Annotated in this window: 49 protein-coding genes, 1 tRNA gene and 3 pseudogenes; 25 read left to right on the top strand and 28 right to left on the bottom strand. The window is 38.6% G+C overall.

The window, feature by feature from the left end:
* From ACHJH3_RS10060 to ACHJH3_RS10050, 3 genes and pseudogenes are all read left to right on the top strand, one after another.
* Nucleotides 1-212: pseudogene (locus ACHJH3_RS10060) on the top strand (hypothetical protein); the annotation flags it as partial.
* On the top strand, nucleotides 196-546 hold the full coding sequence (locus ACHJH3_RS10055) for a hypothetical protein (protein WP_407064687.1): 351 nt from the start codon (nucleotides 196-198) through the stop codon (nucleotides 544-546). The pseudogene ACHJH3_RS10060 and the gene ACHJH3_RS10055, both read left to right, overlap by 17 nt.
* Nucleotides 515-853, top strand: coding sequence for a M15 family metallopeptidase (locus ACHJH3_RS10050; protein WP_407064686.1), 339 nt, complete (start codon nucleotides 515-517; stop codon nucleotides 851-853). The genes ACHJH3_RS10055 and ACHJH3_RS10050 overlap by 32 nt, the downstream gene beginning before the upstream one ends.
* A 120-nt stretch (nucleotides 854-973) precedes the next feature.
* Here the strand turns inward: ACHJH3_RS10050 and ACHJH3_RS10045 are convergent, their stop codons facing one another.
* From ACHJH3_RS10045 to ACHJH3_RS09995, 11 genes are all read right to left on the bottom strand, one after another.
* A complete protein-coding gene (locus tag ACHJH3_RS10045; protein WP_407064685.1) occupies nucleotides 974-1,768 on the bottom strand; it encodes a class I SAM-dependent methyltransferase in 795 nt (264 codons plus the stop codon).
* A 93-nt stretch (nucleotides 1,769-1,861) separates the two neighbouring features.
* Nucleotides 1,862-2,599, bottom strand: a complete 738-nt coding sequence (locus ACHJH3_RS10040) for an ABC transporter ATP-binding protein (protein ID WP_407064684.1) — start codon at nucleotides 2,597-2,599, stop codon at nucleotides 1,862-1,864.
* Nucleotides 2,599-3,600: a FecCD family ABC transporter permease gene (locus ACHJH3_RS10035; protein WP_407064683.1), complete on the bottom strand. Its 1,002-nt coding sequence runs from the start codon at nucleotides 3,598-3,600 to the stop codon at nucleotides 2,599-2,601. Before ACHJH3_RS10035 ends, ACHJH3_RS10040 begins: the two co-directional genes overlap by 1 nt.
* A gap of 81 nt (nucleotides 3,601-3,681) precedes the next feature.
* Nucleotides 3,682-4,725 carry an ABC transporter substrate-binding protein gene (locus tag ACHJH3_RS10030; RefSeq protein WP_407064682.1) on the bottom strand — a complete coding sequence of 348 codons (1,044 nt, stop codon included), beginning with the start codon at nucleotides 4,723-4,725 and terminating at the stop codon, nucleotides 3,682-3,684.
* 143 nt (nucleotides 4,726-4,868) lie between these two features.
* On the bottom strand, nucleotides 4,869-6,905 hold the full coding sequence (locus tag ACHJH3_RS10025; protein WP_407064681.1) for a TonB-dependent receptor plug domain-containing protein: 2,037 nt from the start codon (nucleotides 6,903-6,905) through the stop codon (nucleotides 4,869-4,871).
* Between the two features lie 229 nt (nucleotides 6,906-7,134).
* Complete coding sequence (locus ACHJH3_RS10020) at nucleotides 7,135-7,635, bottom strand: chemotaxis protein (protein WP_407064680.1); 501 nt, start codon at nucleotides 7,633-7,635, stop codon at nucleotides 7,135-7,137.
* Nucleotides 7,617-7,829 carry a molybdopterin biosynthesis protein MoeB gene (locus tag ACHJH3_RS10015; protein WP_407064679.1) on the bottom strand — a complete coding sequence of 71 codons (213 nt, stop codon included), beginning with the start codon at nucleotides 7,827-7,829 and terminating at the stop codon, nucleotides 7,617-7,619. Before ACHJH3_RS10015 ends, ACHJH3_RS10020 begins: the two co-directional genes overlap by 19 nt.
* Nucleotides 7,829-8,566, bottom strand: a complete 738-nt coding sequence (locus ACHJH3_RS10010) for a hypothetical protein (RefSeq protein ID WP_407064678.1) — start codon at nucleotides 8,564-8,566, stop codon at nucleotides 7,829-7,831. Before ACHJH3_RS10010 ends, ACHJH3_RS10015 begins: the two co-directional genes overlap by 1 nt.
* A gap of 85 nt (nucleotides 8,567-8,651) precedes the next feature.
* The gene (locus ACHJH3_RS10005) at nucleotides 8,652-10,895 is read right to left on the bottom strand and encodes a bifunctional diguanylate cyclase/phosphodiesterase (RefSeq protein ID WP_407064677.1); all 2,244 of its coding nucleotides are present in this window, start codon (nucleotides 10,893-10,895) and stop codon (nucleotides 8,652-8,654) included.
* 233 nt (nucleotides 10,896-11,128) lie between these two features.
* Nucleotides 11,129-11,998: a cytochrome-c peroxidase gene (locus ACHJH3_RS10000; RefSeq protein ID WP_407064676.1), complete on the bottom strand. Its 870-nt coding sequence runs from the start codon at nucleotides 11,996-11,998 to the stop codon at nucleotides 11,129-11,131.
* A gap of 34 nt (nucleotides 11,999-12,032) precedes the next feature.
* Nucleotides 12,033-12,755, bottom strand: coding sequence for a class I SAM-dependent methyltransferase (locus ACHJH3_RS09995; protein WP_173031767.1), 723 nt, complete (start codon nucleotides 12,753-12,755; stop codon nucleotides 12,033-12,035).
* A 54-nt stretch (nucleotides 12,756-12,809) separates the two neighbouring features.
* Here ACHJH3_RS09995 and ACHJH3_RS09990 point away from each other — a divergent pair, with 54 nt between their 5' ends.
* The gene (locus ACHJH3_RS09990) at nucleotides 12,810-13,217 is read left to right on the top strand and encodes an acyl-CoA thioesterase (protein ID WP_169976442.1); all 408 of its coding nucleotides are present in this window, start codon (nucleotides 12,810-12,812) and stop codon (nucleotides 13,215-13,217) included.
* On the opposite strand, the gene ACHJH3_RS09985 is transcribed toward ACHJH3_RS09990, so the two are convergent.
* Nucleotides 13,214-13,564, bottom strand: a complete 351-nt coding sequence (locus ACHJH3_RS09985; protein WP_170018951.1) for a Fur family transcriptional regulator — start codon at nucleotides 13,562-13,564, stop codon at nucleotides 13,214-13,216. The genes ACHJH3_RS09990 and ACHJH3_RS09985 overlap by 4 nt on opposite strands.
* A 116-nt stretch (nucleotides 13,565-13,680) precedes the next feature.
* Here ACHJH3_RS09985 and ACHJH3_RS09980 point away from each other — a divergent pair, with 116 nt between their 5' ends.
* From ACHJH3_RS09980 to ACHJH3_RS09965, 4 genes are read left to right on the top strand one after another with little or no spacing between them, the layout of a single operon-like run.
* On the top strand, nucleotides 13,681-14,571 hold the full coding sequence (locus ACHJH3_RS09980) for a metal ABC transporter solute-binding protein, Zn/Mn family (protein ID WP_407064675.1): 891 nt from the start codon (nucleotides 13,681-13,683) through the stop codon (nucleotides 14,569-14,571).
* Nucleotides 14,571-16,016, top strand: a complete 1,446-nt coding sequence (locus ACHJH3_RS09975; protein ID WP_407064674.1) for a HoxN/HupN/NixA family nickel/cobalt transporter — start codon at nucleotides 14,571-14,573, stop codon at nucleotides 16,014-16,016. Before ACHJH3_RS09980 ends, ACHJH3_RS09975 begins: the two co-directional genes overlap by 1 nt.
* Nucleotides 16,013-16,789 (top strand): metal ABC transporter ATP-binding protein, encoded by a 777-nt coding sequence (locus ACHJH3_RS09970; RefSeq protein WP_407064673.1) that lies wholly within the window; start codon nucleotides 16,013-16,015, stop codon nucleotides 16,787-16,789. The genes ACHJH3_RS09975 and ACHJH3_RS09970 overlap by 4 nt, the downstream gene beginning before the upstream one ends.
* Nucleotides 16,783-17,580, top strand: coding sequence for a metal ABC transporter permease (locus ACHJH3_RS09965; RefSeq protein WP_407064672.1), 798 nt, complete (start codon nucleotides 16,783-16,785; stop codon nucleotides 17,578-17,580). Before ACHJH3_RS09970 ends, ACHJH3_RS09965 begins: the two co-directional genes overlap by 7 nt.
* Nucleotides 17,581-17,624: 44 nt before the next feature.
* Here the strand turns inward: ACHJH3_RS09965 and ACHJH3_RS09960 are convergent, their stop codons facing one another.
* Nucleotides 17,625-18,506 (bottom strand): DMT family transporter, encoded by an 882-nt coding sequence (locus ACHJH3_RS09960; RefSeq protein ID WP_407064671.1) that lies wholly within the window; start codon nucleotides 18,504-18,506, stop codon nucleotides 17,625-17,627.
* A 27-nt stretch (nucleotides 18,507-18,533) separates the two neighbouring features.
* The gene (locus ACHJH3_RS09955) at nucleotides 18,534-19,280 is read right to left on the bottom strand and encodes a DUF4197 domain-containing protein (protein WP_407064670.1); all 747 of its coding nucleotides are present in this window, start codon (nucleotides 19,278-19,280) and stop codon (nucleotides 18,534-18,536) included.
* 214 nt (nucleotides 19,281-19,494) lie between these two features.
* On the opposite strand from ACHJH3_RS09955, the gene ACHJH3_RS09950 reads away from it, so the two are divergent.
* Nucleotides 19,495-20,073 carry a manganese efflux pump MntP gene (locus ACHJH3_RS09950; RefSeq protein ID WP_407064669.1) on the top strand — a complete coding sequence of 193 codons (579 nt, stop codon included), beginning with the start codon at nucleotides 19,495-19,497 and terminating at the stop codon, nucleotides 20,071-20,073.
* A gap of 43 nt (nucleotides 20,074-20,116) precedes the next feature.
* Here ACHJH3_RS09950 and ACHJH3_RS09945 read toward each other — a convergent pair whose 3' ends face one another.
* Nucleotides 20,117-20,989: a pirin family protein gene (locus tag ACHJH3_RS09945; protein WP_407064668.1), complete on the bottom strand. Its 873-nt coding sequence runs from the start codon at nucleotides 20,987-20,989 to the stop codon at nucleotides 20,117-20,119.
* A 190-nt stretch (nucleotides 20,990-21,179) separates the two neighbouring features.
* On the opposite strand from ACHJH3_RS09945, the gene ACHJH3_RS09940 reads away from it, so the two are divergent.
* Nucleotides 21,180-21,401, top strand: a complete 222-nt coding sequence (locus ACHJH3_RS09940) for a hypothetical protein (protein WP_407064667.1) — start codon at nucleotides 21,180-21,182, stop codon at nucleotides 21,399-21,401.
* A gap of 198 nt (nucleotides 21,402-21,599) precedes the next feature.
* Here the strand turns inward: ACHJH3_RS09940 and ACHJH3_RS09935 are convergent, their stop codons facing one another.
* On the bottom strand, nucleotides 21,600-22,358 hold the full coding sequence (locus ACHJH3_RS09935) for an exodeoxyribonuclease III (RefSeq protein WP_407064666.1): 759 nt from the start codon (nucleotides 22,356-22,358) through the stop codon (nucleotides 21,600-21,602).
* 90 nt (nucleotides 22,359-22,448) lie between these two features.
* Here ACHJH3_RS09935 and ACHJH3_RS09930 point away from each other — a divergent pair, with 90 nt between their 5' ends.
* Entirely contained in the window at nucleotides 22,449-22,808 is a 360-nt protein-coding gene (locus ACHJH3_RS09930) for a diacylglycerol kinase (RefSeq protein ID WP_407064665.1), read from the top strand.
* Nucleotides 22,805-23,056, top strand: coding sequence for a replication/maintenance protein RepL (locus tag ACHJH3_RS09925; RefSeq protein ID WP_169976465.1), 252 nt, complete (start codon nucleotides 22,805-22,807; stop codon nucleotides 23,054-23,056). The genes ACHJH3_RS09930 and ACHJH3_RS09925 overlap by 4 nt, the downstream gene beginning before the upstream one ends.
* Nucleotides 23,057-23,314: 258 nt before the next feature.
* Here the strand turns inward: ACHJH3_RS09925 and prfA are convergent, their stop codons facing one another.
* Both prfA and rpsT read right to left on the bottom strand, forming a co-directional pair.
* A complete protein-coding gene (gene prfA, locus ACHJH3_RS09920) occupies nucleotides 23,315-24,382 on the bottom strand; it encodes a peptide chain release factor 1 (RefSeq protein ID WP_407064664.1) in 1,068 nt (355 codons plus the stop codon).
* Nucleotides 24,383-24,396: 14 nt separating this feature from the next.
* Entirely contained in the window at nucleotides 24,397-24,669 is a 273-nt protein-coding gene (gene rpsT, locus ACHJH3_RS09915; RefSeq protein WP_169942906.1) for a 30S ribosomal protein S20, read from the bottom strand.
* 181 nt (nucleotides 24,670-24,850) lie between these two features.
* Between rpsT and glmM the strand changes: the two genes are divergently transcribed.
* From glmM to hemJ, 4 genes are all read left to right on the top strand, one after another.
* The gene (gene glmM, locus ACHJH3_RS09910) at nucleotides 24,851-26,194 is read left to right on the top strand and encodes a phosphoglucosamine mutase (protein ID WP_407064663.1); all 1,344 of its coding nucleotides are present in this window, start codon (nucleotides 24,851-24,853) and stop codon (nucleotides 26,192-26,194) included.
* On the top strand, nucleotides 26,187-26,639 hold the full coding sequence (lspA, locus tag ACHJH3_RS09905) for a signal peptidase II (protein WP_407064662.1): 453 nt from the start codon (nucleotides 26,187-26,189) through the stop codon (nucleotides 26,637-26,639). The genes glmM and lspA overlap by 8 nt, the downstream gene beginning before the upstream one ends.
* Nucleotides 26,640-26,737: 98 nt before the next feature.
* A complete protein-coding gene (locus tag ACHJH3_RS09900; RefSeq protein ID WP_169976473.1) occupies nucleotides 26,738-27,100 on the top strand; it encodes an NINE protein in 363 nt (120 codons plus the stop codon).
* A gap of 11 nt (nucleotides 27,101-27,111) precedes the next feature.
* Nucleotides 27,112-27,546: a protoporphyrinogen oxidase HemJ gene (gene hemJ / locus ACHJH3_RS09895; protein WP_169942910.1), complete on the top strand. Its 435-nt coding sequence runs from the start codon at nucleotides 27,112-27,114 to the stop codon at nucleotides 27,544-27,546.
* A 142-nt stretch (nucleotides 27,547-27,688) separates the two neighbouring features.
* On the opposite strand, the gene ACHJH3_RS09890 is transcribed toward hemJ, so the two are convergent.
* The 7 genes from ACHJH3_RS09890 to proB form a co-directional block, all read right to left on the bottom strand.
* Nucleotides 27,689-28,423: a TonB family protein gene (locus ACHJH3_RS09890; protein WP_407064661.1), complete on the bottom strand. Its 735-nt coding sequence runs from the start codon at nucleotides 28,421-28,423 to the stop codon at nucleotides 27,689-27,691.
* Nucleotides 28,420-29,688: a WG repeat-containing protein gene (locus ACHJH3_RS09885; protein WP_407064688.1), complete on the bottom strand. Its 1,269-nt coding sequence runs from the start codon at nucleotides 29,686-29,688 to the stop codon at nucleotides 28,420-28,422. The genes ACHJH3_RS09890 and ACHJH3_RS09885 overlap by 4 nt, the downstream gene beginning before the upstream one ends.
* 9 nt (nucleotides 29,689-29,697) lie before the next feature.
* Entirely contained in the window at nucleotides 29,698-30,630 is a 933-nt protein-coding gene (locus ACHJH3_RS09880) for a DUF4299 family protein (protein WP_407064660.1), read from the bottom strand.
* 56 nt (nucleotides 30,631-30,686) lie between these two features.
* Nucleotides 30,687-31,475 (bottom strand): pyrroline-5-carboxylate reductase, encoded by a 789-nt coding sequence (gene proC / locus ACHJH3_RS09875; RefSeq protein WP_407064659.1) that lies wholly within the window; start codon nucleotides 31,473-31,475, stop codon nucleotides 30,687-30,689.
* Entirely contained in the window at nucleotides 31,472-32,413 is a 942-nt protein-coding gene (locus ACHJH3_RS09870) for a DUF3137 domain-containing protein (RefSeq protein WP_407064658.1), read from the bottom strand. Before ACHJH3_RS09870 ends, proC begins: the two co-directional genes overlap by 4 nt.
* A gap of 189 nt (nucleotides 32,414-32,602) precedes the next feature.
* On the bottom strand, nucleotides 32,603-33,850 hold the full coding sequence (locus ACHJH3_RS09865; RefSeq protein ID WP_407064657.1) for a glutamate-5-semialdehyde dehydrogenase: 1,248 nt from the start codon (nucleotides 33,848-33,850) through the stop codon (nucleotides 32,603-32,605).
* An 8-nt stretch (nucleotides 33,851-33,858) separates the two neighbouring features.
* The gene (gene proB / locus ACHJH3_RS09860; protein ID WP_407064656.1) at nucleotides 33,859-34,977 is read right to left on the bottom strand and encodes a glutamate 5-kinase; all 1,119 of its coding nucleotides are present in this window, start codon (nucleotides 34,975-34,977) and stop codon (nucleotides 33,859-33,861) included.
* Between the two features lie 207 nt (nucleotides 34,978-35,184).
* Here proB and ACHJH3_RS09855 point away from each other — a divergent pair, with 207 nt between their 5' ends.
* Genes ACHJH3_RS09855 through ACHJH3_RS09840 form a run of 4 tightly spaced genes read left to right on the top strand, consistent with a single transcriptional unit; the run spans nucleotide 35,185 to nucleotide 38,637 of the window.
* On the top strand, nucleotides 35,185-36,336 hold the full coding sequence (locus ACHJH3_RS09855) for an ABC transporter substrate-binding protein (RefSeq protein WP_407064655.1): 1,152 nt from the start codon (nucleotides 35,185-35,187) through the stop codon (nucleotides 36,334-36,336).
* Nucleotides 36,326-37,366 carry a FecCD family ABC transporter permease gene (locus ACHJH3_RS09850; RefSeq protein WP_407064654.1) on the top strand — a complete coding sequence of 347 codons (1,041 nt, stop codon included), beginning with the start codon at nucleotides 36,326-36,328 and terminating at the stop codon, nucleotides 37,364-37,366. The genes ACHJH3_RS09855 and ACHJH3_RS09850 overlap by 11 nt, the downstream gene beginning before the upstream one ends.
* On the top strand, nucleotides 37,363-38,136 hold the full coding sequence (locus tag ACHJH3_RS09845; RefSeq protein ID WP_407064653.1) for an ABC transporter ATP-binding protein: 774 nt from the start codon (nucleotides 37,363-37,365) through the stop codon (nucleotides 38,134-38,136). Before ACHJH3_RS09850 ends, ACHJH3_RS09845 begins: the two co-directional genes overlap by 4 nt.
* Nucleotides 38,137-38,184: 48 nt before the next feature.
* Nucleotides 38,185-38,637 (top strand): DUF523 domain-containing protein, encoded by a 453-nt coding sequence (locus tag ACHJH3_RS09840; RefSeq protein WP_407064652.1) that lies wholly within the window; start codon nucleotides 38,185-38,187, stop codon nucleotides 38,635-38,637.
* Between the two features lie 66 nt (nucleotides 38,638-38,703).
* Here ACHJH3_RS09840 and ACHJH3_RS09835 read toward each other — a convergent pair whose 3' ends face one another.
* Complete coding sequence (locus ACHJH3_RS09835; RefSeq protein ID WP_407064651.1) at nucleotides 38,704-40,248, bottom strand: flavocytochrome c; 1,545 nt, start codon at nucleotides 40,246-40,248, stop codon at nucleotides 38,704-38,706.
* Nucleotides 40,249-40,618: 370 nt separating this feature from the next.
* On the opposite strand from ACHJH3_RS09835, the pseudogene ACHJH3_RS09830 reads away from it, so the two are divergent.
* The 3 genes and pseudogenes from ACHJH3_RS09830 to ACHJH3_RS09820 all read left to right on the top strand — a co-directional run.
* Nucleotides 40,619-41,269, top strand: a pseudogene (locus ACHJH3_RS09830) (cache domain-containing protein); the annotation flags it as partial.
* 789 nt (nucleotides 41,270-42,058) lie between these two features.
* Nucleotides 42,059-42,448, top strand: a pseudogene (locus ACHJH3_RS09825) (methyl-accepting chemotaxis protein); the annotation flags it as partial.
* 119 nt (nucleotides 42,449-42,567) lie between these two features.
* Nucleotides 42,568-42,643: transfer RNA gene (locus ACHJH3_RS09820), tRNA-Val, on the top strand.
* A 226-nt stretch (nucleotides 42,644-42,869) separates the two neighbouring features.
* Here ACHJH3_RS09820 and ACHJH3_RS09815 read toward each other — a convergent pair.
* The gene (locus tag ACHJH3_RS09815; RefSeq protein ID WP_407064650.1) at nucleotides 42,870-44,357 is read right to left on the bottom strand and encodes a DUF1565 domain-containing protein; all 1,488 of its coding nucleotides are present in this window, start codon (nucleotides 44,355-44,357) and stop codon (nucleotides 42,870-42,872) included.
* 540 nt (nucleotides 44,358-44,897) lie between these two features.
* Between ACHJH3_RS09815 and thrS the strand changes: the two genes are divergently transcribed.
* Both thrS and infC read left to right on the top strand, forming a co-directional pair.
* Nucleotides 44,898-46,706, top strand: a complete 1,809-nt coding sequence (gene thrS / locus ACHJH3_RS09810) for a threonine--tRNA ligase (RefSeq protein WP_407064649.1) — start codon at nucleotides 44,898-44,900, stop codon at nucleotides 46,704-46,706.
* Complete coding sequence (infC, locus tag ACHJH3_RS09805; protein ID WP_169942926.1) at nucleotides 46,703-47,221, top strand: translation initiation factor IF-3; 519 nt, start codon at nucleotides 46,703-46,705, stop codon at nucleotides 47,219-47,221. Before thrS ends, infC begins: the two co-directional genes overlap by 4 nt.
* A 36-nt stretch (nucleotides 47,222-47,257) precedes the next feature.
* Here infC and ACHJH3_RS09800 read toward each other — a convergent pair whose 3' ends face one another.
* Nucleotides 47,258-47,788, bottom strand: coding sequence for an isoprenylcysteine carboxyl methyltransferase family protein (locus ACHJH3_RS09800; RefSeq protein ID WP_407064648.1), 531 nt, complete (start codon nucleotides 47,786-47,788; stop codon nucleotides 47,258-47,260).
* Nucleotides 47,789-47,869 lie beyond the last annotated feature (81 nt).

Here is a 47,869-nt window from a genome sequence, read left to right as displayed (position 1 = left end):
ACAAAGGTAAAAGTAAAAAAGTTGCTATCGTAGCCGTTATGTGTGCGATAGTTAGATATTTAAAATCCCTTTTTAGCTTCGATGAAAGTTTTATAGCCCTTTTAGGTGTTATTTTAAATCCTTTAGTCGGTAAAGCTACGGGGCTTTTAAGAAAGTTTAAAAAAGGCGTTAAGGCAAGTATGTTCTCTAAAATATTTGGTGCTTCTCATTGATGAGCGCATAAAATACGCTAAAGTTGTTGTTGATGGTGCTAATACTGTTTTTAACGCACAGCAGAGCGCAAATCAATATTATAGTCGTGCTGACGGAGCATTAAAGCAACGTGAGCTTATAATGCACTCTAAAGACCAGCAGTTAGCTTACGCAAAAGCTAAAGCCGATAGCTTTAATCAAACACTACTTTTTAAAATTTTAACATCTAAATTTACCGCTAACGATAAAGAAATTTTAAGACGTATAACGGGTGGCACTGCGGTAGATATTGAAAGTCTTAACACCGAGATAAGATTTAAATATGACACTAGGAAAACATCAAGAAAATTTTAGTAAGGACTTAGCTATCTTACTAAACTACCTCTACGATAATAACTACGATGTAAGAGTAGGCGAAGCCAAAAGAACTAAAGAACAGCAAGAAATTTACATCAGTCAAGGCAAATCAAAAACATCTAATTCAATGCACTTAAAAAGATGTGCTATTGATTTACATATATTTAAAGATAACAATTATATAACTTCAAAGCAAGAGCTACAAGCAATAGGTGATTATTGGGAAAGCTTATCGGCTGAAAATAAATGGGGCGGAAATTATAAAAGTTTTATAGATACTCCACACTTCGAAAGAAATTGCTAAAAAAATAAAACACTCCAAAACACCGATTTATCAATAGCTACAATCAACTAATCACAATCTATTATCAAAATCGGACTTGACTTTTATTTTAAAATCTAAATAAATTTTACAGCTCAAATTTCAGACATCAACTTTTACAAACGCCCAAATCATAGGCTCGTTCTTAAGTTCATAGTCTTCGTTAAAATAGTTTCTTAAGCGCTCTTTTTCGACATCGCTTAACTCGTTTCCTATACCCCAAGTTACTTTTTTGATAAGCTCCTCTGCACTTGCGGCGGCGGAATGCTTGTTTTCGCTTTTTATAAAATCAAGCCTTGGCAGATAACCCATCTGGGCCAAGATATTTACAAGGTAGATATAATCGGGCTTTGGCTCGACCTCTTTTTGCATAGCTCGTAAAATTTCCTCATCCACGAAACTTGCTCCTACTTTAAAAGTGATATAAACAGCCTTTTTGGCCTTTGAGATGAGCTTAGCGAGTGCGCCACGCAGATCATCCACCTCAAGGCAACGCGAAGCAAATACGATATCACAGATCGGCACATCGCTCCAGTCATCTTCAAATGCCTTTTGTTCGGTTTTTATGTTGGTTAAATTTAACTTAGCCGCATTTTGCTCGGTAAATTTAAGCATGTTTTTTGAGTAGTCATAAGCATACACGCTTTTTGCTTTAGGTGATACTTTTAGACTCAAAGTTCCCGGACCGCAAGCAAAATCAAGCACGCTTTCAACGCCGTTAAAATCAACTCTGCTTAAAAACTCATCGATATAAATGCTATCATGCACGCTCTCGTTCATTCCTGCTGCTTTATTATCCCAGTCCTCTACGCTTTTTGAGCCAAACGAGCTTTTGGCTCGCTGAGCTTTATAAAGCTCGTTAAAGTCGATTTTATCGTAGTTTGAAGGTAGTATCATCATAAATCCTTTGAAATTTTATACAAATTTATCAAATCAAGCCGTATCAAGACAAGCCATATTGCAAGATACAAATTTGCATTTTAAAGCAAACTAAAGATTATCTTTATACTTCTCGTAATTTACCCCGTAAATTTTATCTATATTTTGAGCGTTTATCAGCTCTTTGCCACTGCCGAAGTTTAAAATTTTGCCATCTTTTAAAAATAGCACTAAATTCGAGACAAATTTCGCGTGCCTTGGATGGTGCGTAGTCTGAACGAAAGTATATCCCTCATCTTTTAGTGTCTTTATCATCTCCAAAAGCTTTATCTGATTTCCAAAGTCAAGCCCGTTGGTAGGCTCATCCATAAATATCGCCTTTGCGCCTTGAACTAACGTGCGCGCGATATAAGCAAGCTGCCTCTCACCACCGCTTACGCGAGTATATGGCTCGTCCTTAAGCTTTAAAATTCCCATCTTATCAAGCGCCTGCTCGGCTAAAATTTTATCTCTTTTGGCAAAATTTGAAAACATCGGCGTCCTACAAAGCGCCCCCATTAAAACCACATCAAATACGGTGTATTCGTATGAAGGCGCATGAGTTTGAGGCACGTAAGCTATAAGGCTTGCGAGCGAATTTTTAGAGTATTTCCTCACACTTTTGCCGGTAATTAAAACTTCGCCTTTAAATTTCAAAAACCCGAGCATTATGCGAAGCAGAGTGCTTTTGCCGCTTCCGTTTGCACCCAAAATGCTTAAAGTATCTCCTTCGTCTATACCAAAGCTTATGTTATCAAGTATAGTGCGCTCTTTATAAGCAAAACTTAAATTTCTAACCTCTATCAACATCAAAAGCCCTTTTTAGCGTGGCGCAAGATGATAACAAACATCGGAATTCCAAAAAGCGATGTCACTATACCGATAGGAATTTCAAAGGTAAAAATAAGTCGCGAAAAGCTATCGCAAAAGAGCAAAAAGATCGCACCGATCATTGCCGAGCTTACTAAAACGGCTCTGTTATCCGCACCATAAACAAACCGTGCGATGTGTGGGACTATAAGCCCGATCCAGCCAATTATCCCAGCGATCGTGACACTTAGAGCGCTTATAAAAGTAGCTACCAAGATAACAAAAATTTTAACTCTCAGCACATTTATGCCAAGGCTTTTTGCCTCCTCTTCGCCAAGGCTTAATGCGTTTAGATATTTACTGCAAAACGCAAGCAAGATGATGCCCGCAAACATCGGCAAAATCGAAATTTGCATAAAGCTTTTTGAAGCAAAGCCAAGGCTTCCCATTAAAAAATAAGTAATGCTAGGCAGACTGTCGTTTGGATCTGCGGCGTATTTTAAAACCGAAAGCAACGAAGAAAACAACGAGCCGCTTATAACACCGCCAAGAACCAGCACTATAACGCTTCCTTGCCGCGAATAAAGAGCCGAAATAAGCAGTGAAAAGATAACCGCCAAAAAGCCAAAGGCAAAGGTGCTAAGCTGAACCAGCACGTCGCTTAAGCGAAAGAACATCCCAAGAGCCGCTCCAAAGCCCGCACCCGCCAGCACGCCAAGTATCGAAGGCGAAACGAGAGGATTTACAAACATCGCCTGATATGCAGCGCCTGAAATCGCAAGGCTAGCACCGATCAGCAAGCAGGCTAAAATTCTAGGCAGGCGAATTTCACTTAGTAGCGTGTGCATGATCTCAAATTCTTTAAGATCCTTACCGCTTAAAAGTGTCTTAAAGTAAGCTATGTATTCGTTTGCGCTAAAGCCGTATTTGCCAAGCAAAAGCGAAGCAAAAACACAAGAAAGCAGCAAAAAGAGCAAAAACAAAAACGCTTTTTTACTCATCAATGCTCGCTAATTTTACACTCAAAAGACCAGCCAAAAGATGAATTTGTGCAAATTTTAGCCCAAGCTCATATATTATCTTCATTTTTGTCCCAAAATTTTCATCGCCTGCTCGTCGCTTAACGAAATATCCAAAAACAGCTTGTAAAACTCTTTGGTTTGGCTTACCATATCAAATTTAAAAGCGTCGGGATAGGCTAAATTTATAAGCCATTTAATCCCTAAAAATCTCATAAAAGAAGGCGGACGATCAAACCAGCTAAAAGGCTCTCTTGGGATATAATACACTCTTTTGTTTTTTACCGCATCAAGCAAAGCCCACTTGGGATCAGAGTAAATTTTATCGTAAAACTCACGCTCATAAATCAATATCATATCCGGATTATACTTAAGAACCTGCTCAAAGCTTACCTTCACTCGCCCGTAAGAATTTGCATTTTCTTCACCGCATTTATGCACGACTTCGCCTCCGCTTTTTGGTATAAGCGTAGCGTGATACGAGCCTTCACACTCGGTTGAAAGACCGTCTTTGCCTTGCGCATAATACATTCTAACTTTTTTAAGACCGTTTTTAGCGATGTAAGCTTCAATTTTCTCAGTCAAATTCAGCGAATTTTGCGCGTATAAAGTAAGCTCTTTGGCTCGCTGCTCTTTGCCGATAACATGACCTAAAATTTCAAAGCTTTGCACGTAGTCTTCTAGGCTTGTAGCACTAAGATAGAGCATCGGCTTTTTGATAGAGCCAAAGACATCTTTCATCTTTTTGCTGTTTTTAGAATTTGCGTTTATGAGAATAAGCTCAGGATTTATGCGAAGTAGCATCTCGACATTTGGGATCTTACCCTGCCCGAAAAATCCGCCGACCACGGGCTGATTAAGCACGGACTCTTTTATATACGGTCGCTCGTAGTCGTTCCACTCGAAATTTGAACCGATGATCCTTTCCGGAGCTAACGCATAAAGCAGGTAAAGAAGCGTGGGACTGCTTGCGTAAATTTTATCAGGAGCACTCTTTAAAAGCTCGTAATTATCGCTATTTTGCTCTATATAGCTTTTGATCTCAGTCTCGCTCATACCAAGAGCGAAAGAAAACGACAATAGAAAAACCAAGAATTTCTTAAGCATTTTTATCCTTTGTGGTTGTAGTTTATTTTAAAAATCTAAATTTTCGGTTAAAAGCTTAGATTTTTAAAACTAATTTGGGAAAATTTAAAACTCTCCCAAATTTTAGCTATTAGAAAGTTTGTAAGATAAAGCTTTGGTTGCTACTAAAATTTATATCGAATATTTGAGAAAAATACCCTTCCTTCCTCAGGAAATCCCTCGCGATATTCGTAGTTTTTATCAAACAAATTTGAAATTCCAGCTTCTAAGCTTAAGCTGTCTGCTGGTTTGTATGTAAATTTCAAATTTGTCACTCCAAAACCGCCCATTTTGGTTATCTCTTGTGATTTTGAATAAAAGCTTGAACTCATGTATTGAGATAGATACAAGCTAAATTTAGGCACGATTTTAAAATCAACATAAGCAAACGCCTTGTGTCTTGGCAAATCTTCTATTTTATCGCTTCTATCTTTGTATTTTGCGCTTATGTAAGTGTAATTACCGCCAAACTCAAAGCTACCAGTTGCAAAATAATTAGCCCCAAGTTCAAAGCCTTTGTATTCGGCCTTGTCTATGTTTATAGCCTGCTTTAATTTATTTGCGCCCACCGTTACTTCATGCTCGCCGATGGCGTCTTTAACTTTTGAATAAAACACGGCACTTTCAAGTCTCAAATTCTCCCCAAAGCTTCTTTGGTATCCTATCTCGTAGTGATTTGCTACTTCGGGCTTTAAGTAAGGATTTGGCTCGTTTCTGTTAAATCTCTTTGAGTAACGCTCCTTCATACTTGCAAAATATGTCTTTTTAGCAAAGCTAAGACTTAACTCATCGCTTCCGTCAAAGCTGTGTTTAAGTGCCGCTTGATAGTTAAAGGCGTGACGTTTGCCGACTTCAAAATCATAAATTCCATACACGTCTCTTCCGCCCTGCTTTCTTAAGACTATATAATCCTGCGCACTTACGGCATCTCTAGTATCATAGCTTGCGCCTAGGATAAGCCTTGTCATATCGGTAAATTTGTATGTATTTTCAATACCAAAAGAGTAAGTTTTATCGGCTGATTTTTGCCAAGGTTCCTCTCCTATTTTTACACCCGCATCATTATATATATCGTTTTTTTCTTTATGAACGTCATATTTGTAGCCGGTTGCGAATTTCAAACTGTTTTTATCGCTCATATCCCAGCCAAGCTCTAACCCGCCGCCGTAAGAGTGATCATCATAATAGCTCGGAGCATTTTTTGCATCATGCTTACTCATAGCTTTATCGCCGTAAATTTTTAAAGAATTATTAAATGAGTCGTAAAAAAGCTTTGATTTGATATATAAACTATCAGATATTTGAGTGTGAAACAAGAAATACACCCCTTCTTTATCCCACTTAGGCCAGTCCCAGTATCTCTTGGCTTGATTATAACCTTTGTATCTTCCTGCATAAAACGGCTGCTCTTTTGCCCCTTTTTGATTTATATAAGCGATTGCGTATTCGTCAGCTTCGTTTGGAGTAAGTCCGAATTTGATGTTAAATTTCTTATCTCTTTGAACGGAATTTTCACGTCTTTCGCCGTCCTCATTGCCGTTTATGTCCTTAACAAAACCGCTTGAGAGCTGCTGACCGCTATCCTCCATAAAGCTTCCGCCCGCTTGCACATAAAACATCTCTTGACGCGAGCCCAAGTTAAAATCCACATTGTTGCCGAAAGTATCTTTGCTCTTACCCAGTTCAATCCCGTATCCAATGTTGCCTTCAAATTCGCGCGTAGGCTTTTTGGATACTAAATTTATCGCTCCGCCCATAGTGTTTGCACCATAAAGCACGCTGCTTGCGCCTTTTGAGATTACGATTTGGCTTAGATCAAAGGTGGTAAAACGACCAAAATCCGCATTTCCGTCATACGGGATATAAACGGGAATTCCGTCTATAAATAGCGGCACGCGCCTAGCGTCAAAGCCGCGAATATAGAAATTCTGCTCAGCTCTTGGACCTTTCTTATCCACATAAACACCGGGTGTCGAGTAAGCGACTTGAAAGAGTCTTTTGATCTCATCTTTTTGCATCTTTTCGGTATCAATCACAACAACATTCGTGTCGCTTTTTTGCACACCTTCAACGCTTGAGACAACTTCAACCTGCCCAAGTTCAAAAACTTGAGCATGCAAAGCAATAGCAACACTACATGCTATTAATACACTCTTTTTCATCCCAACTCCTATATAAATTTAATTTTTATATTTTTAAATAGACCGTATATAGATATAATGCAATATAAAATATATAAAAATAATTTTATTTAAGAGTTATTTAAAAGAAACTGAAATTTATTTAATGAAGTTTAAATTTTTAGAGAGCAAAACGGCTTAATTTAGGGCAACTTTAAAAAACGGATAAGTGTAAAAACGATAGTAAAAATTTAAGCTTTAAAATATATCTTTATATATTACAACTTCTAAATTTCTGGCTTCTATCTCCGAATTTAGCTTCGACTATCAACACAAGAGTATAAAAAATCTTCTCGTCATTTAGTCTTGCGATATCCCTTAGAGTCTGATTTTTGCCATCAAATTTAACTTCGCCATCTTTTAAAATTTCAACAAGCTCATCGGCATCGATGCACAAAGTATTGGCGATAGTTTGGATAGTGTGATTTTCAAGCGCTATAACGAGCCTATCCATGTTACAAAACGAGGGATTTTTCCTAGCCAAAACCACATCAAGAAACTCGTTAAAAAGTTTCACAAGCTTTCTTCGCTTGATAATTATATGAAGCATAGCCACAACCAAAAGCGCAAAACCGCAAATTCTATGCAGCAGCATAAGAAATTCGCTGTAATCTCCGCAAGCAAATTTAAAGCCTGAATAACCTAAGAGCAAAAGCCCCGCTGCAAGCAATACGATAAGCGCAAATTTATAAACTATCTTAACTTTAAACATTCAAAACTATCCTTATTCCAGCGCCTAAAAAGGCAGTTGTAGCAGCTTGGTTTGCTTGTGTCGTAAATCATCTCGTCTTCATCTCTATCAAGTAGAAATTTATCACACTCTTTGGCTGAAATTTTAGCACTTTCGTAATCAAATTTACCTTTCAAGAAGACACCGCGCTCATCAAAATACTCAAATTTAGCCACTAAAAGCCTCTAAGATCTTTTATATCGTAGGCTTTAAATTTGCCGTTTTTATTTCTTTTTACAATCAAAACAGCTCTAAAATTTCTAACTATAAGCGTTAAATCAAAGCCTGTTAAGATTATTTCGTCTTTATCCACTTGTTTAAAATTTTCATCCAAAATTTCATCTATAAAGCCCAAATTTAAGAGCTCTTGTACGCTCATCTCATCTTTTTGAAGTCTTATTTTGCCTTTTATCCTTCCGTCATTTCTGCTAAGTCTAAGAGCTATGCCCGCAAGCGCTCCTATAGATCCTCTGCCTTCATTTTTAAGCTCTTTAAGATAGATGTTTTGTCTTTTTGCCTCATCATAAGCTTCATCTTTTGTTATAAACTCAACTTTTGCTCTTTTGCAAAATTCGATAAGAGAATTTAAATTTAAGATATCTTTTTCAAAGGCAACCGCGATCCCTGGCTCACTGCTAGGCGCGCTCTCTTTTATCAAAAAAGCTTGTGCAAATTTAATAACCTCATCTCTTTGAACTTCGTTCAGATAGGCGCTAAAGCACATTGAGCTGTTGTGCGAAGTGTAATTTACTCTTTCGTAAATTAGCAACTGATGGCGACTTATAAAAGAACATTCACAAAAGCGCTCATTTATAAATTCCACTATATTTTCAGCAAGCATACCGGTGGATTTAGTATATCCTATTTCATCGGTATCATCAATGGCAATATAAGTTTTATATTTTACAAGCATATTAAATTTCTTTTATTTTATATACAATTTTAAATTAAAATAAGATATTTTAACAATAAAATTATTTTTTTATATAAAATAAAATTTATTTGGCAGGCGATATATTGCTATATGTATCCGTAGTTGTTTTTTGCAGTTCGTCAGGAGACACAGGCTTGCCAAGCAAAAAGCCTTGGGCGTATTTAATTCCAAACTTTCTAACTTCAGCTAAAATTTCAGGACTACTTACGAATTCGGCTACAACATTATAGTTTTGACGATTGGCGAAATCAACTATGGTTTGCATAAGATATCTAGCATTTTTATCAAAAGGAAGTTTTTTAATTATTGAGCCGTCTATTTTAATAGTATCGACGGCAAGCTCTAAAATTCGATAATAGTTTGAGTAACCGCTACCGAAGTCGTCAATTGCTATTTTGGAGTTATAGCTATGAATTTTATTAATAAATTGATTTACGGCTTCGTAGTCATCCACACCTTCGGATTCTAAAATCTCAAAATAGACATGCTCGGGATAAGAACAAATCCTTAATTTTTCTTCTATTAAATCGCTAATTTGAGTATTTACGATATCACTATTGGATAAATTCATAGAGAAACTTAGCTGAGGATATCTTTCAACAAGTCTAAAAACATGGCCTATGACTTTTTTTGTTATATCATTATAAAGTGAAATTTTCTTAGCGATATCCAAGAATTCCCCAGGATAACGCATTTTCCCATGTTCATCAATTAATCTTACAAGAACTTCATAGTATTTCACACTAGGGTTTTTAATACCGTAAGATACATCGTAGACTGCTTGGCACTCCACAACTATAGTATTATTGTAAATAGCATACTCGATAGTTCTTGACATGATTTGGTTTTGGTAATATTGCTGCTCTATATGACTATTTTCGGTATAGTAGTATACATCTTCTCCCTTGTCTTTTGCTTCATGGTGTGCTAGCATAGCCTGAGTTAGGCGGTTTGTCTGAACGGTATCTTGCATAAGACTAACACCTATAGTAGTTTTTATGTTAGGAATAAATTCTTTTTTATCATCTACTACTATATAAAGGTCGTTGGCGACAAAATACTCTTTTATCCTTGTGATATCTCTTTCTACATTATCTCCGTCATACCATATACAAAATTCATCAAATTGAACCCGATATACTACGGCTTTTATATTATAAGTATCTATGCACAGCTGAATCGTCTTTGCAAAAGATATAATTATAAGATCGATAGTTTTTGTTTTGTAAAAGAATCTAAAATCCATAAAGTTGTTTATGTTTATGTATATAATCATTCCAAGAGGATAGTCATTCATCTTTTGAGTAAGCCCAAAATAACTGCCAAGTCCTGTAAGTCTATCATAAAGGGCTCTATTTCTTAACTCGGTATCTTTTTTAGCAAGCTCTTTTGCGGTAACTATCTCTTTAGTTCTATTAAATTTTACTGATAAAAACCCGTCTCTTTTGCCGTTTTCATCAAAAAGAGGAGCAAACATAACTTGCTCGTAAATAGGTTCTCCTGATTTTGACTCGCTAATAAATTCATCACACTTCCAAATTTTATTATTCTCGATAGTCTCCATTAAATCTTCATAAAATTCATTAAGATGGCTGTGATACTTTAATATATCGGCACTTCTTCCTTTAACCTCATCCGCAGTGTATCCTGTCGTTTCTTCAAAAACTTTATTTACATATGTAATAGTTCTATTTGTGTCTAAAAATATAACAGAACTAAAGATATTATCTACCGCTTGACGCATATGATTTAGTTGTTTCAAAGACCTTGCGCTTTTAGAATAGGCAAGATACATCACAAGCATGCTTACTGCGATAAGTATAATAAAAATTCTTGTCGTATTTTTAAGAGATACTATAGCACTATCTATGTAAGCTTGATTATCCATTATTATTTTATTAAGCTCTTGTCTTATATTCAAATCTTCGATTTGCATCAAAACATCTTGAGCTCTTCGGTAGTAATCTATTAATGTCTTTGCCGATTGCAAAAACGATTTATCGTTTGTAGCTAGTCCTTCTAGTATTAAGTAGCTTTCTACAAGCAATTTTTGACGCTCAAGATCCGCCCTAGTATCGTATCTAAAAAGTAAAATTCCTGGCATAACCTTATCGAAGTATTTACTTTCAAAAAAGTTATTAAAAATAATATCATCGTATAAAAATTTAGCATGGATAGCTATAGAGTTAAACACATCTATTAAGTTACTTTTTTTAGCAAAGACCTTCTTGATCTGTTCTATGTTGCCCTTCTTGGCGGATATGGTGTTTAAAGAATTAAAGCTCTCGACTGTTAAAACACTATCCAAATTATTCCTAAAGTCCCTAATTAATTGCATTATCCTATCATGATCGGCTTGTAAAAAAGTCTTATCTAAAATATAATTAATATCCTTATTTGCCCTCACCAAGTTATATATTGACGTTCTTGCGGTATATCCTTTTAATACGTCTTTGGTTGCCTTATAGGTTATTATACCGCTTACAAATATAAGTAATCCAAAAGATAAAAAGAGTATTTTTAGTAAATTAAATTTATTTTTCATTTTAAAATTTCCGGCTTTTCCCCGGTAAGAGTAAGTAAAAATTTATAAATAAGTTCTACTTGCTCGTCGTTTAAGGTATAAAAAGTTTGGATCGAGGATATATGTCTAATGGCATCTTTTAAATCGGCTACGGAGCCGGTATAAAAATAAGGTGATGTTTTTGATATATTCCTAAGACCGGGGACTTTATAATAATCTAACAAATCATTTTTATCTATATTTTTTACATTTTGTAAAAAATATACGTTAGCTCCTAAATTAACTCCGCTATGGCAATTTACACAACCTGCTTTTTTAAAAAGATTAAAACCGCTTTTTTCATCATCGCTTAAAGCATTTTTCTCGCCTCTTAAAAACATATCAAATCTGGAGTTTTTGGTTAGGAGAGACTTTTCAAAATTAACTATAGCATCTACTATATTATCAAATGTAACACCGTCATCGTATAAATTATTAAATTGAGTTCTATATTTAGAATTAGAATTTACTTTTTGAAGCACAAATTCCTTGGAGCTACCGAGCTGATTTAAGTCGGTTATACTTTCTGAAACTTGATCGTAGATATCTCTTGATCTACCGTTTTTAAAAAATATAAAATTTAAAGCAGAATTAAGTATGGTAGGTACGTTCATATAAAAATTGCCTGATACTTTTATGTTGTGATCAATAGTGCCGCTTGTATTCCAGTAAAGATTATGACATCTTTCACAGGATATAGTTCCGCTTGGGCTAAGTCTAGTATCGTAAAAAAGGTTTTTGCCAAGCTGCGCTTTTTTATAGTCATATTCAATAGGCTCAATCGGAGTAAATAGCTGATTGCCTGCAAAAAGCGACATAGACATTAAAAATATCAACAAAAACCTCAAAATACTCTCCGACAAAAAATTATCCGATTATATCCTAAAACACCAAAAGTTTCATTGAAGAGCTGATAGTTTCTGTTATTTTTCCGTTTATACTTTGCTTTTCAAGTTCGTTTTTAAGGGATTTTTCATCAAATTTAATTTCGCCGATTTCTAAATGCCAAGTAACATTTTCGTAAGCTTCCTGCAAACTCAAATCCTTGCTTCTTACCTCTTGGATAATCTCTGATTTAAAAGGAATTTTTTGCATTTGCAAGTGATACTCAAACCCGCTTGCTCTATCAAACCACCCTTTTCTCTCGCCGTAAATTTCATAAAATTTATTGATTAAGTCCGAATTTCTAGGCTTATTCCACCACAGATAAACTCTTTGCTTGCCTGCACTTGTAAATTTATCAAAGTCCTCCACGGTTGCGATCGCAGGACTCATAGTGCTAAAAGCTATATCGTAAATTTGATCAAGCTTAAAGCTTGTCCAATCGCTCTCAACTATCCTTAAATTTGAGATACCGAATTTGCGAGCGTCATCGCTCATAACCTCAAGCATCTTGGTCGAGAGGTCAAGACCTGTTACGTTTTTACACATTTTAGCAAGATGAAGAGTTTTCACGCCTGTTCCACAACCCACATCTATAAGAGTTTTTTCTTTAAAGTCTATTCCGTATTTATCCAACTTATCAAAAAATTCTTTTTGAAATTCGTTAAGTTCGCCCTCATATCTTGAGTAATTAGCCGCTTTTTTATCCCAAGAGCTCTTCATAAAACCGCCTTTTTAAAAATTTGAGTTACAATTGTATCAAACAAAAGGACAAATATGAGAATTTTTAGCTACAAATTTAAAGTAGGCAAAGAGGCCATAGACATAAACAACCATGCAAACAACGCATACTATCTTGTTTGGATGCAAGAAGCGGCTTTTGCGCACTCAAATTTCGTAGGAGATACGTTTGAAGAGCAGCTTAAAAACAACTCGACTTGGGTTATAAAACGCAACGAAATCGACTATTTAGAGCAAATTTATTTAGGAGATGAGATCGAGATAAAAACATGGACAAAGCAGGCTAGAAAAGTTAGTTCAAACAGATTTTACGAATTTATAAAAGACGGCAAGATCATAGCTAAAGCCATAACCACTTACGTATATTTTGATCTTGACAAAAAGCGTCCAAAGGCGATCCCCGATCATCTTGCGGAGCTTTACGGCGAAAATGAGGAAATTTAAAAGCAATCGTCGCAAATTCCCTTTACGACTACGCTTTTAACGTGGCTTTGGTTTAAATTCGGCATATCGATATTTGTCATCTTTCTGCAAACATCACAGACAAAATACGCCTTTGCTTCGCCTGCAAGCTCATAGAAATTTTTGTGGTTGTTTTCGCTTTTTACGATAATGCCTTTAGCTTCAAAAATCTCCATCGAGCGGTAAAATGTCGTTTTATTGGCCTTAATTTTGCTTAGAATTTCATCGTACCCAAGCGGAGTATCGGCGCGAGATAAAATTTCTAAAATTTGCAACCGAAGCGGAGTTGCCTTTATATCGTTTATCCTTAAGAGCTCTTGAGGCGACATCTCATCCTTTCGTTTAATCTCAAAAGCTATCATACTAAAATTTATATAAAAAAGCATTAATTCGCAACTAAGTTGCTTTTGCTATACTTCCCTAAAAATTTAAAAAAAGGTTTAAGATGAAGAAAATTTTAGCTTTTTTATGTTTTGGTGCGCTTGTATGCTTTGCAAAACCCGTCGTTAGCGTAAGTATATTACCTCAAGAATTTTTCGTAAAGCAGATCGCAGGCGGCACGGTTGAAGTAAATACCATGGTATCTCCTGGAGCCGATCCTCACACTTACGAGCCAAAGCCAAAGCAGATGAAATCTCTTGAAAACAGTAAACTTTATTTTGCCATAGGCATTGAATTTGAAGAGGTTTGGTTGCCTAAATTTCAGCAGTCGTTTCCAAAGCTAAAATTTATTTTTACTCAAAAAGGAGTAGAAAGAGTCGCTATGCAAGAGCATGAGCATGAGGGGCACGCGCACGATAAAAAAGAGCATTGCCACGAACACAACGGAAAAGTGCATTGTCATAGCCACGACGGGCTTGATCCACACATCTGGCTTGATCCGGTGCTTGTAAAAACTCAGGCTAAAAACATCCTAAACGGACTTGTTAGAGTTTTTCCCGAGCATAAAGAGCTTTATAACGCAAATTACGAGAAATTTCTCGTTAAGCTAGACGAACTTGACAAATTCATCAAAGATAAGCTTGCAAATCTTAAAAACCGCGAATTTATCGTGTATCACCCATCTTGGGGATATTTTGCAAAGCGCTATGATTTAGAGCAAATTTCTATAGAAGTCGAGGGCAAAGAGCCAAAGCCCGCAGAGCTTGCAAACCTCATCAAGGAGGCAAAAGAGCACGGCGTAAAAGTCATCTTCGTAGCACCTCAGTTTTCTAAAAAATCGGCAAATTTAATCGCAAAAGAAACGGGTGCAAAGGTAGTTGAGATAGATCAGCTCCCGCTTGATTGGGAGGCTGAGCTTAAAAAGACAGCCGAAATTTTCGCTAAGAGTCTTTAATGATGAAATTTGGGCGCATACTGGCCGCACTGACGCTTTTTGCGTCCATTGCCTACTCGTGTGCGCTTTGTGCACTTTACACACCCACAGCTCATGCGCAGATCAAATTTGACGCATGGAGCGACACGATTAAAACAGCTACGATAACATGGACGTTTTCAGAAAATTTCACCGAGCTAACCATGCAAGGATACGACGAGGACGCCGATAAAAAGCTAAACGAAAAAGAAGCTTGGAACGTCCAAAAGTCCTTGCTTGACTACATCGTGCCGCGCGGGTATCTTACTACGGTTAGCTTTTATGACGGCGAGGGCGCGAGCGAAAATTTATTCGTCAAAACAAAGAGCCAACGCGTTTATATCGAAGAAAACAGGCTAAATTTCGAGTATGTTTTGGAGCTAAATTTAGAAATTTTGCCTCTCCGTGTGGTTGTGTTTGAGATAATCGATCGCGAAGGATTTTTTAACTTCAAAATCGCAAACGACGAGCCTTACAGGATAACCGAATCCATTTTCATAGTGCCAAATTCAAATTTAAACACCGTGTTTTTTGAGATGAGCGAGCAAAAACCTAAAATTTCAAACAAAGACAAGCCTGAGCTTAGCTCGCTTGTAAAAAACAAAAATTTAGAAGAGATTGACGCGATAGACGAAGCGAAATTTAACTCTCTTGCCAGAACCACGATAGGATTTTTAGACAGGCTAAAAGAGCTCATCAAAGAAAACTCAACTGCATTTGAAGCCTCAAAATTTGCTCTTATCATGCTTTTTAGCTTCGTCTACGGCTTTTTACACGCAGCGGGCCCGGGACATGGCAAACTGCTTACGACATCGTATTTTGCGGCAAGCGGAGGCAGCTACTTAAAAGCTTTTGGCTTCTCGCTTAAAATCGGCATTTTGCACGTGCTTGGCGCGCTCATGCTGGTTTGGATTACCATGAGTTTGCTTGAAAGTTTTGCGGCAAACGTAGCAAATTCCGCTGCAAATTTAACGACTAAAATTTCAGCCCTAATCATCATGGCAATCTCTGCTTATATGATATTTACGAAGCTAAAATCACTTAAACCAAAGGTTCATAACTACAAATTTAGCCCTCACAAAGCAGACTGCGGATGTGCGGCTTGTAAAGCAATGGAAGTTAAGCCAAAGAGCCTAAACGAGTGGTTTGTAGCGCTTGCAGCCTCGCTTGTGCCGTGTCCGGGAACTATCATCGTCTTTATACTTGCATTTAGTCTAAACAGCTGGTTTATAGGCATGATGAGCGGCGTTTTTATGGCGCTTGGTATGAGTATAGTTATATTTATCGCAGCGGTTTTTGGCACGAAGGTAAATGCACTCTCAAAATATAAAAATTTAAAAATTTACTGCGAATTCTTAGCTCTTTTAGTGATGTTTGGCTTGGGAGCTTTTATGTTTTTTATCGCAGGTAGGATATCGGTTTTATGAACGGGATTAAGATAGAAAATTTGTCGTTTGGATACGATGAGAATTTGATATTTGAAAATATAAATTTAAACTATGATATCAAGGATTTTCTAGCTATCATAGGTCCAAACGGCGGAGGCAAATCAACCCTGCTTCGCCTTATGCTAGGGCTTTTAAGACCTAAAAGCGGCGAGATAAAGATATTTGATAAAAACCCAAGCGAGGTTAGCAAAACCATAGGATACGTCCCTCAAAACATATTCATAAACGCAAATTTTCCGATGAGGGTTTTAGAAGTGGTGCTTATGGGGCGAATCGATAGGAAAATTTTCGGCTTTTACACAAAGAACGATAAATCAGAAGCGATAAAAGCGCTTGAAAAAGTCGGCATGAGCGAGTTTGCAAACTCTCGCATAGGCGAGCTCTCAGGCGGTCAAAGGCAAAGAGTTTATATCGCAAGAGCGCTTTGCGCAAAGGCTAAAATTCTCATGCTTGATGAGCCAACCGCAAGCATCGACACCAAAGGACAAGCCGCGATTTACAGCCTGCTTAGCGAGATAAACAAAGAAGGAATCGGTGTCATCTTGATAAGCCACGACGTAAATATCGCACTTAGCTTCGCTACGAAAGTTGCTTACGTAAATCACAAAATTCACATGCACGACATCGCGCCTGATCGCTCTAAGCAAGAATTTATCGCTCATCTTGCACACGAGCATAATCACTTTTGCGATGTCGAGATCGCGCTTAAAGAGTGCGGTTGCAAGAGCTTAGACAAAGGGCAAAAATGCTAGAAGCGCTAAATTTGGAATTCATGCAAAACGCCCTTATGGCAGGGCTTTTGGTAAGTATCGCGTGCGGAGTTATCGGCTCGCTTGTAGTTATAAATCGCATGGTTTTCATCGCCGGCGGCATAGCGCACGGAGCTTACGGCGGACTTGGGCTGGCGTTTTACTTTTCGCTTGAGCCGCTTTTGGGTGCTAGCGGATTTGCGATATTTCTAGCACTCCTGATAGCTACTATCACGCTAAACGATAAGAGCAAAATGGACTCGGTCATCGGCGCACTTTGGGCGTTTGGGATGGCGTTTGGTATTATCTTAATCGATCTAACGCCCGGATACAACGTAGATCTCATGAGCTATCTTTTTGGCTCGATTTTAGCGGTGCCTGATAGCGATTTAGCCTTTATGGCGGCGGTTGATTGTGTCATCTTACTTATAGTTACGCTGCTTTACAGGCAGTTTGAAGCCCTTAGTTTTGATTCGGAATTCGCAAAACTTCGCGGAGTAAAAACCACGCTTTTATACTATGTGCTAGTCTGTATGATGGCGCTAAGTGTCGTGATGACGATACGCGCAGTGGGGCTTATCTTGGTCATCGCACTTCTTACCATACCGCCTTATATAGCGCAAAATTTCTCTAAACGCCTTGGTGCAATGATGCTAAACGCCACTCTTATCTCGGCTGCGTTTTGCATATCGGGGCTCTGGCTTAGCTTTGAGGCGAACTTAACAAGCGGAGCGAGCATAATACTTATAGCTTCAATCTGCTTTTTTATATTTACGGCTATAAATAGGCGCTAAATTTGGTTATTTTTAATAAATTTGTGCCTGTAAGATAACGAAATTTAAGCTTTTTGACTCTTGTAATAGCTTCCCACTTCACTGATTATAATTCCAAAAAGTATAAGCAAAGCTCCTAAAATCTGCCACGAGCTTAAAATTTCCCCGCCAACAAAATACCCAAAAAGCCCCGCACTAACAGGCTCAAAAGTAAAGATAAGAGCCGTTTTCATAGGAGTTGTGTAGCGCTGCATCGCCGACTGAACAAAAAATGCAAAGACGGTCGCAAACACCGAAGTTATGATAACGGCTTTAAAAAATGCATAGTTAGCCACAGGCAAAACGCTATGCGTATCAAAAACAAGAGCCGCAAAAAGACATAGGGCGGTTACTATAAAAAACTGCATGCAAACCATCTGATAAAGCTCGCATTTGCGCACAAAAACGCCCGTAAATATAATATGAACAGAATAAGCAACGGCACAAAGCACAGAGAGAATTTCTCCTCTGCCAAACCCAAGCTCGCTATCGCTTAGCAAATACAGCCCAAAAGCCGATAAAAAGGCTCCTATAAACGAATAAACATAGACTTTTTGCCTAAAAAACAGAAATACTATAAAAGGCACAAAAACTACATTTAATCCCGTGATAAAAGCAACGGTCGAGCTAAAAGTATATTTAAGGGCAAAGGTTTGAAGCGCAAAGCCCGCAAACAAAAACACGCCTAGCAAAGAGCCGAATTTAAGAGAATTTGAGTCAAATTTCTTAACAAATTTAATCGAAATCAAACTCATTAGCAGAGTTGAGATTAAAAATCTCCAAAATAAAATGACAAAAACGCCGTTGCTCTTAAGCGCTTCAGCCATCGGCAAAAACGTCACGCCCCACACGACGGCAACGACTACAAGAGCAAGATCGGCGCCAAATTCCTTTATCTTTTTCGTCATATTATGAGTTTAAATTTAAGCTAAAAGTTATTTAAAGATATTTTCAATAGCTTTTTTGCCGTAACCCACAGGATCGCTTCTAAGCGACTTTTCATTTTCGCTCATCACTTTAAATAGCCCATCAAGCGTCTTTCTCGTGATGTATCCGTTTAGATCCTCGCCATCGTTTGTTACATATTCGCCCATGCCAAGGCTTGAGGCTACAGATTTAACCGACTTCATGCTCTCCGAGCCGCCAAGAGAATTTTTCACAAATGAATTTAAGCCGTTATAAGCGGTTGCAAAGCTGTTTTGACTCATCATCTTTTCAATGATCGGCTTAAATATCTTTTCAAGCTCTTTGCTTGAATTTTGTTGCAAAAATTTACTAAAGCTATCATTTCCACCGCTCATGATCTTTTTGACATCGCTTTCACTCATGTTTTTTATAGTTTTTGAAAAGACATCGGCAGCTCCGGGAACTGCGCTACTTGCGGCTTTGTTTATGGAAGCAACCAACTCGTTTGCCCACTTGTCGCCGCCAACTTTCTTTGCCAAATTTGCAGCCGTTTGCAAGCTTGGCGGAAGCGGAATTTTAGCCGTGGCGTTTTTGATAAATCCGTCATTTGAAAGCTCTTTTACGGCATACTCAAGAGCCGAGCTTACCATGCTTTTATAATCGCTCTTTGTAGAGGCTTGATTTACGGCTTTAAGCCCGTCTCCAACCATCTTACCCCAATCCGTACCAAAAGCACTTAAAGCAAAAAATAGCGCCAAAATCACGATTTTTTTCATAATAATATCCTTTAAATTTAACCCTGCAAGCATAAATTCGGCTTGGCAAGTAAATAAAATGATATTAAATTTTGGCTTTTCATCACTTGAAATTTATCTTTATACGCTAAATTTGCGCTCATAAAATATCAAATTTTAATTCCATCAAATAAAGCCGATTTTAATCTTAAAAAAATTAGTTTTAATGTAAAATTAGCCTTTTTCAGGAGAATTTATGGAGCTTTTACTACTAGCTTTCGCCCTTGCCATGGATAGCGTAGCGCTCAGTATCGCAAGCGGTGCAAAATGCCGCGCATTAACCGTTTCGGGGGTCATTAAAGTCTCTTTTATATTTGGTTTTTTTCAAGCTCTTATGCCCTTTTTGGGATATTTTTTAGGGCTAACCTTCGTAAGCTTCATAGCTTCCATAGACCATTTTGTCGCATTTGGCATACTTTCGTTTTTGGGCATCAAGATGATACTTGAAGCAAGAGAGCATAAAGACGAAGCCTGTTTAAATGACCTAGGACTAAAGGTCCTAACCATCGGCGCAATAGCCACGAGCATCGACGCGCTGGCTGTCGGAGTGACGTTTAGCTTTGAGAATATAGATATCATTTATACTAGTATTTTGATAGGATCTATCTGCTTTATACTATGCATTTTGGCGTGTTATGCGGGCAAATTTTTGGGTATAGTTTTAGAAAAAAAGGCTCTTATTTTAGGCGGAGTTATACTCATAGGCATAAGCGTAAAAATTCTCATCACCCATCTTTTAGACCATGGGTTCTTGGCTCATTTAAAGCCGTTTTGATTTTACGCTTACTATTTTATAACTCCGCACCAATAGGTCAAATTTAGCCTATGCTACCGAATTTTCCGCTGTTATAATCATCAATAGCTTGGCGAATTTCATCTTTTGTATTCATCACAAACGGTCCGTATCCGACAATCGGCTCATCTATAGGTTCTCCCGAAAGAAGTAGGATTTTTACATCTTGTCCGACTGCCTTTACTCTCACTTCACCGTCGCCTTTTTCAAAATTTACCAACTGAGCCTCGCCTGCGCTTTCATTGCCGTTAAAAATCGCTTCTCCGCGCAAAACAACCATAGAAAGCGAATGTGAAGCAGGTACGTTTATAACTGCTTCTTTGCCGGAATTTATCATAACATCCCAAACATTCATCGGCGTAAATGTGCTCGCCGCTCCGCTTACTCCATCAAATTCTCCCGCTATGATCCTTGCCTGTCCCGCACCGTCTGCAAATTTGATCACAGGGATTGCTTGGCGCGATAAGTGCTGGTATTTTGCGGGAGTGTTTTTATGCTTTTTAGGTAAATTTACCCAGAGCTGAACCATCTCAAAAAGTCCGCCCGAACGGCTAAAATCCAAAGAGTGAAACTCCTCGTGCACTATGCCCGCACCCGCCGTCATCCATTGCACGTCGCCCGATTTTATAACTCCGCCGCCACCGCTTGAATCCTTATGTGCGACCTCGCCGCTATAAGCTATCGTTACGGTCTCAAATCCTTTATGCGGATGGTGTCCGACTCCTCTTGGAAAGTCCGTTAAATTCGGTTTAAAAACCTGAGGTGCAGCGTAATCAAGCATCAAAAACGGATCAGTACCGCGATCTTCGTCCATGTGGCTAAAAAGTGGCTGAACTAAAAATCCGTCTCCGACCCAATGCGCACTATTTGATTTGTAAATTTTATTAACTTTTCTCATTTTTTATCCTTTATTTTATTTAAAATTGCGGTATTTTAATGCAGTCTCGTTAATATATTATTTAAAATCGGTAAATAAAAATTAAGATTATTAATCCAAACTTAAACAACTCTATTTATTAACGCATATCTATAAAATTTCACCCAAATTTGAATATAATTGTAAAAATTTAAGCGCGAAAAGGCTCGAAATGTTTAATTTTATATTCTCTTGGAAGTGCTATTTCTTACTTTTGATAATCGGAGTTGGCGGATATCTCGCCGTGCCATACCTTGACACAGCAGGCGCTCACAATGAAACGATAGAAGTGTTTAAGATACTAACTATGGCCATGGTAATGGGCATTGCCATATACCTGCTACTTGCGATTTGGGTGATACTTTTTAAAACTATCAGATCCTCAAGCAACTAGTTTATCTCAAAGCGTCTTTTTTAAAAGCCATATATTTGGATACGAATTTAAAATTTGATATGAATTTTCAAGCTTTTTGCGTTTAGGGCTAAATTTAACTTGCTTGATTAAATTTAGCCGACTAGTTAGCCAAACTAGGAGTTTTAATCCTTACTAAATAACATAAAAGCAATGCGAATTTATCAAAACGAAAAACGATTAAATTTCTATCTCAATTCCCACGGGACAATGATCGCTTCCCGTTATATCACTAAGTATAAATGCGTCCTTAAGGCGAGCTTTAAGGCTTGCCGAAATGAAAAAATAATCAATCCTCCAGCCGACATTTTTAGCTCTAGCGTTAAACCTATAGCTCCACCACGAATAAGCATCCTCTTTATCGCCGTGAATTTGCCTAAAAGTATCGATAAATCCGTGCTTTATAACTTCATCTATCCACGCTCGCTCAATCGGCAAGAAGCCTGAAGTCTTAGAATTCGCCTTTGGATTTTTAAGATCTATCTCGCGGTGAGCGGTATTAACGTCTCCGCAAAATATCACGTCCCTGCCCTCACGCACAAGCGCGTTGCAGTAAGCTAGAAATTTAGCGTAAAAGTCCATCTTATAGGCAAGTCTTTCATCATCCTTTTGCCCGTTTGGAAAGTATATGTTAAAAAGCACGATATTGCCAAACCTATGCTCCAAAACTCGCCCCTCATCGTCGTTAAAAAACTGAGATTTTAGAGTAGCTAACGGAAACTTACTAAGGCTCATCACACCCGAATACCCTGCTCTGACGGCCGAATTTACGCTTACATCGCTAAATCCGAGCTTATAAATCTCGCTAGGCACATCAGCTTCTTTTACTTTTATCTCTTGAAGCCCTAAGAAATCGGGCTTAACCTCATCAAGCCAACTAAATCCGTCTTTGCTTGCGACCGCGCGAAGTCCGTTTACGTTCCATGAAATCAGTTTCAAATTCAGTCCTTTTTAATTGCAATTATACGCACTCAACCTAAATTTAAGAGTCTATTTTGATATAATTATTCAAAAATTTAAGGTCTAAAATTGAGAAATCAACCAAAATACAAATTCTTTAAAAATTGGAGTTACGCGATCGCAGGACTAAAGGAAATTTTTAAAAACGAAAGCAGTTTTAGGCTTGAAATTTATATATTTTTGCCCGCTTTTATCTCTCTTTTGTTTTGGAATTTCGGCGCGGTCTTAAATTTATTTTTGATTTTTAGCATGGTTTTGGTTCTGGTTTGCGAGTGCATAAACTCCGCTATTGAGCGTATAGTAGATCTTGCAAGCCCTGAAATTCATCCTCTAGCAGGTGCGACAAAAGACGCAGGAAGCGCTGCGGTAATGATATGCAACACGCTTTGCGGAGGAGTGTGGATATATGCGATTTGGGATAAATTTTGAACTCGCTTGAAAGAGAAATTTTTGGCACTTTAATCGGCGAAAAGAAATTTGAGATAATTGAGTTTTTTATCCAAAATTTAGATGAAAACGGACTTATAAATTTCACAATTGCAGAAATTTGCAATGCTACAAATTCAAGCAAACCGACTGTCATAGAGACGATAAAACTACTTGAAAATAGAAAAATTTTTAAGCGGGTAAAAAACGGAGTTTATGCATTTAAGAATTTAAAATTTAATGATTTTTGATTTTAGTTTGTCTGAAATTAAAATTTACTTATATCAACTAAATGCAACCAGTCTGAACTTAATAAGCACAAATTTCTATTTACTCTTAATCTAATCAAATTTTAGCTGATTGTTCCGAAAAAGAGTGCGAAACGAACTAGGATATTTATGGCATAAACAAACTTAAATTTATATCTACTTTATATGCCTGTTTATGATTTTTGTATCGCAATGATGCAAAGATATATAAGTTTAAACAGATAATAGTATGAATTTATATTATAACCCCGCAGCAGCGATAGCTTCGGCTTGATGATGAGCGATAAGAGGCTCTATTATCTCGTCAAAAAGCCCACCCGCCATGATCGCATCTAAACGATAAAGAGTTAAGTTTATACGGTGGTCGCTTATGCGATTTTGCGGGAAGTTGTAAGTGCGAATTCGACCGCTTCTATCTCCTGTGCCCACTTGGCTCTTGCGCTCGCTAGTCTCTTTTGCAAGGCGCTCGGCCTCTTGCATCTCATAAAGTCTAGCTTTAAGCACTTTCATTGCGGCCTCTTTATTTTTATGCTGGCTTTTTCCGTCCTGGTTGGTTACGACAAGTCCTGTTGGGATATGTGTGATACGCACGGCACTATCGGTTGTGTTTACGCTTTGTCCCCCGTGTCCCGAGCTTCGCATAACGTCGATTCTTAAGTCGTTTGGATTTATCTCTATCTCGCTATCTTCAACTTCAGGCATGATTGCGACAGTAACGGCGGAAGTATGGACTCTGCCTTGACTTTCAGTCTCAGGCACACGCTGAACTCTATGCGTTCCGCCTTCGTATTTTAGCCTTGAGTATGCGCCGTTTCCTTTTACGAGCAAGATAATCTCTTTAAACCCGCCCGTGTTGCCCTCGCTTTGACTCACTACTTCAAATTTATATCCGCGAAGTTCGGTATAGCGCACGTAAGCGTTAAAAAGATCGCCTACAAATAGCGCCGCCTCATCTCCACCGGTTCCAGCGCGAATTTCAAGAAAGATGTTTTTATCGTCGTTTGGATCTTTTGGAAGCAGAAGTATTTTTATCTCTTCTTCAAGCTCGATTTTGCGGATTTCAAGGCTCTTTAACTCATCTTTAGCAAGCTCGCCAAGCTCGTCGTCATCAAGTAAAAGTTTGTTTTCGTCAATGTCGGCTAAAATTTGCAAATATTCTTTAGAGGCATTTCTGATATCTTCTATGCTTGATTGCTCTTTGGAAAGCTTGGTCATATTTGCGATATCTTGAGTGATTGATGGATCGCTTAACAGACGAGAAAGTTCGTCATAGCGATCCAAAAACGGTTGCAGTTTATTAGCTAACATTTAAAATTTAGTAATTAAGCGGCTGTGTTTAGAGTATTTACAAGCTTCGCCAAGCGTCCAACGCGGCGTGAAGCTGTTTGTTTTTTCAAAAATCCTTTGCTAACAAAGCTGTGTAGGCTTTTATTAGCTTCTTTTAGCGCTTTTAAAGCAGTCTCTTTATCGCCGGCTTCTACTGCTACACGTACGGCTTTTGTTATATTCTTAAGTCTTGTGCGATAAAATCTGTTTCTTTCGGTTCTTTTTATCGTCTGTCTAGCTCTTTTTTCAGCAGATTTATGGTTTGCCATAATATACCTTTTTCATAATTTTAGTCCGTGATTATATAAAATTTAGTTTTAAATAGCGCTTAATTTAAGTGAAATTTAAAGCAGTCAAAATTCACGTATTTAAATTTGTGAAATTTTGATAGAATATAACAAATTTTATCATAGATAAGGCAAAATAGCCTTTAAATCATGAAGGATAAATATGAAACTATTCGGTACCGACGGAGTTAGAGGCAAGGCGGGAGCTAAACTATCTGCGCAAACTTCCATGAGGCTGGCGATGGCTGCTGGAATTTATTTTCGTAAATTTGCTCAAGTTACTAATACAATCTTGCTTGGCAAAGACACTAGAAGAAGCGGGTATATGATAGAAACAGCCATCGTTGCGGGACTTACCGCGGTTGGCTATAACGTGCGCCAGATCGGTCCTATGCCCACACCTGCGATCGCATTTCTTACCGAAGATATGCGCTGTGATGCCGGTATAATGATAAGCGCTAGCCACAATCCATACTACGATAACGGTATCAAATTTTTTGATAAACACGGCAATAAACTAACCGAAGATGCCGAAGCCGAGATAGAAAAAATCTATTTTGACGACGAGTTAATCGCTCAAAGCCAAAAACATATGCTTGAAATCGGCGCTTCAAAGAGAATTGACGACGTTATAGGTCGCTACATCGTTCATATCAAAAATTCCTTTCCGAAATCTTTGACTTTGCACGGAATAAGAGTTGTTTTAGACGCAGCAAACGGCGCTGCTTACAGAGTAGCGCCGACGATATTTAGCGAGCTTGGCGCGGAAACCATCGTGATAAACGATGAGCCAAACGGAAGCAACATAAATCTAAACTGCGGCGCGCTCTATCCACAAAATTTAGCAAGCGAAGTAGTGCGATTAAGAGCTGATATCGGACTTGCTTTTGACGGAGACGCCGATAGGCTTGTCGTAGTTGATGAAACGGGTGAAGTGGCAAACGGAGACGCACTTCTTGGCGTACTTGCGATGTATCTTCATAAAAACAAAGCACTAAAAGGTGGCGGAGTGGTGGCTACGGTAATGAGCAACGCCGCGCTTGAAGACTACCTTACAAAGCATAAAATAAAGCTGCTTCGAGCAAACGTAGGCGATAAATACGTCCTTGAGATGATGCAAGAAAACGGCATAAATTTTGGCGGCGAACAAAGCGGACATATAATCTTTTCAGATTATGCCAAAACAGGCGACGCGCTCGTGGCTGCGATGCAATTTATTGCCTGCATGCTAACTCAAGGCAAAAAAGCAAGCGAAATTTTAAGCGAGATCAAGCCTTATCCGCAAATCTTACTAAATTTAAAAGTTGCGGACAAAAAACCTCTTGAGAGTATAGAAGGACTAAAAGCACTCGAAGAAAATCTCAGAAAAGACGGAATCAGACCTTTATTTAGATACTCGGGAACCGAAAATTTAATTCGCCTTCTACTTGAAGGAAAATGCCCCGACAAAGTGCAAAAACGAATGGACGAAGTGGAAAAATTCTTCACTAAAGCTCTAAATGCCTAGGGTTTTCATTAAATTTTTTATAGCTTTTTTTGTCGTTTTTATAGCCGATCAGCTCGTTAAGCAAATTTTCTTAAACGGCTTTACATGGCAGGGAGAATACTTCTCTTTGGTGCTTGCGTTTAACAAAGGTGTTGCCTTCTCGATGTTTGCAAGCCTTGGCGAGTGGCTTAAATTCATCCAAGTAGCTCTTATCGCAGTGGTTTTAGCATATCTTGTCTGGCAAAAAGAGATTTTAAAAGATCACACCATAGCTATTGGAATTTTGCTTGGTGCGGGCAGCTCTAACCTACTTGATCGCTTCGTGCACGGCGGAGTTGTGGACTATGTTTATTGGCATAAGTGGTTTAGTTTTGCTATTTTTAACCTTGCAGATGTTATGATTGATGTTGCGGTTTGTATTATCTTATGGCAAAGCTTTAAAAAGCCAAAAGGTACCGGCAAATAAAAGCCTAGTGGGTACTAGCAAACCGGTAAAGTCGCATTTAAATTTTATAAATTTGATGCAAATTCGCTTAAATTTATAAAACTTAAAAAGGATGAAAAATGGGAAATAACGTATATATCGCTTATGCGCTTTGGCTGTTTTGCGGCTGGTTTGGAGCGCATCGTATATATCTTGGCAAATTTATCAGCGGATTTTTTATGATGACGCTGTTTTTTATGGGCTCGATGACATATTGGATACTGATAGGTTGGCTGTTTTGGCTGATTTGGGGTATCTGGTGGCTGTTTGATATATATCTTACGGGTGTTTATGTAGAGAAAAATTTGCAAAAAGACGAACTTAAACACGAGCTTAAAAAGCAAGATCTTGAAGCTCAGCTCAAAAGGCTTTATGAGCTTTACGAAGAGGGCAGGATAAGCAAAGCCGAATTTGAAGCTAGAAAAGAAATTTTATTTAGATAAAAGGAGAGTAAATGGCGGAATACTATAATCTCATTAAGTATTTTCACTACTTGGCGTTCATATCGTGGATGGCTGTGTTGTTTTATCAACCGCGCCTATACGTATATCACGCAGAGCATATGGATAAACCTGACTTCGTAAAGGTAGTCGAGGTTCAAGAGTATAAGATGTATCACTATGTGGGCTGGGTTTCTATCATCGGCACGTTTTTAACGGGAATTTTGATACTTGTGGCGATACCTGACCTGCTTAAAAGCGGATATGTGCATGTAAAGCTTACCGTAGTCGTGCTGCTAGCGATATACCATCTTGATCTTGGCAGATACATGAAACTGCTTCGCGAAAAACGCTGTAACAAATCAGGCATGTTCTTTCGCGCATACAACGAGGTGCCTACTATAGCTATGGTCATCATCATCTGGATGATGGTCTATAAACCGTTTTAAAATTTAGCGTCTTCGGGCGCTAAATTTATCTTTTTTGTTATCGCTATTTTATTCTTACTATCCGATCAAATAAGTAAAATTTTCACATTGCTAAACAAGTTTAATAAATTTACATAAAATAATCTCACGCTGCTTATCAACATTACTCGGAGATTTTATAACTGATCGGAGCTATTATTTGAGTATCACGGCTAGGCTTTGGGAATTTGGCTGAAATTTCTTTGATAGTTTTAATCGCCGCATCGTCTAAAATTTTATGTCCCGAGCTATTTTTTATCTTGATATCTTTTATCTGTCCGTGTGAAGTAAGCGTGAATTGTACTACAACTTTTCCGCTAATTCCAAGTTCTAAAGCCTCGTTTGGATAAGTGGCGTACCTTGAAATAATACTTGCTATACTATAATCACTATCATCGCTATCATCGATATCGCCACTTAAAAATTCGCCGTTTTGGCTAAAAAAAGCAGTCGCCTTTCCCTTTTGCGCCTCTATCTCGCCACTGCTTAAAAAGCTGATTTTGGTAAATTTCACAGGCACTAAGACCTTGCCGTTTCTATCGGCAACTCCCCAGTTTAATCCATCCAGCGCGATTAAAACAAGCCCGCTTTTATGTAAAAAGACATGTTCGTAAATCGCGGGGATTATAAACTCGCCATTTTTATCAATCAGCCCATGCTTGCAAATCTTATCGCAACCATCAACAACTACGGCTACTTCATCGCTAAATTCATAAGCCAAATCATATCTAGGCGAGATAATCTCAAAGCCGTTTTTATCGGTGTAGCCGAATTTTCCGCCTGACTCAAATGGCGAAATTTCAGAAGCCATAACAAAAGCGGCTAAAATCAAAAACGCAAAGTAAGCTTTAAATTTCATCTGTCAATGCGCTTTACTATGCCCCATTTACCGTCTTTTTGGACTGCAAAAATATCCGCTTGTATGTGATATGCCATATCATAAATTATCGGCAAAACTATCTTGTTATTTTTGTCTATAAAGCCCTGTTTGCCGGATTTTTTAACCCAAGCGATCTCGTCTTTAAAATTTGCAATAGCTTCGTATTCAAGCGGGATTATAAATTTGAAATTTTTATCCACTACGCCGTATTTACCGCCTTTTGCAACTACGGCTAAACCGTCTTTAAAGATATCGGCATCATCAAATTCAAAATCCATAACAAATTTCCCGCTCATATCCGTAAAGCCAAATTTACGGCTTGCAACTACGCCGTTTAAGTGCCTTTTGTATTTTTGGACCATGACAAAATTTTCGCCCGATATCGTTGCGTTATCAAATTTTAAAGACACAACTTCCTTACCGCTAGTATCTATAACGCCCCATTTTTCGCCTTTGCTAACTTCGGCAAAGCCGTTTTTAAAATCCGCAGCCGTATCGTAAATTTTATCTATCACGAGCTTGCCTGTTTTATCCATATAGCCTTGCTTGTGAAAGCCGACTCTGGCAAGTCCGTCGTTAAAAGCGCCGGTTAGATAATCTCCCTGCAGGACTACGTTTAAATTCTCATCTATAAATTTCGCCCTCTCCTCGCCACGCTTTCTAGCTATGAAAAGTCCGCTTTTATCAACGATAATATGCTCTTCGTATTCTACGGGCAAAACAATCTTGCCGGAAGTGTTTATAAGACCCGCTTTTCTATCTTTATACTCAAAAATTTTGGCGAATTTATCATCTATCCAATAAGCTTGATCGTATATTATAGGCGTTACGATTTTTCCGTTTTTGTCTATAAAACCATATTTGCCGTCTTTTGACACTTTTGCGATGCCGTTATTAAACAAAAAGCCGCTAACGCCTTTATTTAAAAGAAAAACAAGCTCATACTCCATGGCAATCACGACCTTGCCTCTCTTATCGATGAAGCCGTATTTTGCGGTGCTATCTGTTATCTTGGCAACTATGGCAAGTCCTTCTTTAAATTGCGAAAGATAGTCGTAAGCAAACGGCAAAATTTCCCTTCCTTCTAAATCTATAACGCCGTATTTGCCATCTTTTTTAACGCTTATCAACCCTTCTGCGGAAAAAGAAAGCTCATCATAGATAAAAGGCGCTATGATTTTTTCTGTTTCTGCCGCCTGCACAAAAAGCCCCATGCTAGCGATACCCGCCATGATAAATTTCATTATTTTCAATCACTCGCCCTCCGCTTCAAGTCTATTTTTACACTTTGAGATAAGCTCGTTTAACTCCTCACGCAAAAGCCCTTTGACCACCATATAATTTGCGTCTAAAAACTCAAATTTATCTTTAGGCAAATTTGATATAAAATCATCATACCTAATCGTGCCGATAACCTTATAATCCTCTAAATTCTCGCTATCGCCATCAATCGCCACTAGCGATATAACCCACTCGATATCTTCATTTTTTATATCAAGATTTATATTTTCAACCATCGGTTCATAAGGCAAGATAGTATCAAGCTCTTGCGTAAGGGCGTAACTGCCCAGCACTGCGCCGTCATCTTTCTTGTAAAATGCCTGATTGGCGCTAAAAGCATCGTGGTATTGAGTGCGCTTGATAAGCTCGTCAAATTCTTTTACTGCATCGCTGCCGGCTAAAATTTCTTCAGCCATCTTAGAGCTTATGGCAACAGGCCTATAAACGCCTTGCATATACATCATATCATGGTCTCTTAGCGCATTCAAACCCGCTTTTATATCGCGTTCGTAGTCAAATTTCTCTATCTTATCAGGGCTAAATTTCTCATCCTCTTCGCTTACGATATCGCTTCCCATACGATGGGCCAAATTTTTCATATATTCAAGAGCTATTTTCCAATCAAAGCTCGTGCTTGGCGTGAGAATTCGAACGCTATAGCTTTTGATTTCGGGTTCATAAGATAGTTCAAACCCGCGCCCGCTTACTCCGTCAACTCCCAAAAGCAAGCAGGTATAATCACTCAGCTTTGAAGAGTAAAAGCCTTCCACGTCAAAGTCCTCCCCACTCTCATCAAAGCTAAATTGCGTGATATTTGGCGAGATGTTAAAACACTCTTCCACGCTTAAAACATCTGCGTAAGTTAGAAATTTCTTCTTGTTTTTAATGTTAAAACTTACGCTCACGGCTTACTCCTTAAGTTTATTTATGATTTTAGCGGATCAAGCTTGCGAATTTAGACTTAAATTTTGCCGTTTGCCTTAAGAGTGGCGGCATTTACTGCCTCTATCACGGCTGATCTAAAACCTCTTTCTTCAAGCACTCTAAGCGCTTCTATCGTAGTTCCCGACGGCGAGCAGACCTCATCTTTAAGCACTGCGGGATGCTTGCCGCTTTTTAGCACCATATCCGCACTTCCTGCGATGCTTGCCGCAACTATCTCGTAAGCCTTGGCGCGAGGAATTCCGTTTAGCACTCCCGCATCGGCTAAAGCCTCGATAAATACATACACATACGCAGGCAAGCTTCCTGCAATACCCACAAACGCACCCATGAGCGACTCGTTTATCTCATGCGCCGTGCCGAAGCAAGCAAGCAGGTTCATCACGCTATCTTTTTCTTGAGCGCTTAAATTTTCTCCGAAACTTACCGCCGTCACGCCCTCACCGATCGCTGCAGGAGTGTTTGGCATGGTTCTTACTATCTTTTTATTCTCGCCGATTATGCTCGCTACTTTTTCCATGCTGAAATTTGGCGCTAAAGTAATGACAATCTGGTCTTTTATATCTTTTTTGATCAAATTTAAGAGGTTTTCATAACAGTTTGGCTTAACGGCAAGCACGACTATATCTGCGTTTTGCACTACTTCACGCTCATTAGCAAGCGGAGTAATGCCAAATTTGAACTTTAAATTCTCGTTTTTGCTTCTATCATAGACGAAAATCTCCGCCAAATCAGCAAATTTAGAATTTGCAACTGCCGCTATCATCGCACTTCCCATATTCCCCGCGCCGATAAATCCTATTTTCATCTTTTCTCCTTATTTATCATCAAATTTAGCTCTTTAATAATATCTAAAATATCTCTTATTTGCGCTTGAATATTATGAGCTGTTTTTAAACTTACTGATTTGCTAAATATAGAGGTTTGAAATTTATCGCAAGAGTCGTTTAAAAATAGATAAAATTTATCATCCACAAAAGCCGCACATAGGCTAAATTTATCGTTTAAATTTTGCATCAAAGCAGATAGGCGCTTCATAAAAGAATATGTTAGAAAATCTCTTGCTTTAGTCTCATCTTCCGTAAATACGCAAAACTCACCTGCAAAATCAATATTATCGACAGATCTCTTATCGCTAAAACGCTCAGCAGCAAGCTCTTGATTAACTATTATAATTTGATTTTCAAACTCCTTATTAAGCTCGCAAATCAAAACGCTACCATTAAAATTATCATTTGCAAATCTTTCGTAAATAATAGCGGCAATCGATAAACCAAAAAGCAACATATTTTCTGCGCATAGATAGGAATTATTAATATTTTTTGCCTCGCTAAAATAAAATTTTATCCCGTATAGTTCACCGCTTATCTGATCCTCTCCTTTGATATTAATACACCTAAAAATGCCAACTTTTTTAAATTCGCTTTGCTTAACTCCTTCCCAATGCTCATATTTTAAATTTAGCTCAAGATCGGTGATTGCTGTCTTTACAAAAACATCTTTATAAAAAAGCAGATAGTCGTTTTCGCTATTTAGCAACACATACAAGAAGTATAAACAAGATACAATAAAAACAATACCACAAATTGTACCTATTATAATCTTTGCAACTGTCGTATCCACAAAAGACCACGCAAAAAATATCAAACATACAAACAGAGCAAATAAAACCGATATTTTTATAACTGTTTTTTGATATTCGATTTGCTTTTGTCTAGTAAGCAAAATGGCTTGATTTAAATCCATATTTATCCTTAAATTAAAACAATCAAATCAAAAATCAGGCTAAGCACAAAGCAAGCAATCGTACATTTTTAGAAGCGATTTTTGATTAGGCAAGGCGAAATTTAATTTTTAAGTGCAGACTAAACACGTAGCCTACCAAGCTTGAAAATAAAATTTCAACTTGGCGTAAGTATAAAAAACTAAGCCTTATCAGCGAATTTGCCCGTTTCCTCTAACGACATATTTAACCGTCGTAAGCTCTTTTACGCCCATAGGTCCGCGTGCATGAAGCTTTTGCGTACTGATACCTATCTCTCCGCCAAAGCCAAATTCTCCTCCGTCGCTAAATCGCGTAGAAGCATTAGCATACACAACCGCACTATCAACCGCATTTAAGAACTTCTCGATATTTTCATAATTTTGGCTTAAGATACTATCAGAATGCCCGCTTGAATGGGAATTTATATAGCTTATCGCTTCGCTAGTGTCCTGCACCGATTTTACCGCCAAAACGAGGTCTAAAAACTCCTCTCCGAAGTCCTCCTTGCTCGCAAGGCGCACATTGCTAAAACCGCCGAAATTTTCATATAAATTTCTATCAAGTCTTAGCTCGACATTATCAAGTTTAGCGATCAAGCTAGGCAAAATTTCATCGGCTATTTTTTCGTGTAAAAGCACGCATTCAACGCTATTACAAGTGCTTGGACGCTGAGTTTTGGCGTTTTTTATGATCTCTATGGCCTCATTTAAATTCGCACTCTCATCAACATAGATATGACACACTCCAGCACCCGTTTCTATGACCGGAATCGTTGCGTTTTGGATGATAAATTCCTTTAAATTTTTACCTCCGCGCGGGATTAGGACATCGATAAATTCGTGCATTTTTATCATTTCGCTTACGGCCTTGCGATCCGTGTTTGTAATTAGCTGCACGGCATTTTTAGGAAGAGAGAATTTGTCCGCGACTCTATTAAACAAATTTACAAGAAATTTATTCGAGCTTATCGCATTTGCAGACCCTCTTAGGATAACTGCATTTGAGGATTTAAGCGCCAAGGCTGCGGCATCTATAGTAACGTTTGGGCGGGATTCGTAGATGATGCCAAGCACGCCAAGAGGCACGCGAATTTTGCTTATCTGCATGCCGTTTTTATGCCTCCATCCATCTAAAATTTCTCCGATAGGATCGGGGAAATTTGCAAGCTCTAGCACGCCTTGCGCCATCGCTTCGATCCTAGAATCACTCAGCTTAAGTCTATCAAGAAGTGCCGCGCTCAAACCTGACTTTTCGCCGTTTTCAAGGTCGATCAAATTCGCCGCTTTTATCTCCTCTTTGCAAGCTAAAATTTCACTTGCAACGGCTCTTAAAATTTCGTTTTTTGTGCCTTCGCTTAAGTTTAAAAGCTCAGTGCAAGATGCTTTTGCCTTTTGGCAAATTTCTAAAATTTCACTCATTTTATCTCCTAAACCAACATCAAATTATCAATATGCACGACATTATCATCGTATTTGTGTCCCAAAATTTCCTCTATATCCTCGCTTTTTCGCCCTTTGATGAGCGCAATTTCGCTTGATGAGTAGTTGCTGATACCCTTTGCTACAAGCTTGCTTCCTGTGGTTATCTTTACTACCTGACCGCGCTTGAATTCTCCTTGCACCTCGCAAATGCCTACAGCCAGCAAGCTCTTGCCGTTTTTTAACGCTTTTAAGGCTCCGTCATCAATTATCAAATTTCCCTTTTGAGACGTGCCGTAAGCAAGCCAATATTTGCGTGAATTTATCTTTTTATCTTGGCGTAAAAAGAGCGTTCCCACTTCTTCGCCATTAACTGCGCGCACTATATTTGCAGGATCTTCTCCGCTTGCGATGATCAAATTTGTGCCGATTTTAGTAGCCATTTCGGCTGCGGTTATCTTCGTTTTCATTCCGCCGGTGCCAAATTTACTTCCCTCGCCTTCGGCCATATTTTTGATGCTCTCGTCGATATTTTCTACCGAATTTATGAGTTTTGCGTCTTTAAATTTGCTCGGATTTTTATCATAAAGCCCGTTAATATCGCTTAAAATAATAAGCAAATCGGCATCAACCAAACCCGCCACAAGAGCCGAAAGAGTGTCGTTATCGCCTACTTTCAGCTCGTCGCTTACGACAGGATCGTTTTCGTTTATAATCGGAATTATCTTTTTATCAAGAAGTGCATTACAGACGTTTCTTGCGTTTAGATACCTTTGACGATCGCTAAAATCGCTCCTTGTAAGAAGAAGCTGCGCGATAGTCTTTGAATGCGCCCAAAAAAGAATTTGATAAAGATGCATTAAAGCCACTTGTCCCACGCTTGCAACTGCTTGTTTTTCGCTTAGAGTTTTTGGTTTTTGAGTTAAATTTAGCTGCCCCATACCCGCTCCGACTGCACCTGAGGTAACAAGTAAAATTTCATATCCTAAATCGCTAAGCGCACTTAAATTCGCAACTATTTTTTTAATCTTATCTTCATTAAGCTTGCCGTCGCTTTTAGTAAGCGTTGAAGTGCCGACCTTAACGACGATTTTGCGAACATCTTTTAAGAGCTTTTTTCTGTCCATCTCAAACCTTAAATTTGGCTTTTAAATTTATCAAAAGTATAGTATGGCTATGCTTTTAAAGCCTTAAATTTAGCCGTTAATTTTCAAATTTCAATCGTTTAAGTAAGATTGATAATCAAAAAATATGCTTAAATAATATTAAATTCTTTTTTATCATATTTTAGCTAACATCATAAAAGCTGAAATTTATCGCTAAAAGGGGCATTTATGAGGTTTTTATTAGCTGTTTTTATGATTATAAATTTGGCGTTTGGCGCTAGCGTCATAAAAGATATGCGCGGCGTAGAGGTTAAAATAGCCGAACCGCTTACGAAGATAGCGACTATCGATGATGGCTTTGTCGAAGGCGTGATGACGCATCTTGGCGTGATTGACAAGGTTAAGGTTATCGGCTCTTGGTCGATGAAAAGAGACTACAAATACTCCTTCACAAGGTGTTCGGGCGAGAGCTACACGCTTCGCGGCTGGAACACGATGAAGTATCTTCACCCTTGGCTTGATGAACTAACCTGCATAAATTCACCGCAAGGAAACGTGATAAACTTTGAAAATTTAGCCAACGAAAATCCTCAGCTAGTCATCCTTCGCGTCGGTGACTGCACACTTAGAGGCTCAAACAAAGACGCAGTCGAAAAGACTATCTCAACTATCGAGGCTCTAGGACTTCCGCTTGTAGTGATCTACGCGCCTAAAGGAGCTGAAATTTCGACGATGAAAGAGGAGATGAGAGTTCTTGGCGACGTGTTTAATCAAAGGCAAAAGGCGCTTAAGCTATTTGAATATCTTGACAGCACTCAAAAGCTCATAGAGGAGCGAACAGCCAAGCTAAAAGAGAACGAAAAAGTAAGCATGCTTTATATGGGGCTTAATCCAAACGTCCGCAAAAACGGCGGTATGGCGACAGCTTACGGAGTAAATACGCCCGAATCTTTCATCATACAAAATGTCGCAGGTGCTAAAAACGCATTTACGGGCGATGGCACAAACGTGATCTTAAGCACTGAGCAGCTTTACGCGATAGATCCTGATGTGATCGTGCTTCCTACATCAAACGGCTATCACCCTGCAAGCGAGCTTCTGGACTCTCCTGACTTTGAAAAGCTAGGCGAGCTAAAAGCGGTGCAAAACAAGCGCGTATATGCGATGCCTTGGTCGCCGATGAACTGCGCTAGACGCGTTGAATACCCTATCGACATGCTAATCATCGCAAAAGCTGCGTATCCAAAGCTATTTAGCGACATAAAGGTTCATGAGTTCGTGCTTAAATTTTATAAGGACGTTTACGACGTAGATGACGCTACGGCTAAGGCGCTAAGAAGCGAGCAAATTTTAGACTGGACCGTGGAAGATGACTTCTAGCGAGAGTGCTAAGTCAAAATTTGAATCAAAATATGTATTTTTAATATTTCTCGTCGCGATACTTGCCGTTTGCATGGTCGCGGCACTCATGCTTGGGGATTATAAAATTTCCGTCAGCAAGATAATTAGTGTGCTAGCACTTAAGCTTTTTGATTTAGAGGCTTCGGGCATAACAAAAATGGATCAGATCGTGGTTTTTGATATCAGAATGCCTCGAATTTTAACCGCAGCCATCATCGGCTTTGCCCTATCAAACGCAGGTGCCGTATATCAAGCCTGTTTTAGAAATCCGCTTGTAGAGCCGTTTATCCTTGGAGCTAGCTCGGGAGCTGCGCTTGGAGCGGCATTTGGGATTATATTTGCGGGATTTTTCCTAAACATAACGGCAAGCGCTTTTGTGTTTTCGCTTTTGGCAGTATTTTTATCTTACACATTAGCGCGAAACCGTGGCATAGTGCCTGTGGTAGGGCTCATACTTTCAGGCGTGATCGTAGGCTCGATATTTTCGGCAGGTGTTTCTATCATCAAGTATGTAAGCGAGGATGCGCAACTTCGCGAGATAACGTTTTGGATGATGGGTGGCTTATACTACTCCAAATGGGACGCGCTTGGCGAAATTTTAGCAGTCGTTGCGGTGTGTTTTGCGGTTTTAAGCGCGCTTTCTTGGAAGCTAAATTTGCTCTCTTTAGGGGATAATCAAGCAAAAAGCCTCGGTATAAATCCCGAAAAATACAAATTTATCTTTATCGTCATAGCCACGCTTATGACGGCAACCTGCGTGGCAAATGTCGGTATAATCGCTTGGATAGGGCTTATCATGCCGCATGTGGCAAGACTTCTAATAGGGCCCGATAACCGCTGGGTGCTACCGATAGCTGGGCTTTTGGGCGGGATTTATCTGCTTATATGCGACACCTTAGCGCGCACGATAACGATGGCCGAAATTCCCGTTGGTATCATCACTTCGCTTGTGGGCGCGCCGTTTTTGATAGTGCTTTTAAGAAGCAAAGCAAAGGAGCTTTTAAAATGAGTTTTTCAAATATGCTTGAGGCTAAAAATTTATCGTTTAGTTATGGGGATTTTGCGCTTAAAAATATAAATTTAAGCGTTAAAAGAGGCACGATCTGCGGACTGCTTGGAGCAAACGGAAGCGGCAAGAGCACATTTTTTAACTGTTGTATGAATTTCTTGGAGCTTAAAGACGGCGAGATCCTCATAAATTCGGAGGTTTCAAACCGCAAGAACTCATCTTGGCTGGCTAAAAATATCGCTTACGTAGCTCAAAATTTGGAGCTAAATTTCCCATTTTACGCAAAAGATATCGTGCTCATGGGGCGCTCTCCTCACATAAAAAGCATATTTGGTCCAAGCAAAAAGGATAAGCAGGTAGTGCGCGAGGCGATGGAGTTTATCGGTATATCAGAGCTTGCCGATAAGCGCATGAGCGAGCTTAGCGGAGGTCAGCGCCAGCTTGTATTTATCGCGCGTGCTTTGGCGCAAGAAACACCTTTGATGCTACTTGATGAGCCCACATCCGCGCTTGATTTTAAAAACCAAATTTTGCTTTGGAAAATTCTGCAAAAGATCGCAAGCGAGGGCAAAACGATCATGATATGCACACATGAGCCAAACCATATATTATGGTTTTGCGATGAGGTCGTGGCGTTTGACAAAGGCGAAGTGGTAGCTAGAGGCAAGGTAAAAGATATCATAAACAATGAGTTTTTAAAGCGAATTTACGGCGATACTTGCAAATTTAAAAGCCTTGAAGAGCGCGATATAATATTTCCGAATTTATGATTTTAACTTCTAAATAGGTACAATTGGCTTTAAATTTAGGAATTTAAAGTGAAAGAGAAAATTTTAGTAAGTGCCTGCTTGCTTGGCGTAAACTGCAAATACAACGGCTCAAACAACCAAACAGATGAGCTTGAGCGCAAATTTAACCACCTTGCTTTGAACTATGAAATTTTATCCGTCTGTCCCGAAGAGCTTGGCGGGCTTGCAACTCCAAGAGAGGTAGCTGAGATAAATGGCGAAAAAGTCTTTACAAAAAGCGGCAAGGACGTAACCGAGCAGTTTTTAAAAGGGGCTAAAATTTGTGCCGATCTAGCCTTAAAAAATGGCTGCAAATTCGCCGTTTTAAAATCCAAAAGCCCAAGTTGCGGAAGCAAGCTTATATACGACGGAACATTTAGCAAAACTCTTAAAACAGGCGATGGCTTTACGGCAAGAGCCCTAAAGCAACTGGGCATAAAAATTTTAGATGAAAATTTCAGCTTAGATGATATAACAAAGTAGTTTTTGCAGCTATTTATACTACAAATTTAAAGAGATTGAGACGCCGCTTGGACGTCCCAAATTTGGCTATAAATTTTCGCCCGCTATCATACCAAAGACTATGCAATCTGTTATTGCGTTGCTTCCTAGGCGGCTTGCTCCGTGAGTACCACCTGTGATCTCGCCAGCTGCGTAAAGCCCTGCGATAGGTGCGTTCGTATCGGAGCTGATGACTTGAGCTTTTGTGTTTATCTTAAGTCCGCCCATGGTGTGGTGAGGTTTTGGCGATAGGCGTATCGCGTAGTAAGGACCGCTCTCTTTAATGCCCTCGCCTTTTAGCTGATCTACTTTCTTGCCGAATTCATCTTTGCCGGCCTTTACGCCTTCGTTATATTTAGCCACACTTGCTTTTAGCTCATCTGCCGGAATCGAGTAATTTTTCGCCAGATCATCAAGAGTTACAAACTCTTTCATCACTCCGCTTGTCATCGCTTTTTCTACCAACCCAGGGTTAAGCTCTCTAAAGCCCTCTTTAGTCGTAAATGTCACAGGGAAAGCCTTAGGATCTTTTACCAGTATCTTAAATTCAGCGTCCGCTCTGGTTTTTCTATCGGCTAACTCGTTCATGAAGCGCTTGCCGGTCTTTACATCAACCGCTATGCCGTATTTAAACGTACCTTGCTGAGTGAGGATCGGGGCTGAACCAAAGCCTCTTTCATCAGGGCTTGCCCAAGGACCAAACTGAATCCAATCAATATGCACAGGCATAGCGCCCAACTTTAACGCCTTTAAAAGTACTCCTGCGGTTGCGCCTTGGTGGTTTGTAGAATCAACGTTATCAGGGATTCTTGGATCTTGCAGTTTTCTTAAAATTTTATCGTTGCAAAAGCCGCCTGAAGCCAGCACAACACCATCTTTTGCTTTAAACGCTTTTTTCGTTCCGGTTGTGTTTTCAAGGTCGTCGCTAAAGAGTTTGCCGTCAAATTTATACTCCTCTCTTGCCGTTACTCCTACGACTCTACCGCTGTCATCTACGATAAAATCATCCATTTTAGTTCTTTTTAAGAGCTTGCAACCATCAAATTTTTCAAACGCCGCAGCTAGAGGCTGAACTATGCCCGAACCGCTATCGTTGGTAGTGATCATCGATCTAGCGACACTGTGTCCGCCCATCCAAGCATTATGGCTGTCTTTAAACTGCGCTCCGTGCTTAACTACAAATTCCAAAGCGTCGTTTGCTCTTGCGGCAATGGTATCAAGAAGCTCGGTGTGGTTTATGTTTAGTCCCGCTTTTAAGCAGTCTTCTTTAAAGAGTTCAGGCGAGTCTTTTATGCCGTTTTTTTCTTGAACCTTATTCATCGGAACCGCCATAACTCCGCCGTTGATAGCCGAATTCCCGCCTACACGTCCCATCTTTTCAAGAACAAGAACCTTCTTGCCTCGCTCGGCGGCTTTAACTGCAGCCGCAAGCCCCGCAAAACCCGAACCTATAACGACGACATCAAATTCCTCATCGAATTTAACATCTTTTTGCGCTACGGCAGCCTGTGCATTTATACCGCTAAGTGCGAGAATTCCCGCTGTAGCGGCACCAAATTTCACAAAATCACGTCTTGATAGAGTGTTTTGCATATCGCCTCCTTGTTTAAGATGAAATTTCATGAATTTTAGCAGAATAATGTTTTAATTAATATAATTTTAAATACAAAAATTAAATTTACTTTACAAAAAATATTTTAAAAAATGTAAATCATTAAATAAAAAAGGTCAAAATTATATTTTTAAATAAATATTTGTTATAAAAAAATTAATTTTTACTTTTTATTTGGCTTTTAATTGCGCTTGGCTATAATCCTAACTTTTTTATAAATTTTAACAAAGGGTAAATTTGAGATCAATTGCGAACAAAATCACACTTATTTTAGTGCTAGCTTTAGTGCTTTGTTTTTCGGCTTTTTCGTATTTTAGCTACGATATAACAAAAGATAAAACTATTTATCTAATGAATCAAGCTCAAGATCAAATTCTAAAAGACGTTGCAAATATCTTTTACGATAAAGAACAGTTTATCAAGCACATGGGCGAATTTATAAGTGATAAAGACTACAACGAAGAGCAGATGACTAATTACCTTAAAGTCGCCAAAGAGCTAAGCGGAAGTATGCTTGCGTATGCGGGATATGAAACATCTATGATGTATAGATCAAACGGCAAAACTCAAAGCGCGGCCGACGGATATGACCCACGCACAAGAGGCTGGTATAAAACTGCAAAAAGCCTAGACAAAGCAGCCTACGCAGAGCCTCATATGTCCGTTAGCGATAAAAAAATGGCGATAGCTTTCACGGCTCCGATTAAGAAAAATGGCGTTTTTGTAGGTGCAACCGCTATCAATTTACCTCTAAGCGACATGATAAGCAAAGTAGTAAGCATAGGCAAAACCGACCACAGCTACGTCTATATAATGAACTCGGAAGGCAAAATTTTAGTCCATCACGTCGAAAAACTTATCGGAGAGACGACAGAGGCTACTAAAAATTTAGTAAATTTGGTAAAAAGTAGCAACTATAATCGCGATCAATTTATAGACTACATAAATTCAAGAGGCGAGCGCACATACGCTAAAATAGCCAAAATAAACAACAGAGGATGGCTTGCCGTATCTACTATATCGGGCAAATTTTTAGATGACAGCATAAGTCAGATAGTTTACTCTCAGGCTATTTTGGCATCAATATTTATCACTATACTATCGTTATTGGTGTTTTTTATAATTAAAAAATCCCTTAAACCTATTAAAATGATCCAACAGGGCTTAAATCAATTTTTTAAATTTGTAACTCATGAAACGACAAGTGCGGACAAAATCGTACTTCACACAAAAGATGAATTTGCCCAAATGGCTGATAATATCAACTCAAATATCGATAAAGTAACTGCCGGCATAAGTAAAGACGCTTGCATGATAGAGGAGATAAACACCACTGCTACTACAATGATAAATGGGCACCTAAACTCGAATTTGGTTTGCGAACCAAATAATCCCGAACTAAAACAGCTAAAAATTCTTTTAAACACGCTATTTAGTTCATTAGCACAAAATTTAAAAAACGTAACAAACGCTCTAAACACATACTCTAACAACGACTTTACTCCTCGTATAGAGTGCAACGTAAAGCTTGAAGGCGAACTAAAAGCAATGATAGATGGCGTAAATAATATGGGCGAAGTTGTTTCATCTATGTTAAAAAATAGCTTGGATAACGCAAATAGTTTAAACGATAAGGCTGTATTTTTAACAAATATCGTTCAAAATTTAGACAACGGTGCCAGAAAGCAGGCTTCAAATTTACAAGAAAGCGCGGCAGCAGTTGAGCAGATGAGCGCTTCAATGAGCTCTATCGCTCAACGTTCGGGAGAAGTGATAAGGCAAAGTGAAGATATACAGCACGTAATTGATATCATTAGAGATATTGCAGATCAAACAAACCTGCTTGCGCTTAACGCAGCCATAGAGGCCGCTCGCGCCGGAGAGCACGGCAGAGGCTTTGCTGTGGTTGCCGATGAAGTAAGAAACCTTGCCGAGCGCACTCAAAAGTCGCTTGGCGAGATAGAAGCCAACATCAACGTGCTTGTTCAAAGCATCAACGATATGAGTGAGAGCATAAAAGAACAAACAGGAGCCATCTCGCAGATAAACGGCTCGCTAGTAGAGGTTGATACTCTTACAAAGAATAACGTTCAATCAGCTAACGACACAAAAACAATCGCTAACGAAGTAAAAAAGATAGCCGATGAGGGGCTAGATCAGGTTAGAAAAAATAAATTTTAGTTTTTAAAGAGTCGAATTTGGCTCTTTAAATTTTGATTTTGCATTTGAAATTTGAGCTTAAAAAGCCAAATTTCAAATAAATTTTAACTTTAACTTGCTACAATACACACCTACTTGATGGTCGCGTAGCTCAGCTGGTAGAGCACTACCTTGACATGGTAGTGGTCGGAGGTTCAAGTCCTCTCGTGGCCACCATTTTAACTCTAAATTTGGTATCAAATTTAACCAGACTCAACCCAAGAAAGACTAAAATAAAACACACTTTCATATTAATTTTTTAAAATTTTATATGGTAAAAATAAATTTACAAGAAAAAGCTAAAGCTAAATTTTCTATATATAAAATCCAACCCCCTCAAACAAAAATTTAAGAGAGTAGGTACATAAAAGGAGCGAATTTTATAACTAGCTCCTTTTAAATATTATCTTGTAGCGTTTGCTTCGCTACTTGCAGGCTCGGGCTGTGCTGGCATATCCATAGTTTTATTTGCTTCGCTAGCTTGAGAATTCATAGTTTGGTTACTTTCCATGGATGGTGCAGGCTCTTGCTTTGGCTGCTCTACAGGCGGTGTAGTTTGGCTGGACTCATTTGCACTTGGCACCGCAACTGGCTGAGCTGATCCACTATCACTCATACTCTGAGCGCCATAACCGCTTACCGCAGCTACAAGCTTAAAGGCATCTTGCAGCGGGTATTTGTTGGCGTACATAGTTACCTTTGAATTTATCACTCCTTGCTTGTTTAGACCCATAGTCTCTCTAAGCATATTTGCAGCTGAATTTGGATCAAGAAGAGTCTTTTCGGTGTAGCTAACGTTTAAAAATGCATTTAGATACTCCTTGTTTATCGCATCTTTTAGCCCCTCAAGATCGGTTATCTCTTTATTGCCTGAAGCGCTTTTAAGGCTTTCTATCTCCTCAAAATCAGCAGCCTTTATCTTCATAAAAATTCCGCCTTGAGAAGGCAAGCTCATATCAAATTCTCTGTTTAAGAAAAACAAGTTATCGTTTACTTCAACTTCTTTAGTTTTATCAATCCTTGTATTTGCTATACCAGAAAGGATGCTAAGACCTATGATGTTGTGATGTATGTTATAGTCCATATTTGTCATAATTCTAGTGCCGTAACCAAATGTGGAAAGGTCTTTTGTCCTAGACCAGTTGAAAAGTATGGTGTTATACGCCAACTCAAGCTTAGTCTCATGCGGTTTGGCAGAAGTGCCGAAAATTTCAACACCGGCAAAAGCGTTGCCTACGAAGACGTTATTTTTTATAACTATATTGCCCTTTCTATTTCCAAGCATAATGCCGTAGTTTGGACTGTTTAAGAAAAAGCAGTTTTGTATAGTAATATCACTGCTTGCCCTGCCTTTTATGAGCGGAGTATCGGTAGTAACGTATTGCTGAACGCCTTTCATAGGCGGGTGAAGAAGCATACCAGTCTCAACGCCTTCAGGCTTGCCGTCTTTAGCATGATAGTTGTTTGACTCACCCTTGTCAAATATAAATCCGTCTATGACGATAGTGGTGTTTGGAACATTTTCGGTCTGTATATCAAGAGCAGGTTTGTGCGCTCCGGTTGCGTTTGAGGCATTTGTGGGCTGGATCAACACAGGATACTTGACGGTATCTCTACTTGAAAAATCGGGACTATAGCCACCAAGAAGAGTTACTGACTTCTTGATCTCGATATAGCCTATATCCATAGTACCAAAGTATCTGCCTTGAGCGATGTGTATCACGTCTCCATCACCAGCCTTATCAATAGCCTTTTGGATATTTTTCATAGGAGCATCTTTCGTGCCGGAATTTTTATTTGAACCTTTATCTTTGGATACATAAATGTCAGCGCCTAGTGCAAATACCGCGGCAAGCGAACAACTTAGCAAAAACGAAGATACTAGTTTCATGAAAACCTCCTTGATATTAAAGTTTCTTTAAGTATAACAAAAATTTGAAATTTATATCTTTAGTTTGGTCTTATATCTTTAAAAATTTTGATATTAGTGTAAAAAATTGTTACTTGAATTAATAATTATCAAGAAGGCGACATGAAACTTTAATATAGCATTAAATAATCTTAAATTATTTTTTAATATATTGAAATTTGAATATGATAAAAAATAAAACTTGTGGAAAGGCAACCACTCCTTTCCACAAAAATAGGGAGAAAAATGAATCAAAACAATGCAAAGACGAGATATTGCACGATCCATTTACGATTCAAATACTAACACCAAATATCTTAAAATATAATTAATTATATTGATACCAATCAAAGTCTTACAGTGAGTATCTTTTTATAACAAGAAATCAAATTTAAGTTCAAATTTGATTCTCAATAAACCGTTAGCAAATCAAATATTAAGAAAAGCTTAAATACATTTTAGATAAAATCGTTCATCATTCTTTTGGTGTTTAAAAGAATATTCGGTAAAAAAAGGAAAAATATGAGCGATATAATCGCATACAAACTAAACGGAGAGATAGTCGATACTCAAAGTATCAAGGATTTAAATTCGGCAGAGCCTATTTATTTTGATAATTCAAAAGAGGCTTTAAGCGTTATCAGACATAGTTGTGCGCATCTTATGGCGGAAGCCATCAAAAGCCTTCATCCGGAAGCGAAATTTTTCGTAGGTCCTGCAATAGAAGACGGATTTTATTATGATTTCAGGGTTGATAGCAAGATCGGAGAGGCGGATTTAGAGGCGATAGAAGCCAAGATGAAAGAGCTTATCGAAGCTAAAAAAGACATCGAAAAAACCTGTTTTACAAAAAAAGAAATAAGCGACAGATTTATAAACGACGACTTAAAACAAGAGGTCTTAAAGCGTATTCCGGACGGCGAAGTTACTATGTATTCTCAAGGAATTTTTGAAGATATTTGTCGCGGACCGCATGTGCCAAATACTAAATTTTTAAGATTTTTTAAACTTACTCGCGTTGCCGGAGCATACCTTGGCGGAGACGAAACACGCGAAATGCTTACTAGAATTTACGGCACGGCATACGCAGATAAAGAGAGCTTAAAAGAGCATATTCGTATCATAGAAGAGGCTAAAAAACGCGATCATCGCAAGCTTGGCACGGAGATGAAGCTATTTACTTTTGACGAAGAGGTAGGCGGAGGTCTTCCTATATGGCTACCAAACGGCGGAAGACTAAGAAGCAAACTGGAGCAAATTTTATACAAAGCACACAGAGATAGAGGCTACGAGCCTGTTAGAGGGCCTGAGCTTTTAAAAGCCGATGTATGGAAAAAGAGCGGACACTACACAAACTACAAAGAAAATATGTACTTTACGACTATTGACGATGCGGAGTACGGCATTAAGCCTATGAACTGCGTCGGGCACATCAAAGTTTATCAAAGCGAAATTCGCTCTTATCGCGATTTGCCTGTCAAATTTTTTGAATACGGAGTAGTTCATCGCCACGAAAAAAGCGGAGTTTTGCACGGACTTTTTAGGGTAAGAGAATTTGCGCAAGATGATTCGCATATCTTTTGTTCTCCCGATCAAATCAAAGAAAACATACTGGAAATTTTAGCATTCGCCGGAAAGATAATGGAAAATTTCGGCTTTGAATATGAGATGGAAATTTCAACAAAGCCGGCAAAAGCGATAGGCGATGATGAAATTTGGGATGTGGCTACAAAAGCCCTTAAAGAAGCGCTTGATGAAAACGGATTTAAATACGGAATAGATGAAGGCGGCGGAGCGTTTTACGGACCAAAAATCGACATCAAAATAACAGACGCGCTTAAACGCAAATGGCAGTGCGGAACGATTCAGGTTGATTTTAACCTGCCTGAGAGATTTGACCTTGGGTATATAGATAGCAACAACGAACGCAAACGTCCTGTTATGCTTCACCGCGCGCTACTTGGAAGCTTTGAGAGATTTATAGGAATTTTGATAGAGCATACAAGCGGAGAGTTGCCGTTTTTCATAGCTCCTACGCAAGTTGTCATAGTTCCTATCAACGATAGCCACTTAGACTATGCTAAACAAGTTGCAAAAGAGCTTAGAAAAATCAATGTCGATAGCGAAATTTCAAGCAAGAACGAAAGCTTAAATAAACGCATCAGAAGTGCCGAAAAACAGCGCGTACCTATGATAGTAGTTATAGGAGATAATGAAGCTCAAAACAGCGGTATAGCGCTACGCGACAGGCATAACAGAGAGCAAAAAGATATGAAACTAGAAGAATTTATCATTTTATTAAAGGAGAAACTTAGTGAGGTGCATTTTTGAGTAAAGAAAATGAAGTATTGCTCAACGAAGAGATAAGAGCGAGTGAAGTAAGATGTGTCGGCGATGACGGCACAAGCTATGGCATCATCTCAAGAGATGAGGCTTTAAAAATCGCTGAAAAACAAGGTCTTGACCTAGTGCTAATAGCGCCTGATGCAAAACCGCCTGTTTGCAAAATAATGGACTATGGAAAATTCCGTTATCAACAGGAAAAAAAGCAAAAAGAAGCTAAGAAAAAGCAGAAAATTATCGATGTAAAAGAGATAAAACTATCGGTAAAAATCGCACAAAACGACATAAACTACAAGGTTAAGCATGCTATTGAATTCCTTGAAGATGGAAAGCATGTTAAATTTAGAGTATTCCTAAAAGGTCGCGAGATGGCTACTCCTGAAGCCGGAGTTGTCATGCTTGAAAAAGTTTGGGATATGATAAAAGATATAGGAAATAGAGACAAAGAGCCTATCATCGAAGGTCGTTATGTCAATATGCTTGTAACTCCAAAGAAAGCTTAATTTACAAAAGCCCTTTTTAAAGGGCTTTTCTTTTTATTATTTATTGCCGTTTGGTATGATAATCTCTTTTAAAATACGGTTTTCCTCTTCTATTCTTCTATAAAGTATAAAAGCGTAAATCGGCAAGATAATTACCGCAGAATAAAATGCATGGCACAGCATCGCAAGCCCGATAAGTTCAGGCACGATATTTAAGAAATAATTAGGATGCTTAACCGTCTTAAAAAGCCAGTGATTATTAAACTTATGCTCTTTTGCGACCATAAGCTTAACCGTCCAAATTCCGTCTAAAAGAGATATAACGACATAAAGCATAATCATAGAAAATACAATAAGTCCCGCTCCTATGGCGCTTTGAGTATTAAATTTGGCTTTTGTTACTATCGCTTCGATAAAGCACGACAGATAAAAAACTATATGCAGTATCGTAAGGATCTTTGAATTTTTTACACCATACTCCTTGCCTCCGTTTTGCAGTATAGATCTTTCGTTTCGAATCGATATTTTTAAAAACAAAAGCCTAAGCACAAATACCGCCACAACAGCAATCCAAATATAATATTCCATATCGTTTAATCTTGTATGATTACCCCCCTACAAATCAAAAATCTAAATATACATTTTTGTATATTGATTTCTGATTTCATT

Origin of the sequence: Campylobacter canis (assembly GCF_045504005.1) — a bacterium.
Classification (GTDB): Bacteria; Campylobacterota; Campylobacteria; order Campylobacterales; family Campylobacteraceae; genus Campylobacter_A; species Campylobacter_A canis.
Note: the sequence above shows the minus strand (reverse complement) of the source record. Positions and strands in the feature narration are given on the sequence as shown.

What these genes read in the sequence shown, in the direction of transcription:
- ACHJH3_RS09900 (WP_169976473.1), top strand. Translation starts at nt 26,738, where the DNA reads ATGGGAAATAACGTATATATCGCTTATGCGCTTTGGCTGTTTTGCGGC.
- ACHJH3_RS09855 (WP_407064655.1), top strand. Translation starts at nt 35,185, where the DNA reads ATGAGGTTTTTATTAGCTGTTTTTATGATTATAAATTTGGCGTTTGGC.
- ACHJH3_RS09965 (WP_407064672.1), top strand. Translation starts at nt 16,783, where the DNA reads ATGCTAGAAGCGCTAAATTTGGAATTCATGCAAAACGCCCTTATGGCA.
- ACHJH3_RS09850 (WP_407064654.1), top strand. Translation starts at nt 36,326, where the DNA reads ATGACTTCTAGCGAGAGTGCTAAGTCAAAATTTGAATCAAAATATGTA.
- ACHJH3_RS09970 (WP_407064673.1), top strand. Translation starts at nt 16,013, where the DNA reads ATGAACGGGATTAAGATAGAAAATTTGTCGTTTGGATACGATGAGAAT.
- ACHJH3_RS09945 (WP_407064668.1), bottom strand. Translation starts at nt 20,989, where the DNA reads ATGAGAAAAGTTAATAAAATTTACAAATCAAATAGTGCGCATTGGGTC.
- prfA (WP_407064664.1), bottom strand. Translation starts at nt 24,382, where the DNA reads ATGTTAGCTAATAAACTGCAACCGTTTTTGGATCGCTATGACGAACTT.
- proB (WP_407064656.1), bottom strand. Translation starts at nt 34,977, where the DNA reads ATGGACAGAAAAAAGCTCTTAAAAGATGTTCGCAAAATCGTCGTTAAG.
- ACHJH3_RS10025 (WP_407064681.1), bottom strand. Translation starts at nt 6,905, where the DNA reads ATGAAAAAGAGTGTATTAATAGCATGTAGTGTTGCTATTGCTTTGCAT.
- ACHJH3_RS09940 (WP_407064667.1), top strand. Translation starts at nt 21,180, where the DNA reads ATGTTTAATTTTATATTCTCTTGGAAGTGCTATTTCTTACTTTTGATA.
- ACHJH3_RS09980 (WP_407064675.1), top strand. Translation starts at nt 13,681, where the DNA reads ATGAAGAAAATTTTAGCTTTTTTATGTTTTGGTGCGCTTGTATGCTTT.
- ACHJH3_RS09985 (WP_170018951.1), bottom strand. Translation starts at nt 13,564, where the DNA reads ATGTCGCCTCAAGAGCTCTTAAGGATAAACGATATAAAGGCAACTCCG.
- ACHJH3_RS09800 (WP_407064648.1), bottom strand. Translation starts at nt 47,788, where the DNA reads ATGGAATATTATATTTGGATTGCTGTTGTGGCGGTATTTGTGCTTAGG.
- ACHJH3_RS09870 (WP_407064658.1), bottom strand. Translation starts at nt 32,413, where the DNA reads ATGGATTTAAATCAAGCCATTTTGCTTACTAGACAAAAGCAAATCGAA.
- ACHJH3_RS09955 (WP_407064670.1), bottom strand. Translation starts at nt 19,280, where the DNA reads ATGAAAAAAATCGTGATTTTGGCGCTATTTTTTGCTTTAAGTGCTTTT.
- ACHJH3_RS09975 (WP_407064674.1), top strand. Translation starts at nt 14,571, where the DNA reads ATGATGAAATTTGGGCGCATACTGGCCGCACTGACGCTTTTTGCGTCC.
- ACHJH3_RS10040 (WP_407064684.1), bottom strand. Translation starts at nt 2,599, where the DNA reads ATGTTGATAGAGGTTAGAAATTTAAGTTTTGCTTATAAAGAGCGCACT.
- ACHJH3_RS10050 (WP_407064686.1), top strand. Translation starts at nt 515, where the DNA reads ATGACACTAGGAAAACATCAAGAAAATTTTAGTAAGGACTTAGCTATC.
- ACHJH3_RS10020 (WP_407064680.1), bottom strand. Translation starts at nt 7,635, where the DNA reads ATGTTTAAAGTTAAGATAGTTTATAAATTTGCGCTTATCGTATTGCTT.
- rpsT (WP_169942906.1), bottom strand. Translation starts at nt 24,669, where the DNA reads ATGGCAAACCATAAATCTGCTGAAAAAAGAGCTAGACAGACGATAAAA.
- proC (WP_407064659.1), bottom strand. Translation starts at nt 31,475, where the DNA reads ATGAAAATAGGATTTATCGGCGCGGGGAATATGGGAAGTGCGATGATA.
- ACHJH3_RS09865 (WP_407064657.1), bottom strand. Translation starts at nt 33,850, where the DNA reads ATGAGTGAAATTTTAGAAATTTGCCAAAAGGCAAAAGCATCTTGCACT.
- ACHJH3_RS09845 (WP_407064653.1), top strand. Translation starts at nt 37,363, where the DNA reads ATGAGTTTTTCAAATATGCTTGAGGCTAAAAATTTATCGTTTAGTTAT.
- ACHJH3_RS10035 (WP_407064683.1), bottom strand. Translation starts at nt 3,600, where the DNA reads ATGAGTAAAAAAGCGTTTTTGTTTTTGCTCTTTTTGCTGCTTTCTTGT.
- ACHJH3_RS09990 (WP_169976442.1), top strand. Translation starts at nt 12,810, where the DNA reads ATGAGAATTTTTAGCTACAAATTTAAAGTAGGCAAAGAGGCCATAGAC.
- lspA (WP_407064662.1), top strand. Translation starts at nt 26,187, where the DNA reads ATGCCTAGGGTTTTCATTAAATTTTTTATAGCTTTTTTTGTCGTTTTT.
- hemJ (WP_169942910.1), top strand. Translation starts at nt 27,112, where the DNA reads ATGGCGGAATACTATAATCTCATTAAGTATTTTCACTACTTGGCGTTC.
- ACHJH3_RS10010 (WP_407064678.1), bottom strand. Translation starts at nt 8,566, where the DNA reads ATGCTTGTAAAATATAAAACTTATATTGCCATTGATGATACCGATGAA.
- ACHJH3_RS09950 (WP_407064669.1), top strand. Translation starts at nt 19,495, where the DNA reads ATGGAGCTTTTACTACTAGCTTTCGCCCTTGCCATGGATAGCGTAGCG.
- ACHJH3_RS10030 (WP_407064682.1), bottom strand. Translation starts at nt 4,725, where the DNA reads ATGCTTAAGAAATTCTTGGTTTTTCTATTGTCGTTTTCTTTCGCTCTT.
- ACHJH3_RS09885 (WP_407064688.1), bottom strand. Translation starts at nt 29,688, where the DNA reads ATGAAATTTATCATGGCGGGTATCGCTAGCATGGGGCTTTTTGTGCAG.
- thrS (WP_407064649.1), top strand. Translation starts at nt 44,898, where the DNA reads ATGAGCGATATAATCGCATACAAACTAAACGGAGAGATAGTCGATACT.
- ACHJH3_RS09995 (WP_173031767.1), bottom strand. Translation starts at nt 12,755, where the DNA reads ATGAAGAGCTCTTGGGATAAAAAAGCGGCTAATTACTCAAGATATGAG.
- ACHJH3_RS09960 (WP_407064671.1), bottom strand. Translation starts at nt 18,506, where the DNA reads ATGACGAAAAAGATAAAGGAATTTGGCGCCGATCTTGCTCTTGTAGTC.
- ACHJH3_RS09835 (WP_407064651.1), bottom strand. Translation starts at nt 40,248, where the DNA reads ATGCAAAACACTCTATCAAGACGTGATTTTGTGAAATTTGGTGCCGCT.
- glmM (WP_407064663.1), top strand. Translation starts at nt 24,851, where the DNA reads ATGAAACTATTCGGTACCGACGGAGTTAGAGGCAAGGCGGGAGCTAAA.
- ACHJH3_RS09815 (WP_407064650.1), bottom strand. Translation starts at nt 44,357, where the DNA reads ATGAAACTAGTATCTTCGTTTTTGCTAAGTTGTTCGCTTGCCGCGGTA.
- ACHJH3_RS10045 (WP_407064685.1), bottom strand. Translation starts at nt 1,768, where the DNA reads ATGATACTACCTTCAAACTACGATAAAATCGACTTTAACGAGCTTTAT.
- ACHJH3_RS09890 (WP_407064661.1), bottom strand. Translation starts at nt 28,423, where the DNA reads ATGAAATTTAAAGCTTACTTTGCGTTTTTGATTTTAGCCGCTTTTGTT.